This is a genomic window from Nocardia gamkensis NBRC 108242 (assembly GCF_001612985.1).
GTDB lineage: Bacteria > Actinomycetota > Actinomycetes > Mycobacteriales > Mycobacteriaceae > Nocardia > Nocardia gamkensis.
In genome coordinates, this window is record NZ_BDBM01000045.1 from 1 (window position 1) to 57,161 (window position 57,161).

Here is a 57,161-nt window from a genome sequence, read left to right on the forward strand (position 1 = left end):
ATCCGGGAATTACTTTTCTTACCGGTCGGCGGTAAGCGCGGTCGTCAATGCGGCTGCCGTGCTCCGCGTCGCGTCCATGAATTCCTCGCGTTCCGCTCGGGTCGTCGCGGCGCGCAGCGGTCCCAGCTGCACTTCGTATGCGGCGGCGCCGCTCGCATCGAAAACCGGCGCCGCGAGATAACTCAGCGGCAAGACTTCCTCCGAATCCAGTTCGGCTCTGGTGAAGGGCCGCGAGGTGAGCGCGGCGAGCTGGCGAAGCGCGCGAGTGCGCAGATGAGGTTGCAGCAGTTCGGATCCCACCGCGCCGAGCAGATCCACGAGCAGATCGACCATCCCCGCGTCGTCGGCGCGGGGCCGGAAGACGGCCACCCCACGCTCGCGGACCAGCGCCAGCAGCGCACCGGCCATCCGTTGATCCGTTTCTGCGGCCGTGCGCAGCCAAATGTTCTGCTCGTTCGCCGGCCGCCACGGCATCACGCTGGCGCCGGCCGGGAACTGCAGCGGAATGCGATGTCCCACCGGGATTCCGGGAACGACGCGGTCGACGCCGTGCCGCACGTCGAGCACCGTCAGCCGGTCGGGTTCGATGCGGCTGAACGTGGCGCCGTACCCGGTCCGGGCGGCGAGACCGGCGAGCAGGCCGCCGACGCCGTGCGGGAGGGCGGCGCCGTGCAGACCGGCCAGCGCAGGCCCGATGCCGTAGCCGCGGGCAGGGTCGCGAACCACCCAGCCGGCCGCGTCCAGTTCGCTGAGGATCGCGGTCGCGGTGGCACGGGCGATGCCGAGACGTTCGGCGATGCCCGCGACGCTGATCGGCTCCCCGGAGGCCGCCAGCAACGACACGATTTCGACGACGCGACGCGTCGGTGGCGACGCCGATCGATCCGGCATGTCCGCAACCCCTTGTCCCGCTCGGGTGAGCGACCTACGATGACGAATATTAGATTACATGCTGTCGAATATTCGTCACCAGCGTAGGGAGCGCGAATGATTCTGGATCGGTTCCGAATCGACGATCGGGTCGCCATAGTCACCGGTGCGGGCCGCGGTCTCGGCGCGGCCATTGCGGTGGCGTTCGCGGAGGCGGGGGCGGATGTCGTCATCGCCGCACGGACCGAGAGCCAGCTCGAGGAGGTGGCCGCGCGCGTGGCCGCCGCGGGGCGACAGGCTCACGTGGTGCCCGCGGACCTGAGCGACGCCGATGCCACGGCGGCTCTCGCCGCGGCGGCGGTCGAACGCTTCGGACGACTGGACATCGTGGTCAACAATGTGGGCGGGGCGCTGCCGTGCCCGCTGCTGGACACGACGCCGCAGGCGCTGACGGACGCGTTCGAGTTCAACGTCACCAACGCGCACGCCCTGGTCCGGGCCGCGGTACCGCGCATGCTCGAAACCGCCGGTGGCGGTTCGATCCTGAACATCACGTCGACCATGGGGCGGCTGCCGGGGCGTGCGTTCGCGGCGTACGGCACCGCCAAGGCCGCCCTCGCCCACTACACCAGGCTCGCCGCACTCGACCTGAACCCGCGTATCCGGGTGAACGCCATCGCGCCGGGGTCGATCCTGACCTCCGCACTGGAGATCGTCGCGGGAAACGACGCCATGCGCACCGAATTGGAATCGAAGACACCGTTGCACCGCATCGGCGAACCCGAGGACATCGCCGCGGCCGCGCTCTATCTGGTGTCGCCCGCGGGCAAGTACCTCACCGGCAAGATCCTCGAGCCCGACGGCGGCTTGATCATGCCGAACCTCGACCTCCCGATCCCGGATCTGTGACATGACATATCGCGTAGTGCAATGGGGCACCGGCAATGTGGGCAGGCATGCTCTGGCCGGCGTGATCGCCCATCCCGAACTGGAACTGACCGGCGTGTGGGTGTCCGGTCCTGCCAAGAGCGGCGTCGATGCGGGGACGCTCGCCGGTCTCGAGCACCCCGTCGGGGTCACCGCCACGACCGACGCGGACGCGTTGCTCGCGTCGCGGCCGGACTGCGTCGTCTACTGCTCCATGACCGACAACCGGCTGTTCGAAGCCGTGCAGGACCTCCAGCGCATCCTCGCCGCCGGAATCAATGTCGTCGCCTGCGCCCCGGTGTTCTTCCAATACCCCTACGGAGTGCTGCCCGACGAGCTGCTGAAACCGGTGCAGGAGGCGGCCGCGCAGGGCAATTCGTCGCTGTGGGTGAACGGTATCGACCCGGGTTTCGCCAACGACCTGCTGCCGCTCGCGCTCGCGGGGACCTGCCTGCGCGTCGACCAGGTGCGCTGCCTGGAGATCGTGGACTACGCCAGCTACGACAACCGGGCGGTCATGTTCGACATCATGGGCTTCGGCAAGCCCGTCGACGAGATCCCCATGCTGTTGCAGCCCGGGGTGCTGTCGCTCGCCTGGGGCGGCACGGTCCGTCAGCTCGCCGCCGGGATCGGCGTCACCCTCGACGCCGTCACCCAGTCCTACGAGCGCATCCCGGCGCCGGAGTCGTTCGACATCGCGACCGGGCACATCGCCGAGGGAACCGCGGCGGCATTGCGTTTCGAAGTCCGGGGCATGGTCGGGGACGTGCCGGTCACGGTGCTCGAGCACGTGACCCGGCTGCGCCCCGACCTGTGCCCGGACTGGCCACAGCCGGCGCACCCCGAGGGCTCCTACCGGGTCGAGATCACGGGCGAGCCCGATTACGCGCTGGACCTGGTGACCTCGAGCCGCAACGGGGATCACAACTACGCGACCGTCCTGGCGACTGGCTTGCGCATAGTCAACGCCGTTCCCGCCGTTGTCGCCGCCCCCGCCGGAATCCTCACCGCACTGGATCTACCGCTGATCACCGCTCCCGCGCACCGCCCTGGCCGGTGACCGACGTCGCGGCCCCGAGGCGCGCGCGTGTCCGGCCTGCCCTGATCACCGACCGGTGACGAGGTCCCCGCGCTGAGCAATCGGCAGCGGCCCTTCGAGTTTCGGCTCCGGCCCGGCTCATTGTCCGGCCGTGCGGCCACGCGGCTGCGGCCCAGGATCCGGTCCTGGTCGCAGACCGGTGACGTGCGGGGCTATTTCTCGTGGGGCGCGGCGCGCGGTGCGGACAGCGCCTGCTCGAGGTATTCGGCGGGCTCGACGCTCCGGCCGTGGTCGAAGACCGGCGGGGCGGTAGCACGGCTACGCGGCATATCGCACTGAATTACGCCCGCTTGATCTCCGACCCGGCGGTGCGGTGCACTGCCGCCGCACTCCGGCCCCAGTCTCGGACCAGTGGCTCGGTCGCGTCCCGCTACGGCTTGCCGCGCTGGAGGCTCGCCTCGATCTCTGACCGGCCGGGCGGTACACGGCTGCCGCGGGGCTATCGGGCGCGCAGTGCGGACAGTGCCCGCTCGACGTCATCGGCGCTGTTGTAGAGGTGGAAGGCGAACCGCAACCCGCCGCCACGCGCGGAGGCGATCACTTCGGCCTCGGCGAGCCGGGCCGCCAGGTCCGCAGCGCCGGGCACGGAGACGATCGGCGAGCGCGCGTCGACGGGCTCCAAGCCCAGGTCGCGCAGGCCGTCGCGGAAGCGGTCGGCGAGTTCGAGGTCGTGCGCGCCGATCTTCTCGACGGTGAGTTCCTCGATCAGCGACAGTCCGGCCAGCGCCGCCACGACGCCGAGCCAGTCCGGTGTCGTGTCGAACCGCCGTGCCGTCGCGGGCAGTGCGACCGGGCGGTAGAGCTCGGCCCAGCGGTCCTCGGCGGCGTACCAGCTCGAGCCCACCGGACGCAGCTGCGGGACGAGGTCGGGCGGGGTGGCGAGGAATGCGACGCTGCGTGCGCCGATCAACCATTTGAAGGTGGCGCACACCCAGTAGTCCGCGTCGGTGAAGCGCAGTGGCAGCCATCCCGCGGCCTGGGTGGCGTCCACCAGCAGGCGAGCGCCGTTGGTCCGGGTCACCGCGCGCAGTTCGGCCAGATCGGTGACGCGGCCGTCCGCGGACTGGACCACACTCATGGCCACCAGCGCGGTCTCCGGCCGCACCTGCGCGGCCAGCTCCCGCAAGGGCACGAAGCGCACGACGAGGTCGTCCTGGTACACGAAAGGCATGGACACGGAGGAGAATTCGCCTTCCGGCAGCAGGACCTCCGCGCCGGGTGGCAGTGCGGTGGCCACGGGGGCGATGAGTCCCGCGACACCACTGCCGAGCGCGATGTCGTCGGCGGTCGCGCCGTCGAGCAGCCGGGCGAACCCGGCGCGCAGGCCGGGTGCCAGTCGATCCACCTCGGTTGTCGGCGCACCGCGGCCGGACGCCCAGCTCGCACTCGCGTCGCGCACCGCGGCCAGTGCCCTGGCGGACGGCAGACCGAAGGACGCGGTGTTCAGGTAGGTGGTTTCGGGAGTGAACTCGTCAGGCGCAAGGGAGGGCATGCTCGCAGCATCCGCCGGACCGCGCCGGGCCGTCCAGCGCCACCGGGCCGATAGTGGACCGATTTCGGCGCCCCGGAGGTCACTTCTCCGGTGCCCACATGTTGGACAGCAGTTGGAAGCTGGGCGTGTCGGCCAGCGACTGCATGGATTCGTAGATGCGGCGGTAGCCGGTGGAGGCGATGCGCCATTTGCCGTCGGCGTCGCGGCGGTAGGTGTCGGTGTAATAACCGGCACCGCGGATCAGGACCCCGTACTCGGTGGCGATGACGGTGTCCTCGAAGGCCCAGGATCCTGTGGCAGTCGCGCCGTCGACGCTGATCTCCGGGTGGTTGGCGATGTGCACGGAGACGATCGAGGGGCCGAGGTTCTCCCGCATGAACGCCGTGATGGCGTCGCGGCCGTCCAGGTGCAGCGGCTCGCCCATGGCGTGCGTACCGTAGCGGCCTTCCGCGTCGACGGCGAGGGTGTCGGCGAAATCGTCCCAGTCTTTGAGGTCGAGGCTCCGGAAGTAGCGGTACTTCAGCTGGCGGACGGCTTCGATGGCGTCGAGATCCATCTGTCGAGCCTGGCACGCGCGGTCGCCACAGACAAGAACGTGTTCTATTTTGCTGGCGATCGGCGTCGAACAGCGGATGATCGCGTCCTCCGGAAGGCGAGTTCGGACGCAGGTGCGCGGCCGACGGTCACGGGCGGGGTGTCGAACCAGTTCGACCGGGTACCCGTAGGACAGGAGTTGTCGTAGGGCTACGACAGCGCCTCAGGTACCGATCTCGTCACGACCAGGGGAATCTTGCGATGACCGACCGCCCTGCCACTCCCGGCACGAACCAGCAGACCCCGCTCGACCAGGAACTCGCCTTGAAAGCGGCCGCGCAGCGCTTGGAGGACGAATTCGACGGCGTCGCCAGCGAAGCCGCGATCGAGGATCATCTGCACTCGTCCTACGATCATGTCGCCGACCACGCCACCGTCGTGAACTACCTGCCGCTGCTGGCCGAGCGGTACACCCGCGAGTGGCTGTTCACCCTCGCGGATTCCGCGCACGGGTCGCCCTAGTGGCCTCTAAGCTCTACGCGAGTACGCGTGGAGGTTGGCAATGACGGTCGAGGTGATGACCGATCCCGAGCCGGGGGAGTTATGGACCGGATCTGGACAGGCAGCACGGCCGGGTCGGCCCCCGGTATCGATGATCGAGCGGATGACGCTGATACTGGAGGCTTTCGACGGCGTCACGCCGACGCTCACCCTCGTCGAACTGGCCGAGCGCACCGGGTTGCCGCGTTCCACCGTGCACCGCATTCTCGACCAGTTGATCCGGCTGCGCTGGCTGGCGCACGCGCCCGGCGGCTACCGGCTCGGTCTGCGCACGCTGGAGCTGGGCGGACTTGCCGCCGAGCACAACGAGATCCGTGACGCGGTGAGTCCGCTGCTGCACGATCTGTGTCAGCAGACCGGAATGGTCGGGCACCTCGGTGTGCTGGACGGGCGCGACGTGTTGTATCTGGACAAGGTCGGCGGCCGGTTCGCCGCGAGCGTGCCCACCCGGCTCGGCGGCCGGATGCCCGCGCACAGTACGGCTTTGGGCAAGGCGCTGCTGGCCACGTTGGACCCGAGCATCGTGGAAGCATCCTTCCGGGACCACCTGCCGCAACTGACCTCACGCACTCTCACAAACCGGACCGAACTGCATCGGGAACTCGGGCGCATCCGCAATCGCCAGGGAGTCGCCGTCGACAACGAGGAGTGCGTACCCGGTCTCGCCTGCGTGGCCGTGCCGATTCGCGGGCGCGGCGCCGCGGTGGCCGCGGTGTCGCTGTCGGGCCGCACCGGTTCCGAGACAGTGATGCCGGACACCGCTCGGCTGGCCCGCGCGCTGGCCGAAGTGGCCCAGGAGGCGGGACGAAACCTCTTCCCCCGGCACGCGCGCAGGCGCTGACCGCACCGTGGGCGCGGTCGTCTCGCCCGAGCCGCGCCGGATCATTTCCGACCAGCCGGTGCCGTCGCCGGGTGGCGAGGCCGAAATTAGCGGCGTGCTTGCTGAATTGCGCGTCTTTCACAGTGAAGAATTTTCGTTCGCGCTGCGCCCGGGCGGTGGGGCTGCTTTCCTGGTGAGGTCAGGATGGACAGTCCGCGAGCAGGCGAGCCGGAGTCGGGGAAGCGATGCACCGGGTACCGATCCAAGAGCGGCCATTCCGTTCCGAGTGGCTGTGGTTCGCCGCAGGCGTGCTGGCCACCGTCGCGGTGGGCGTCTGGCTGGTGCGGCCGTCGGCGCCCACCTGCGTCGCGGCGAGTCCTCTGCACGAGGCGTCCTCGCCGTCCCGATATCCGGTGACCGCCATGACATTCGCGCCGATCGGACCGGAGACATCCGCCGAAGCGCGCTACTTCGTGCTCGGCAAGCAGGTGTCGTGCTCCTTTCCCGAGCTGCCGCCGGACGGGTTCTATGCCGGGCTGTCCACCCCCGACTTCGGGCGCGCCGACCTGTGTGGGGCGTATCTGGACATCGCGGGTCCGCGCGGGTCGGTCCGGGCACTGGTGGTCGACCACTGCCCGGCATGCGGTCCGGGGCAGCTCGATCTGAGCGCTGCGGCGTTCGAACGGATCGCCGATGCCGACGAAGGGGTGGCGCGGGTCGGCTATCGCCTGGTCCGCGACCCGCAACCGGCGGAGGAGCTGACCTACGAGGTGAAGCAGGATTCCTCCGCGTCCTGGTTCGGCCTCCTGTTCGGCGGCACCGGAAATCCATTGCGTGAGGTTGCTGTTCGACCCGCCGCGGGCGGTCCGTGGCGACCGCTCACCCGGCGGGCGGACAACTATTGGACCCTCTCCGGCGCCGGGCCGGGCCCGTTCACCGCGCGCGTGACCGATGTCTACGGCAACGAGGCCGAGATCACCGATGTCACGGTGGAGCCGGGGCGGTACGCGGCACGGACTCGGCTCTACTCAGGCGCTCCGTCGTTCACCTCCGCGCCGGTCCTCGCCACCTCGGCCGGGACCGGCGCGGTCGCCTCCCGGTGCGAGCGGTAGCGGTCAGGCGAGTTCCGCCGCCAGCGCACGCCCGGCGGCCCGGCCCGAGAAGATGCATCCGCCGAGGAAGGTGCCTTCCAGCGCGTTGTATCCGTGCACGCCGCCCCCGCCGAACCCGGCGACTTCACCCGCGGCGTACAGACCAGGGAACGCGGTGCCGTCCGGCCGGATCACCTGGGAATTCAGGTCGGTCTGCAAGCCGCCCAGGGTTTTGCGGGTGAGGATGTTGAGCCGTACGGCGATCAGCGGGCCCGCGGCCGGATCGAGAATCCGGTGCGGTTTGGCGACCCGGCCCGCCTTGTCGCCCAGGTACCGGCGCGCGTTGGCGATCGCCATCAGCTGGCTGTCCTTGCTGTACTTGTTCGTCAGTTCGCGGTCCCGCGCGACGATCTGGCGTTCCAGATCGTCATAGTCCAGCCGGGGGCCGCGAGCGATCTTGTTCATGCCCTCGACCAGTTCACGCAGCGTATCCGCCACGACGAAATCGACACCGTGCTGTTTGAACGCCTCGACCGGCCCCGGTGCGCCCTTGGCGACGCGGCTTTTCAGCGTGAGCTTGAGGTCCTTGCCGGTGATGTCCGGGTTCTGCTCGGAGCCCGACAGCGCGAACTCTTTCTCGATGATCGACTGGGTGAGCACGAACCACGAATAGTCGTAACCGGTCTTCAGGATCTCCTTCATCGTCGAGTTGGTGTCGAATCCGGGGAAACACGGTGCGGGCAGGCGTTTTCCGTTCGCGTCGAGCCACATCGAGGACGGTCCGGGGATGATCCGGATCGCGTGATCGGGCCAGATCGGGTCCCAGTTGACGATGCCTTCGGTGTAGTGCCACATGCGGTCCCGGTTGACGATGGCGCCGCCCGCGGTCTCGGTGATGGCGAGCATTCGGCCGTCGACATGCGCGGGCACGCCGGAGATCATGGTCTCCGGGCACGGTCCTAGTCGCTGGGTGGGCCAGTTGCGCCGGATCAGCTCGTGGTTGTGGCCGATTCCGCCGGAGGCCACGATAACGGCCTTGGCGCGCAACTCGAATTCGCCCACCTCGGTCCGCGACGAGGCACGTCCCCGGTCCAGATCGGTGTCCTCGAGCACCGCGCCGCGCACGCCGACCACCGCGTCGTTCTCCACGATCAATTCGTCCACCCGATGGCGGAAGCCGAATCGGACCAGTCCGCGCCGCTCGCCATCGAGGACCGGCTCGGCGAAGACCCGGACCACCTCGGGGCCGGTGCCCCAGGTGAGATGGAAGCGCGGCACCGAGTTGCCGTGTCCGTCGGCGCGGTCGCCGCCGCGCTCGGCCCAGCCGACCAGCGGCGTCACCCGCAGGCCGAGTTCGCGCAGGTACTCCCGCTTCTCGGTGGCCGCGAACCGCACATAGGCCCGCGCCCACTGCCTGGCCCACTTGTCCTCGTCGTCGCGGTCGAACCCGGCCGAGCCGAGCCAGTCCTGCAAGGCCAGATCGTAGGAGTCCTTGATGCCGAGGCGCCGCTGCTCCGGGCTGTCGACGAAGAAGAGCCCGCCCAGCGACCAGAACGCCTGACCGCCGAGATTGTTGCGATTCTCCTGGTCGAGCACGTGCACCGTGCGACCGGCCTTGACCAGTTCGTGCGTGGCGACCAGGCCGGCCAGCCCGGCGCCGACGACGAGGACGTCCGCCTCCGGCGTCACCTCGGAACTGCTGTGGGACATGTTCATCCTTCGGTTGCGGTGCTGTAGGCCAGCACGACGTGGTGGAACAGTTCGGTGCGGCGCTCGCGCGCGGCACGGCTGTCCGGCTCCATCAGGACCTGCACGCTGGTCCCGTCGTGGACGGCGATGAGCGCTTGGCCGAACGCCTCCGGGTCCGGCACGGTGCGGCCGCCGCGGGCGAGCGCCGCGACGATGGTGGGCATGAGGGCCGCGACGATGGCTTCCTCGCGGGCGGCCATCACCCGGCGCAGCGCCGGGGTGCGCAGGGCGTGCGCGGTGAATTCGGCGGTGATCCGGTACCAGCCCTCGTCGACCGGCACCGCCCGTTCCAGTCGCCGGACCGCGGCGCGCACGTCATCGGCGCCGTCGGCGGCGATCTCGTCGAGGATGGCGCTCGCCTCGGTGAGCATCGCCGTCGAGCGCTGTTCCCACATGGCCAGGAACAGCTCGTCCAGCGAGCTGAAGTTCGAGTAGAACGCCCCGCGGGTGAATCCGGCGCGCTCGCACACCCGCTCCACGGTGGCGCGCCCGAAGCCTTCCTCGGCGAACGCGTCGTAGGCCGCGGTCAGCAGCCGGTTCCTGGTTTCGGCGCGGCGGCGGGTGACCCGGGCGGGTGCGGCCTGCGCGGCATCGGACGCCATCGGGCACCTCCTCGGTTCGGCCTCGACCAGGCATCGGATACAGAAATGTACTCGATACAGAAACGTATCAGAAGTCGGTGGGCGGCGTGGCCGAATCCGCCGAGTAGGGTGATTCCGGCGCACCCGGCCCCGCCGGGATGCCCGGTCCGTGTCGATCCGATCGGAGCGAGGTGATCCGACGATGAGCCAGATCCGCGGCGGTAGCGCTTCGATGCGATGCTGGCGGGTGCGCAGGCCGGGCCCGATCGATGGCGGCCCGTTGCACGCGGAGCGAACCTCCGTCCCGGAACCCGGTCCCGGCGAGTTGGTGGTGCGTGTACTGGCCTGCGGCGTGTGCCGGACCGACCTGCACGTGACCGAAGGCGATCTTCCGGTGCACCGGGCCGGAGTGGTGCCGGGGCACGAGGTCGTCGGCGAGGTCGTCACGGTCGGGCATGGTGCGGAGGGGGAGGGTTTCGCGGTGGGGGACCGGGTGGGCATCGCCTGGCTGCGGCACACGTGCGGGGAGTGCAAGTTCTGCCTGCGCGGCGCGGAGAACCTCTGCCCGCATTCGGCCTACACCGGCTGGGACGCCGACGGTGGTTACGCCGAATTCGCTTGTGTTCCTGCGGCATACGCATTGCGCTTGCCCGCGGGATACTCGGATGCCGACACCGCCCCCTTGCTGTGCGCGGGCATCATCGGGTACCGGGCGCTGCTGCGGGCCGCCGTTCCACCGGGCGGTCGGCTGGGAATCTACGGCTTCGGCGGCAGTGCCCACATCGCCGCCCAGGTGGCCGCCGCGCAAGGAGCGCAGGTGCACGTGATGACCCGGGATCCGGCGGCGCGGGAACTCGCGACCGCGCTCGGCGCCGCGTCGGTGCAGGGCGCCGCGGATCCGCCTCCGGTGCTGCTGGATTCGGCGATCCTGTTCGCGCCGGTCGGTGAGCTGGTGCCGCCCGCGCTCGCGGCGCTCGATCGCGGCGGGATCCTCGCCGTCGCGGGTATTCATCTCAGCGACATTCCCGCGCTGAACTATCAGCGGCATCTGTTCCAGGAAAGGGAGATTCGATCGGTCACCGCGAACACCCGTGCCGACGCACGCGAATTCCTGGCTTTCGCCGGCGAGCACCGGATACATCTGACCACGCACGGGTACTCCCTGGACATGGCCGATCGGGCGCTGATCGACCTCGCGCACGGACGATTCACGGGCGCAGCGGTTCTCGTACCGTAAAGCTCCGGAGAACACGATTCGGCGCTGACTCGGTATCGGTCGGGTGGAGTTCCTTGACGGCCTCCGGGGCCGTTCTTACCTTCGCGGATATAGCCGAGTAATTGTCACCGACAAGTGTCGCTCGGCTGTCTCACAACGGCGTGAGTAGGTGAGTACGATGGCCAACCGGAAGGTAATTCACTTCGAAAAGTGGCGTGTAGTAGAGGCATTCGCTGTGCTACTGCTCGTCGCGGGGTTCGGGGCTGTGACGGGATTGCACGCATGGGCGACGTCCTGCGCGGCGGTCGACGTGGTCGTCGCCCGGGGCACCCACGAACCCGGATATCTGGGTGCGGTGGTGGGCGACCCGCTCTACGACGCACTGTGGCGAGCACTTCCGGTCGATTCGCAGGCATATCGGGTGGACTACCCCGCAGACCTGCTCGACACGTCCTCGATCGGCCGCGGCACCCAGGACATGACCGCCCATGTGCTGTGGCAAGCGGCGCGGTGCCCGGATCAGCGGTTCGTCCTGGTCGGCTTCTCGCAGGGGGCCGTTGTGACGCACGGGGTGCTCGGCACCGGCATCGTGACCGCGCTCGGTGGCATCCGCACCCTGCCCGCGGATCTGGAATCCCGCGTGGCGGCGGTGCTGTTGTTCGGTGATCCGATCCGGCTGGTCGGCTGGTCGGTGCCGGAGCAATACGCCTGGCGGACCGGAAACTACTGCGCGAGTGGTGATCCGGTGTGCGAGGGGGGCATCCGTCCGGCCGCGCACACCGACTACCGCTGGGCCATGTGGCCCGCCGTGGAGTTCGCGGTGTACCGGATGTGACCGCGCGGGACCGGGAACCGCGGGAGTGGGGCCGACCGAGGTCGGCCCCACTCAGCTGTGCGGAGCTACCAGTGCAAGCCCGGGACCATACGAGCGACGCGCGCCGCGGGGGTCGGCAGCGCCATGAGCGGCATGATCACCGGGGCCAGCGCGGACAGCGCGCCGCCGCCGGTCGCGGGCGCGGTGGCGGGCGACGGATCGGCCGCACGGCGCTCCGCGTCGCCCCGCGCGGCGCGGGACTCGCCGAACATGCGGTAGCCCTGGTGCATGATCTGACGCTTCACCGACGGCATCAGCAATTCCACCGCCTGGGCGAAGGTGCCGACCGGCGTGTCGATGCGATGCGGCCGGTCCTCGAGCGCACGCACCACGATCGCGGCGGCCTGCTCCGGATCGGGCACCGGAAGCGAACGGTACAGGTCGGTCGGCGCGATCATCGGGGTCCGCACCAGCGGCATCCGCACCGAGGTGAACGTGATCCCGGCATCCCGGTTCTCCACCGCCGCGATCTCGCTGAAGTTGTCCAGCGCCGACTTGCTCGCCACGTAGGCGGCGAATCGGGGCACCTTGGTCTGCACCGCGATCGAGGAGATGTTCACCACGTGCCCGAAGCGGCGCGCCCGCATCGACGGCAGCAGTCCGAGGATCAGCCGCACGGCGCCGAAGTAGTTCACCGCCATGGTGCGCTCGAAATCGTGCATCCGGTCGGTGGAGTTGAGCACCGAGCGGCGGATCGAGCGGCCCGCGTTGTTCACCAGGTAGTCGACGTGGCCGTGGTCGTCGAGCACGCACTGCACGAGCTTCTCGACCGCTTCGGCGTCGGTGATGTCGCACGGATAGGTATGCGCGACACCGCCTTCGGCGCGCACCGCGTCGGCGGCGGCCGCCAGGTCGTCGTGCCCGCGGGCGACCATCAGGACCGTGGCGCCGCGCCGGGCGACGGCGTGCGCGGTGGCCAGCCCGATACCGGAGGACGCGCCGGTGATCAGCACGACCCGTCCGGCGAGCGGGTCACCGGTGATGGACACGCGTCCGCGCTGCGGGTCGAGGTGGTCGCGCCAGTACTGCCACAGCCGCTCGGCGTAGCTGTCGAACGACGGCACCGTCAGGCCGCAACCGCGCAGCTGGGCGCGGGTGGAGTCGCTGATGAACTCCGCGGAGAACGAGGTGTGTGGAGCGACTTCGACCGGGATGCCCACCTGCTCGAGCAGGAAATCGCGCACAGCGGTGAGGCCGGGGATCTGCGCGAGCCCGCTGAGCGCCAATGCGCTGCCCGGCACCGTGCCGACACCGGTCGGGGCGCCCGCCGCGGCGGCAAGCGCGCGATACACCTCGCCGAAGGGCTGCGGCTCCGGGTTGACCAGGTGGAAGGTGCGTCCGTCCAGGCCGGGGCGGCGGATCAGCTCCGCCATGGCGGCCGAGACATAGTCCACCGGAACGATATTCGTGGCGCCGAGGTCGGGGAGCGGCAACGGCAGCTCGGACGGCAGCGCGGCCAGCCGCGCGATCGCGCCGAAGAAGTAGTAGGGGCCGTCGATCTTGTCCATCTCGCCGGTGCGGGAATCGCCCACGATGATCGCGGGGCGATAGACCCGCCAGCGCACGCCGCGCGACTCGCGGACGAGCTTCTCGGCGGCGAACTTGGTGCGGTGATACGGCGAGGTCAGCCGCTGCCCGAGGTCGAAGTCCTCCTCGAAGAACTTGCCCTTGTGGTCGCCTGCCACGGCCACCGAGGAGACGTGGTGCAGCACCGCGCCCAGCTCGCGGGCCAGGGCCAGCACCGAGCGCGTGCCGGTGACGTTCGCCGCGTGCGCGGTGTCCTCGTCGGCGGTCATGTCGTAGACGGCGCCCAGGTGGACCACGTGGTCGGCCCGCGGCGCCTCGCACGCCAATCCCAGGCCCTCGGCGGTGAGATCGCCGATGAGCGCGAAGACCCGCTCGGCGCCGCGCCAGCCCGCCGCGATGTCGGTGAATTTCGCCAGCGACGTCTCACGCACCAGCACGTGGACGATCGCGTCGGCGTCGCGATCCAGCAGGTCCTGCACGACCCGCCTGCCCAAGAATCCGGTTCCGCCCGTCACGATGTAAGTGGCCATCGCACTCTCCTGCTGCTTACTCGAACCATGTTGTCGCACAAGTCATCCGGCATGCGGCAATGGATGCGGACAGCGTTGATTCGGCCCCCAGCGACAGACGTCGGGCCGAAAGTAGGAACACCTTCGTCCTGACTTATTACTGAAGAGTAATGGAGCGCGCGCTTCCCCGGCAAGCGATCATGGGCCGTGTGGCCTGTGGGGCTGATCACCGTCCGTGCAGGTCAAACGGTATGTGTTACAGAGATTTCCAGTTACTCGCGTTCTGGTCGAGTGTCCAGCAACTTTATGGCGTCCCGCTGCGGCTACTTCTTCTCGACCCGTGCGGACGGGGCTTGCAGCGGGGGCTTGTCACGCAGGAACGTCTCGAAGGCGTCCAGGTCGGTCGGGCCCACCGCGGTGTCGGCGCCCTCGGTGAAGACGGTGAATCCGTCGCCGCCCGAAGCGAGGAAGTTGTTGGTCGTCACGCGATAGGCGGCGACCGGGTCGAGCGGTTGCCCGCCGATACGGACGCTGCCCGCGATCACCTTCGCGCCTGCGGGAGCGGTATCGGAATAGGCGTAACCGATGCCCGCGAGGGACAGGATCGTCGGTTTTTCGGGGTGGGTCCATTGCTGTTCCAGCAGGTGAAGGATCTGGCTGCCGGTGAGCGTGAGCGTGACGACTTGGTTGCCGAACGGCTGGACGGTGAAGAGATCGCCGTAGGTGATCGGTCCCTGTTTCAGATCGGCGCGCACGCCGCCGGGGTTCATGAAGGCGGCCACGGCGGCGGCCGAGCCCGCGGTGACCGACAGCATGGAATCGGCGATCACGTCGCCCAGCGGTGAGGTGCCCCCCGGGTTCGGGTCGTGCGGCAGGGTGGCCGCGGTCGCGCCGACTACGCGGCCCGCGCGAGGCCGGGACTGCTCGGTGTAGAAATCGATCAGCGCGGTCGTCGGGGCGTCGGGTGTCACCTCGCGGGTCACCACTCGGTTGACCGCCGACGCTTGCACGCCGTCGGGGCCGAAACGCAGCGTGACGTCGGTGATGAGCCGTCCGTAGGACGATGCCTGGGTGATGACCCTGCCCCCGGCGGTGCACACGTAGGGCTGGTGGCTGTGCGCGGTGAACAGCGCCCGGACCGCGGGGTCGATCCGCTCGGCCAGCCCGGTCACGTTCGGGGTGACGTTCGCGCAGCCGTTGTAGTCCAGTGGTGCGTCCTGTTCGGGCCGCTGGGAGCCGCCGTCGTGCGTCAGCGCCACGATCGCCTCCGCGCCCGCCGCTCTCATCTCCGGCACGTAGCGGTTGATCGCGGCGGCTTGGTCGCCGAACAGATAGCCCCGGATGCCCTCGGGCAGAACGATATTCGCGGTGTCGGGTGTGACGGTGCCGACGACGCCGATCCGGTGCCCGCCCACCTCCAGCAGGGTCCACGGGCGCAGTGCGGGTGGCAGGTTGCCCTGCGCGTCGGTGACGTTCGCGGCCAGGTAGGGGAATTTCGCGCCGGTGAACGGAGCGCCGGGAGAACAGCCGTCCCACGCGCACCCGCCCTGCTGCAAACGCGTCAATTCTCGTACACCGTCGTCGAATTCGTGATTGCCGACCGCGGAGGCGGCCACTCCCACGTTGCCGAGGAAGTCGATCGTCGGCTCGTCGTGGAACAGGCTGGAGACCAGCGGGCTCGCCCCGATGTTGTCCCCGGCCGCCAGTACGGCGCTGGACGGATAGGCGGCCTTCAGTCGTGCCAGATGGGTTGCGAGATAGGCGGCTCCGCCCGCGTCGTATCTGCCGATCTTCCCGTTGGACCCGCTCGGCGGCTGGAGGTTTCCGTGCAGATCGTTGAAGCCGAACAGGTGCACCTCGTCCGGCTGCGCGGGGCGCAGATCGTTCGTCGAGATCAGGGGCACGATCTGTGCCGCCGTCGACGAACCGGGCCCGGCGCCGGGGTCGGATGTCGTGGCACAACCCTCCACCAGACCGACGCCGACAAGACCGGCTAGAACCACGGCGATGCGACGGCGCGCTCTCATACCATGACTGTCCCACGTCCCCGGCATTCGCGCAGCACTGCCGAAATACCGCGCGCCGCAGCGCGATGCGTCAGGTGGACCCGGCTACTGAGCGGCCGGGAATTCCTCGGCGAGTTCCTCGAAGACCGCGGTGTTCATCGCGAAGGCGCGCTTGCCCTCGTCGAGTACGCGGCGGCGCTCCAGATCATCGAGCGGCAGGCGATCGAGCAGGCCGCGGTATTCCCGCTTGAACGCCGCCGGATTGTGTACGCCGTCGAAGACGTAGAAACGCACGCCGTCGCCGCGATGCGGAAAGTTCCACAACTTTTCGGCGGTGCCGCGGATGACTTGTCCGCCGGACAGGTCACCGAGGTAGCGGGTGTAGTGGTGGGCGATGTACCCGGCGGGCCAGTCGCGTGCGCACGCGTCGATGCGTTCGGCGTAGGCCGCGGTGGCGGGCAACGGTTCCAGGCCGGTACGCCAGCCGGAGCCGAGCAGATGCGCGAGATCGCGTTCGAGTTCCGCGGTGCGGGCCAGCTCCGGCCGGATGAACGGTCCGGCGACCGGGTCGCCGGCCAGCGTCTCCCACCGCTGTTCGAGCGCGCGGTAGATGAACCAGAGCTGACCGGTGTAGCGGTGATACGAGTCGACGCCGAGGGATCCGCCCAGCATGTCGCTCATGAAGCGGGAGTTCTCCGCCTCCGCGTGCTGCTGCGCGGTGGCGGTACGGATCTGCTTCGAGAACGGATCTGTTTCCGGCATGTCCGAACCACCTCACCTCACACCGGGGCCGCCATCGCATCGCGCCGCCCTGACCAGTTCGATAAGAGGTTACCGGGCGGGCGTTCGGCGCGCATGCGCCTCGCGGTTCAGTGCGCGGACGCCGAGCGGCGCCGTCGCCGCACGATCGGGCGGCGCAGCGAGCCGAACCGGCGCAGTATCCGGGGCCTGCGCACGGTGCGGTCGCACCACTCGCCGAGGGTGACACCGGCAGCGAGCGCGCAGCCGATGCCGAAGGCCGACAGCAGTTGGTTGCCTCCGATCACCAGTTCGTCGTTGAGCAGGGCGTAGAGCCCGCGGTAGACCTTGAGGCCGGGGAGCAACGGGGTGATGCCCGCGACCGCGACGACCAGCGGGGGAGTCAGCGCCCGGCGGGCCATCAGGCCACCGGCCAGCCCGACCAGCGTGGCGGCCGCGCCGGAGGAGATCACGGGACCGAACCCGGCCTGCTGGACGAGCAGGAAGCAGATGATGCCCGCGGCGCCGCTGCCCGCCGCGGCGGCGAGGGCCCGGCGCTCGGCGTAGCAGGCGAGCGCGAACGCCAGGGCCGCCACCGCACCGGCCAGGATCTTCACCGGCAGGTCGGTGATGTCGCGGGCGGAGGTCAGATAGACCGGTGGCACCGTGGCGTCGAGGAGGTCGGCGATGCGCAGGGTGAACGCGATGCCCGCGATGATGCCGCCGGTCATCATCATCACCTCGAGCATGCGGGCCGTGGCGGTGATGGGTGCGCCGGTGATCGCGTCCTGCACCGAGCCGACCAGTTGCAATCCACTGAGCAGCACGGTGATCCCGGCGGCGATGATCAGGGTCGGGTCGGCGTCGATCCGCAAGCGGGCGGCCAGGCTCGCCAGCACGATGGCCGGGATCGCGGCGATGGCGCCGCCCACCATGTGCTGGAAGAAGAAGGGCAGTCCGTAGCGATTGAGGACGCGATTGGTGCGGTCGATCGCCGCGGTGGTCGCGAAACTGATCGCGGCCACGAGTGCGCCGGCGCCGAGTAGCGCGGCGATCGCCGCCGCCATCAGCGACCACGCGGCGGTGGCGGTCCACCGGTGGTACGGGTGCGGCGCCGAGGTGATCGCGTCGAGCGCGGCGCGGGCCTGGTCGGGGGGGACCAGTTCGTTGCGGATCCGGCGGGTCAGCCGGTCCACCGCGGCGAGCCGGGTGAAGTCCAGGGCGCGATAGTGCACGATCCGCATCGTGCTGGCCGGCGGCAGCGCGGGCCCGCGGTCGGCCCAGATGCGGATGGCGTCGTAGGTGACATCGATGCTGCAGCGGGACAGGCCGTAGGTGGCGGCGATGAACCGCACCGTCGTGGTGGTGTCCACCACGCCGGTGCCGGAGGCGAGCACCACCTCGCCGACCCGGACCGCGAGGTCGAGGACTTCGGCCACTCCGGCGTCGTCGGTGAGATCGATCGGCTGCAACGGCGTCGGCGCGGTGACGATGGTGTCCGCGGTCGCCTGCCGGTCGGCCACCAGCAGGCCGACGGCCTGGGTGACGACGGGTATGGGCCGGGCGCGCCGCAGGCGAAGCCCGCGACGCCAGCCGAGGTGATCCACCCGTTGGGTGGTGACATCGCCTGCGGAAGATGCGTCGAGACTCATGGAGGCGAACCTAGTCATCCGACGTCTCGTTGGCATCCGTGCGGGTCGCGGCAGGCGCGCCGGCACCGCTCACCCCTTGGTGGGACCCGGCGAATCGTGGTAGAACTTGTTCTAATTTCGGCGATGGGAGCGCGTACGGTGCGGTACGGAATCGTGTTGTTCACCAGCGATCGGGGCATCACCCCCGCGGATGCGGCGGTGGCCGCCGAGCGTGCCGGTTTCGACACGTTCTACGTCCCCGAGCACACACACATCCCGGTGGTTCGCGCGGCGGCGCACCCGCGCACCGGCGATGCGAGCCTGCCCGACGACCGCTATCTGCGCACCCTGGATCCGTGGGTCGCGCTGGGCACCGCCGCGTCCGTGACCGAACGCATCGGGTTGTCCACCGCGGTGGCGCTGCCCGCCGAGCATCACCCGATCACGCTGGCCAAGACCATCGCCTCGCTCGACCATCTGTCCGGCGGCCGGGTCAGTCTCGGCGTCGGATTCGGCTGGAACACCGACGAGCTGGCCCACCACGGTGTGCCCGCGGGCAAGCGCAGGACGGTGCTGCGTGAGCATCTCGAGGCCATGCGTGTGCTCTGGACCGAAGAGGAGGCGGGCTTCGACGGCGAGTTCGTCACCTTCGGCGCCAGCTGGTCCTGGCCGAAGCCGGTGCAGAAACGCATTCCGGTCCTGCTCGGCGCGGCGGGCACCGAGAAGAATTTCACCTGGCTGGCGAACTACGCCGACGGATGGATCACCACGCCTACCGAGGACGGGTTGGATCAGAAAATCGCTCTGCTGCATCGGGTGTGGCGCGAGCACGGGCGCGCCGACCGGCCCGAGGTCGTCGCGCTCGCCGGGCGGCACGACGCCGAGCAGCTGGCGCGCTGGGCCGAAGCGGGTGTGACGGAAGCGGTTTTCGGGCTGCCCGATCGCGCGGCGGAGGACGTGCGCGCCTACCTCACGCGACTGGCCGGGAAGCTGGGTATCCAGCCCAACGGGTGACGCGCTCGGCGCGCCACCGCGGTCACCCGTGGCCGCGGTCGCAAGCCCGCGAGCACCGGCCCGACGCGAGGCGAACCGCCCCGGACGAGAAGTGGCCCGCGCGAAGCGGCTTCGCGCGGGCCACGGGGTCGGTCGTCAGCGCAGGTCGCGCCTGCGGAACGCGGTGACGCCGACGGCGAGCAGGACCGCCGCGACCGCGAGCAGCCACAGCACCGGCAGCGCCTGGAATTCGGCGCCGGGCACCTTCGGTGGGTGGACGAACGGCACCAGATCCACCATCCATTGCGGCAGCCCGTCCAGCGAGCCCACGAAGAAGATCACCACCATGGCGCTGAGCACACCCCAGGCGACCGGGGCGAAGCGCGGTGCGACACCGTAGAGCGCGACCGCGATGCCCGTGACGACCCAGACCGCGGGCACCTGCACGGCGGCGGCGCCGATCGATTGCCCGAGTTTCGTACCGAGATCACCTCCGGTGGCGCCGTACACGATGCCGATCGCCACGCCGGAGACCAGCAGTGCCGCGGCGGGCCCGAGCAGCGCGAAGCCGATGTGGCTCAGCGCGTAGCGGACGCGGCCGACCGCACCGGACAGCGTCGCCTCGACCCGGGCGCTGGTCTCCTCGTCGTGCAGGCGCAGGGCGGCGGAGATCGAGTAGGCGGAGGCCGCCGCGGCCAGCATCGTGATCGCGTAGGTGATGAACGACTGCTGTAGCTGCTGGGAGCCGCCCATCCGGGTGACCATGTCGCGGATGGACGCGCTGCCGTCGAGCATGTCGCCGACGCTGTTGACCGCGCCGCCGATCAGCAGGCCGTAGAGGGCGAAGCCGACCGTCCACGCCAGCAGGGTGCCGCGCTGCAACCGCCAGGCCAATCCGAACGGGCCGGACAGCACAGGCGCCGCGGCCGGCGGCCCGGGACGCTCGGCGATGAGCCCCGAACCGACGTCGCGATTGCCGAGCAACGCGTACGCCAGCACGGTGCCCGCCACGGCGAGGACGGCGAAGGGCAGCAGCACCCACCATCGTTCGTCGGCGTACGGGCGGATCTGCAACGACCATCCGATCGGCGAGAACCAGGACAGCACACCGTTTCCGGCGTCGCCGACCGCCCGCAAGGCGAAGGCCGCGCCGAGGGCGCCGAAGGCTACGCCGCGCGCCACTCGCGCACCGGCGCTCACCTGAGCGGCGACCGCGGCGATCGCCGCCCAGACGATGCCGGACGCCGCCAGCGCGGCGCCGAAGGCCACCGATCCCGCTCCGGGCAGGTCGGCGGCATACAGCGCCGGCGCGCACACGATCCCGGCGAGCGCCGCCCCGGCGTAGGTCATGATCAGGGTGGCGGTGAGACCGGCGAAACGCCCGATACTGGTGGCGCCCACCAGTTCCGCGCGCCCGGTTTCCTCCTCGACGCGGGTGTGCCGGATCACCGTGAGCACCGTGGCGATGGCGATCATGGTGTACATGGCGCCGGCTTTCCAGGTGCCGATCGAGCCGAGCGCCGAGCTGAACACCGGACCGTACATGGCGATCAGCGCGGGGCTGTCGGCCGTGGTGCGCGCGAAGCTGTCCAAGGACGCCTGGTTGTCGTACAAGCCCTTGATGCTGACCACCTGGAACGCGGGCATCACGCCGATGAGCAGCGTCCACAGCGGTAGCACGATCCGGTCGCGGCGCAGGTACAGCCGAAGCAACCGCCCGGTGCCCGCGAAGTCGCGGTAGACGCCGAGCTGCGCCGTCGCGGCGCGCCCGGCGATGGCGGTGGTCATGCTCGCACCTTCTCCCCGGTGACAGCGGCGGACTCGGCGTCGTGGCCGTCGACGTGGTAGTGCCGCAGGAACAGCTCCTCGAGCGTCGGCGGCGTGCTGGTCAGGCTGCGCACGCCCGCGTCGCCGAGCACCCGGATCAGCTCGCCCAAGTGCTCGTTGTCGACCTGGCAGCGCAGCGTGTGGTCGTCGAGTTCGATGTCCTCCACGCCGGGGATGCGGCTCAGATCTCCTGCGTCGCCGATCAATTCGGCAGTGATCGACGTGCGCGACAGATGGCGCAGGTCCGACAGCGAGCCGCTCTCCACCGTGCGCCCGGCCCGGATGATGGTCACCCGGTCGCACAGCGCCTCCACCTCGGACAAGATGTGGCTCGACAGCAGGACCGTCGCGCCGCGCTCGCGCGCCTCGTGCACACACTCCCGGAAGACCTGCTCCATCAGCGGGTCCAGACCCGAGGTCGGCTCGTCGAGCAGCAGCAGCCGCGCGCCGGAGGCCAGCGCCGCGACCAGCGCGACCTTCTGGCGGTTGCCCTTGGAGTAGGTGCGCGCCTTCTTGCGGGGGTCGAGGTCGAAGCGCTCGATCAGCTCGTCCCTGCGTGTCTCGTCGAGACCGCCGCGCATCCGGGAGAGCAGATCGATGGTCTCCCCGCCCGACAGCGACGGCCACAGCGTCACATCGCCCGGCACATAAGCCAATTCGCGGTGCAGGGCGACCGCATCGGCCCACGGGTCGCGCCCGAACAGCCTGGCTTGCCCGCCCGTGGCGCGCAGGATCCCGAGTAGTACCCGGATGGTGGTGGACTTGCCCGCGCCGTTGGGGCCGAGGAAGCCGTGGATCTCGCCCTCGGTGACCGTGAGGTCGAGGCCGTCCAGCGCGGTGACGTGACCGAAAGTCTTGCGGAGACCGCGGACTTCGATAATGTCGGACATCATTTCTCCTTGGTGAATGTGTCCAAGATCGTGGGATCGGTGATCAGCCCTTGGGTGTAGAACTCCAGGGCCGGTGGGGTGAGTTCTTCGGTGAGTTCGCGAATCGCCTTGCGATAGTCGATCTTCTCGTCGCGGTGCTGGCGCATCTGCATGTACAGCATGGTCGCGCCGACGTTCAGCATCATCAGGTAGCGGGCGCGCGCCGCGGGATCGCGGCTCGGCTTGATCCTGCCGGCCTCGACCGCCTTCTCGAGATAGCCCTCGGCATCGGCGGTCATGTGCTCGAACAACGATTCCGCCATCGGTCCGCCCGCCTGCAGGCTGCGCACCATATAGGCGACCAGCGGCGCGTACGACTCGACCTCGGCCAGGGCGTCGAGCATGCCCGCCTTCATGGACGACGCGGTGATCGCCTTGACCTTCTCGTCGCGGATCAGCTGCAGGACTCGGTCGTCGCAGGCGGCGCGCAGGCCGTCCTTGGAACCGAAGTGATGGTTGACCAACCCGGGCGAGACGCCGGCGGCGGCGGCGATCTTGCGGACGCCCACTTGGAATCCGTGCTCGCCGAACACCTCGATCGCGGTATCGCGAATGCGGGCCGCGGTGGTCAGATCCTCGGCGGATCCTTGCGGAACGGGCTGTTGGTTAAACACATGTTCAGTATATTAAACGCGTGTTCAACGGTCTAGCAAGACCCTGTCCCGGAGTTGTCGCGCATCACGGTTTGCCGCCGGTCTACCGGGCTATCGTCGAGACATGACTAGCGGCACGGCAACGACGGCGGACCACCTACGCGCGGCACTCGACGGACCCTGGGCGGCTGTCCGGGACGAAGCCCGGACCCTGCTGGCCGGGGAGGAGTTCACCGGCGACCCCTACCTGGACTACAAGGCCGCGCGAGCGCGGGTGCTCGAGCAGATGAAGGCGATCTCCACCATGGGGTTCGCCGAGCGCGGGTTCCGCCGGGAGAACGGCGGCACCAGTGAGCCGGGCGCCGCGGTGGTCGGGCTGGAGATGCTGGCGTACGCGGATCTGTCGCTGTGGGTGAAGTCGGGCGTGCAGTGGGGACTGTTCGGTGGCGCGGTGGAGAACCTCGGCACCGAACGGCACCGGGAGTACATCGAGCGCTTGATCTCGCTGGACCTGCTCGGTTGCTTCGCCATGACCGAGTCCGGGCACGGCAGCGACGTGGCGAACCTGGAGACCACGGCCACCTACGACCCGCAGACCCAGGAGTTCGTGGTGCACTCGCCGACGCCGTCGGCCCGTAAGGACTACATCGGCGGCGCGGCCGAACACGCGCGGATGGCCGCGGTGTTCGCGCAGCTGATCACGCTCGGCGAGAACAAGGGCGTGCACTGCCTGCTGGTGCCGATCCGCGACGAGAACGGCGCCGACCTGCCCGGCGTGACCACCTACGACGACGGCCTCAAAGGCGGCCTGCCCGGCGTGGACAACGGGCGCATCGTCTTCGACCACGTGCGGGTGCCCCGGGAGAATCTGCTCAACCGCTATGCCGATGTCGCGCCGGACGGCACCTACAGCTCCGAGATCGAGAACCCGAGCCGCCGGTTCTTCACCACGCTCGGCACCCTGGTTCGCGGGCGGGTCAGCGTCGGCGGCGCGGCGGCGGCCGGCGCGCGGGTCGCGCTGAGCATCGCCATGCGCTACGCCCTGCAGCGCAGGCAGTTCTCCGACCCCGACACCGGTGTGGAGACCGTGCTGCTGGACTATCGCAGCCATCAGCGCAGGCTGCTGCCGCTGGTCGCCAAGTCCTACGCCCTCGCGTTCGCGCAGAACGACCTGGTGCGCCGGATGCATCTGGTGCAGACCGGCCAGAACCTCGAGGAGGGCGCGCAGCGCGCGCTGGAGAAGCGCGCGGCGGGCCTGAAGGTCGCGCAGACCAACCACGCCACCCGCGCCATCCAGGAGTGCCGCGAAGCGTGCGGCGGCGCGGGCTACCTCACGGAGAACCGGCTGGTCACGTTGAAGGCCGACACCGACGTCTTCACCACCTTCGAGGGCGACAACGTCGTGCTCACCCAGCTGGTGGCCAAGGAACTGCTCACCTCCTACGCCGACGAGGTGCGCGACCTGGACGCGCTGGGCTGGGTGCGCTTCGCCGCCACCATGGCCGGCGACGTGGTGCGCAAGCGGTCCGGCGTGCGCCAGCTCATCCAGACCCTGCGTGACCGGGGAGACGACTCCATCGACGAGGGCGACCTGTCCCGCCGGGTGGTGCAGTTGCAGCTGTTCGCCGACCGCGAGGACTACCTGGTCCGGACCGCGGCGCACCGGCTGCGCGCCAGGGCCGAGGAGACCGGTCCGTTCGAGGCGTTCAACAACGCCCAGGACCACATCCTGGCCGCGGGCGCGGCGCACATCGACCGCCTGGTGCTCGAGGCGTTCATCGAGGGCATCTCCGACATCGAGGACCCCGAGGCGCGCGAACTCGCCGACTGGATGTGCGACCTGTTCGTCTACTGCACGATCGAGGAGAACCAGGCCTGGTACATCATGCACCGGTTCATGTCGGTGGACCGGGCCAAGGCCGTGCGCCGTGGCGTGAACGAGCTGGTCGACCGGCTGCGTCCGCACGCGCTGACCCTGGTCGAGGCCATGGGCGTGCCGGAGTCGATGCTGCGCGCGGCCATGCTCGACGACGCGAGCGTCTTCGAGCGGAACCAGCCGATCTCGGCGTCTTCGTAGCGGCTGCCACGATCGGCCGCCGCCCGCCCGCGGCCGATCAGCCCGGCCCGTACGTCGTCAACGCGGTGACCAGGAACCACACCACCCAGACGAAGCCGACCACCATGCCGATGGCCAGGAGGGTGCGCATCACCGCGCGGCCGAGGTCGAGGTCACCGCTCTCCCGTGGATACAACTTCCACGGGCTGTACCAGGGAGCCCGGATGGCGTACCGGGACGCCTGCGCCTCTCGTTCGGCCTGCGCGAGTTCCTCCGCGTAGGCCTCGGCCTGCGCCTGATTGGGGCCGCCGTGCCACAGCGTGATGTCGATCGGGCCGAGGAAGCCCTCGTTGATCAGTTCCTGCGGTGCGGGGAGATAAGGCAGGATGCCGAGCCCGCGGAACGCGACGGCGACGTCGTTGGCCGTCCAGAGGTGTTTCTCCTCGGCGGCGAGCGCGTCGAAGTAGTGCCGGAGCCGGCCGGGATCGTCGCCGATGATCACGTCGAAACTCGGATCGGCCCAGCGCTGTTCGAGCTGGAGCTGGGCGCCGGGCAACGTGACGAGCAGCGCGACGCCGTGCACGACGCGCTGACCGAGACCGCGGGCGGCCAGCCATTCCTGCAGCGCGAAGGTGTGCTCGCGGGACTTGTCCAGCGGTGTGCGGCGGTCGCGGCTCTCCGTCGCGATCGGTTCGCCGCCGATGCTCCACGGCCCGTTCAGCGGGACCTCGAGCACACCGTCCTGGCGGGCGGCGAGCGCGTCGGCCTCGATCACCACGCAGCTGGTCGGTGTCCAGATCACGGCATCGAACTGGTGCAGCCGATCCTTGTGGAACAGGCTGCAGGTGATCGTCGCGACACCGTGCGGACTCGCGGAGTCCTTCCAGGTGCGCAGCCAATCGATCAGCGCGCGCTCGGCATTGGTGCCTGCGGCGTTCTGGACTCGCACGAGCATTGGCGGCCACCCTTCACGTCGACACTCGACAGTGGACAGGATACGAGGTGCCGCAACGGGTTCGCCGCGCCCACGCCGCGCGAACGGCGTGTCGGGTGCACACCCGGGTGGCGGCGCTACTCCGGTTCCGCTGCGTCGACCCGGCCGGTCCGCACGGCCTCGACCAGTTCGGCATGGTCGGCCTCGGTGCGGTCGGCGTAGCGCACCGCGAACGCGGCCACCGCCTCGTCGAAGCGCTCGTCACCGTCCAGATAGCCCGACAGCAAGCGCGGATCCAGCGACCGGGAATGGGCCCTGGCCAGCAGTGCGCCCGCCAGCCGCCCGTAGTCGTCCAAATCGGTCGCGGGCAGCTCGGCAAGATCGATGCTGCCCTTCAGGTTGCGGAATTGCCGGACGATGAAAGGCAATTCGGCGCCGTCAGCGGCCGGGGCGAGCGAGGTCCAGCCGAGCAGGATGTCGGATTCGGATTGAACGAGCCGCGCCCCCTGCACGATTCGCTCTCCCTCGTGGCGTACGGCTTGGGACTGCAGGAACGGGGCGAGTGCCGCCGACGCGGCCTGCTTCACCTGTAGGACCAGCGCTTCGCCGTCGTTGCCGTGCAGCAGCGCGAGGTAGCTGTGCAAGCCGACGCTTCCGGTCCCGACGATCCGGAACGCGATGTCCGACACCGCGAATCGGGTCAGCAGGGTGCGCCGCGACTCGGGCAGGGTGTCGGCGTAGCGCTCCAGGCCGCCGATCACCGCCGCCGCGACGTGCTCGTCCACGGCGGTGAGGATCGGGGGATCGCTGAGGAAGCGGTGCTTGCGGATGCCGGTCTGGTGATCCTCCAGGTGCTCGGTCCACTTCGCCACCACCTTGGCGCTGGTGTTCTTGCGTGCCTTCTTGGCCGCCTTCTTGAAGTCGTCGAGCAAGGCGTCGGCCTTGGCGCGGGTGATCACCGACTCGTCCGGAAGCGCGCACCAGGACGTCATGAACGGCATCGCGGCCAGCTCCTCCGCGGCCAGGCGGTAGGAACGGGCGGCGTCGCGCGCCGCGGTTCGGCACTCGTCCTCGTCGGCGCCCGCCTCGCGTCCGGCCAGCACCAAACTGGCCGCCAGCCGCTCCAGATCCCACTCCCACGGGCCGGGCACGGTCTCGTCGAAATCGTTGATGTCCATGATGATCTCACCGCGCGCGGTGCCGTAGAGGCCGAAGTTCGCCGCGTGCGCGTCACCGCACAACTGGGCGCTGAGCCCACTGTCCGGGCCACCCGCCAGATCGGCCGCCATCAGACCAGCCGCGCCCCGGTAGAAGGTGAACGGCGAAGCGATCATCCGCCCGATCCGCAGCGGTATCAGGTGCGCCAGCCGGCCCGCGTTGCTCGCCTCGACGAAGTCGAGCACACCCGGCCGCCGCACGCTGGTCGCCTCCCGGTCCCGTGCGATGACCGGAACCCGCTGACGCAGGGCGCGTCCGCGGGCGCGGACCTCCTCCGCGGGCACGTAGGAGCGCAGATCGATACCACTGTCCGACACAACGGCTCACGCTAGCCGGAACCGACCGTTCACGCTGCGTGGCCTCGCCCTCATCGCGCCGTGACGCCGGGCGGCGCAGGCTCGATCGGCAGCCGCAGCGCGCCCGGCGCCGCCGCGGGCACCGTGGGATGCGCCGGGGCCACCGCGGCGATGCGCCGGTAGGGCGAACCCAGTTCCGGCCTGGGGTCGGGATCGTCGCGATTGGGCCAGTACGCCATGGCGCGCTCCGCCTGCGCGGTGATCGTCAGCGACGGGTTCACGCCGAGATTGGCGGTCACCGCCGAACCGTCCGCCACATGCAGGCCGGGATGGCCGTAGACCCGCTGATACGGGTCCACCACGCCGGTCCCCGGGCTGTCGCCGATCACGCATCCGCCGATGTAGTGGGCCGTGGCGGGGATGTCGAGCACATCCATGATCAGCCCGTGGGTGTCGCCGTCGACCTTGGCGCCGAAGCGCCTGCCGATGTCGTGGGCCAGCGGGATCCAGGTCGGGTTCGGCTCGCCGGTGCCCTGCCTGGTCCGCAGCCGCCCGCGCTTGCGGAACGAGGTCAGCGAGTTGTCCAGCGACTGCATGATCAGCAGGATCACCGACTTCTCCGAGGCGTGCCGCGCGTCGAGACTGCGCAGGAACACCAGCGGATGCAGCACGATCGCCAGCAGGAACCGCAGGAAGCGGAACGCTCCACCGTCCACGCGGAACGCTCCACCGTCCACGATGGGCACCGACATCGGGAACAGCGCGTTCTGGCCTTTGCCGTAGTGACACACCTCGACGTGGGTATCGGGCTCCGGGTGGATCGAGGAGGTGATCGCGATGCCCTCGGCGAAATCGCGGCGGGCGCGGCTGACCACGTTGAGGATGGCCTCGGAGTTGCTGCGGGTCAGTTCGCCCAGCCGGGGCGACAGGTGCGCCAGCACGCCGTCGTCGCGCATCTTGTGCAGCAGTTTCTGCGTGCCGAGCGCGGCGCCGGCGAACACGACCTGCTCGGCGGTGAAGGTTCTGCGCGGCTTGCGGATCCAGCGGTCGGAGCGCTGGGTCTCGCTCACCGGCCACACGATGAGAAATATTTCGAATCATTCTGTCACCGGCGCGCTGTGGCGGAAACCATCCTCGCACGAGCCTGCCGCGGCAATATCCGGAAATTCGGCGCAGGGAGATGGCGAGGACCGGGGCCGGTGGGGTATGCACGGGTCGTGACAACCGAATCGGGCACCGCCCAACCGGAGGAACGCGCCGAAGGCGGCGGCGTGCGGGGCGTCTTCGCCGATCGCGTCCTGACCGTGCCGAACGTGCTGAGCGTGCTGCGCCTGCTCGGCGTTCCGCTGTTCCTGTGGTTGCTGCTGATCGAGCGGGCCGATGGCTGGGCGTTCGCGCTCCTGATCGCCAGCGGCGTCACCGACTTCCTGGACGGCAAGCTCGCCCGGCTGCTCGATCAGTCCTCACGACTGGGGGCGCTGCTGGATCCGTTCGTCGACCGGCTCTATCTGGTCACCACGCTGGCGGCCTTCGTGATCCGCGGCCTGATGCCGTGGTGGGTGGCCGCGATCCTGGTCGGGCGCGACCTCGTGCTCACCGCGACGCTCTCGGTGTACAAACGCCGCGAACTGCCCCCGCCGGAGGTGATCTACCTCGGTAAGGCGGCCACCTTCGCGCTGATGTCCGCGTTGCCCTGGCTGCTGGCGGGGGAGATGGACTGGGCCGCCGACGGTTTCGCGCGGGCCTTCGGCGCCGCCTTGCTGATCTGGGGCACCGCGGTCTACGTCTGGACCGGCGTGCTCTATACCGGTAGAGCCATCGCGGTCGCAAGAGCGATACCGGCTGTGGGGCACCGCGCGGCGTAGCCGATAGAGTTTGCGTGCAACGTTCAAACGAAAGGACGGCCTGTGACCCAGACCCCCGACGATCTGCGCTACACCGAGGAGCACGAGTGGGTACGCCGGATCGCACCGACCCGGGTGCGGGTGGGCATCACCGACTACGCCCAGTCTCAACTCGGTGACGTTGTGTTCGTGCAGCTGCCCGAGGCGGACGCGGACGTGGCCGCCGCGGACAGCATCGCGGAGGTCGAGTCGACCAAGAGCGTGTCCGACATCTACGCGCCGCTGAGCGCGAAAGTGGTTGCGGTCAACGACTTGCTGAACTCGGAGCCGGAGACGTTGAACACCGATCCCTACGGTGACGGATGGCTGTTCGAGTTGGAGGTGGGTGATGCGGCGAGTCTCGACGCGACACTCGGTGAACTGCTGGATGCCGCAGGTTATCAAGGAGTTATCGGGGGCTGAAGCAGCCTTCCCAGTTCTACCTGCACGGGTGCGGCCCGGCAGGGTACGGTCAATGCCAACAGATGCACCCGGCGGTTGTGCCGGGAATCTAGGGACTCGACGGCAGGTCGTGATGCCAGAGGTATCACCTGCTTGCATGGATAATCAGGTTCGAGGAGGAGAGAAACGGTGAGCGAGAACAAAGACCCGGGTTACGGGGAGACCGCGGCCGAGACGACGTCGGTCTTCCGCGCGGATTTCCTGAACGAGGTCGACGCGTCGCGCTCCGGAGAGCCGACCGGCGAGCAGCCGGTCCAAGGGGTCGAGGGTCTGCCCGTTGGCGCGGCCCTCCTGGTCGTCAAGCGCGGCCCGAACGCGGGCTCGCGGTTCCTGCTGGATCAGCCGACCACGTCGGCGGGGCGCCACCCCGACAGTGACATCTTTCTCGACGACGTCACCGTCAGCCGTCGGCACGCCGAGTTCCGTCAGGACGACGATTCGTTCCAGGTCGTCGATGTGGGCAGCCTCAACGGTACGTACGTGAACCGGGAGCCGGTGGACTCCTCGGAACTGCAGAACGGTGACGAGGTGCAGATCGGCAAGTTCCGGCTGGTGTTCCTCACCGGACCGCGCGCCCAGGTGTCGGACTCGTCGGCGGGCGCGGGGAGTCTATGACGGCGTCGGCGCCGGGTCGCGCACTCATGAAAGGCTCGGAGTCATGAAGGACCCGGCGCTGTGACCGGTGCGGCGCAGTGGGCACGCGGAGGAATGTCGATCGGCTCCGTGCTCGACCTGCTGCGTCCCGACTTTCCCGATGTCACCATTTCCAAGATCCGCTTCCTGGAAGCGGAGGGCCTGATCCGGCCGGAGCGGACGCCCTCGGGCTACCGCAGGTTCTCCGTGGCGGATGTGGAACGGCTCCGGTTCGTGCTGACCGCGCAACGCGATCAGTACCTGCCGTTGAAGGTGATCAAGGAACAGCTCGAGGCAATCGACAGCGGTGCGGCGACGCTCGGTGTGCGGGAAGCCCGCGCCCGAGCGCACTCCGTCCGCACCGGGACGCCGGAGCCCGCACACGCCGCGGCGGACGCCGATCAGGCCGCGCCGGGCTCCGAACGTGAGGTGCGCCCGGTGGCCGCGCCTCGGCGGCTGGGTGTGGTGCCGAGCGAGGTCTCCCCGGATGATCTGCGGTTCGATCACGAAATCCGGGTCACCCGGGCGGATCTGCTCGACCAGGCCGGAATCGAGGAGCGGTTTCTCAACGACCTCATCCGGGCCAACCTGATCACGCCCGGCCCGGCGGGGTACTTCGACGCGGACGCGGTCACGCTGGCCAAGACGGCCCGGGCGATGGCCGAATTCGGTTTGGAGGCACGGCATCTTCGTGCGTTCAAGCTCGCCGCCGACCGGGAGGCCGCGCTCGTGGCACAGATCGTCGCCCCTATCGCGAAGAGCCGGGACGCCGGGGCACGCGCCCGTGCGGAAGAGACGGTGCGGGAACTGGCCGCGCTGTCGCTGACCCTGCACACGTGTCTGGTGAAGTCCTCGGTCCGGGGCTCGCTCGGGGGCTGACCCCCGGGCGTGCCCCGGGTCCGTAGGTTTCGGCGATCCAACACGGTGATTTCGGCTGTGCAGACGGATCGCTGGACCGGTGCGGGTTCGCCTAGACTCGTGGTACGGCGAGCTCTGCAGCGGTCATGCCGGGCCGGCGGCGAGTATGGGAGGCAGTGCGATGAGCGAAATGCGCGTGATCGGCATCCGTGTCGAGCAGCCACAGAACCAGCCCGTGCTGTTGCTCCGCGAAGTGGCGGGCGATCGGTATCTGCCGATCTGGATCGGGCAAGCCGAGGCGACGGCGATCGTGCTCGAGCAGGAGGGGGTGACTCCGATCCGTCCGCTGACGCACGACCTGATCAAGATCCTGATCACCGAGCTGGGGCACACCCTCAAGGAGGTGCGCATCGTGGATCTGCAGGAGGGCACGTTCTACGCCGACCTGGTCTTCGAGAACGATCTGCGGATTTCGGCGCGGCCGTCGGATTCGGTTGCGATCGCCTTGCGGGTGGGTTGCCCGATCCATGCCGAGGAGTCGGTTCTCGAGGAAGCCGGCCTGGTGATGCCGGACGAGCGCGAGGACGAGGTGGAGAAGTTCAAGGAGTTTCTGGAGTCGGTGTCCCCCGACGACTTCAAGGCGACCGATAGCTGAAGTAGAGGTCGAGACTTTTTCCGCGCGTCGCGTTTGGCTCGATGACGCCGCTCCCTGGACAATCGTGGGGAGTAATCTCGACAGTTGGGCCACGACCGTTTCGGCCGAATCCGCACCGATTCGGTCGGTGACGGAGCCGGGTCATTGATGAGGCTGGGAATGCGTCGGCGAAGCAAGGGAGTGGTCAGTGGCAGAGCAATCGCAGGATGTGGTACAGCCAGGCCTGTTCCCCGACGATTCGGTACCTGACGATCTGGTCGGTTATCGCGTTCCCAGTGCGTGCCAGGTGGCCGGAATCACCTATCGGCAGCTCGACTACTGGGCGCGCACCGGTCTGGTGGTGCCGTCCATCCGGAGTGCGGCGGGCTCGGGGAGCCAGCGGTTGTACTCGTTCAAGGACATCCTCGTCCTGAAGATCGTCAAGCGGCTGCTCGACGCGGGCATCTCGCTGCAGAACATCCGGATAGCCGTCGACCATCTGCGCAGCCGCGGCGTGCAGGACCTGGCGGGGATCACCCTCTTCTCCGACGGCACCTCGGTCTACGAGTGCACCTCGGCCGAGGAGGTGGTGGATTTACTGCAGGGTGGGCAGGGGGTCTTCGGGATCGCCGTCAGCGGCGCCATGCGGGAGCTCACCGGCGCCATCGCCAATTTCCCGGCGGAGCGCGCGGCGGCGATCACCGAGCGTCCGGAGGACGAGCTGTCATTCCGTCGGAAGGCGCGGACGAACCGCAAGACGGGCTAGAATTCGCCAGGTCAGCGCGGAAACGCAGGAACAACGCTTTCACGGCCGGGTAAGGCGTGCAGCCTCCCGGCCGTGTTGGTGACACGCCGTCGGCGGCGGGAGAAGGGGCCGGGGCGGCAGCGAGAGGGGGGCGCCGTGCGTGCACGGGACATCACCGGGCTCGTCGGGCCGATCGGCCGGATCGAGGCGTTTCCGACCGTCGATGAACTCGACGAGTTCGCCGACACGCTCGCCGCGGATCACCCGGATCGGATCTCGATCACCGAACTGGGACGCTCCCGCGGCGGTGATCCGATACGCGAGGTGACGGTCGGATCGGGCGATCGGCACATCCTGGTGTTCGGCAACCCGCACCCGAACGAGCCCATCGGCATGGCCACGATTCGCCACCTGCTCGGCCGGATGGCCGCGGACGAGGCGGTGACCGTCGGCGCCACCTGGCACTTCCTGCTGTGCGTCGACCCGGACGGGACGCGGTTGAACGAAGGGTGGTTCGCCGGGCCGCACACCAGGACCGGCGTCGCGCGCGGCTTCTACCGGCCGCCCGCGGCCGAGCAACCCGAATGGTGCTTCCCGGCCGAGTGGCGCGGCAGACGCGTCGGGGTGCCGCTCCCGGAGACGAAGGCGATGATGTCGCTGATCGACCGCACCCGGCCCGCGCTGATCGCCTCTTTGCACAACGCGGAATTCGGCGGCGGGTTCTTCTATACCTCCGGTGGTGACCCCGAGTACTGGTCGGCGCTGACCGCTCTGCTGGCCGCCGCCGAAGTGCCGATCTACCAGGGCGAACCCGACGCGCCGGGAGCGCGCACGCTGGCGCCCGGCGTCTTCGAACTGCCGCCGTTCGGGGCGATGGCCGATCTGCTCGCGGCACAGGGCCTGGACTCGGTCGCCGCGCTGGGCGGGGGAGGCTGCCGGGACTACGCGGCGCGCTACGGCACGGCGATCCTGGTCTGCGAATTGCCGCTCTGGGTCGACCCGCGCATCGGCGACGGCTCGGCGGGCGACCGCGTGCTGGGTGACCTGCTCGATGCCACCGCCGCCGACTATCGGGCCATGGCCGAGGCCGCCGCCGAGGTGCTGGCCCGCCTCGACGGCCGGTTGAGCGGCCGCAGCCCGTTCGAGCGGTCGGTGCGCGCGCTGGTCGCCGGATTGCCCGGGCTGGCGGTGAGCAGACAGGCTGTGCCGGAACGGAACCGGATCGCGACCAGGGGCGAGATCTTCGTCGAGCGGTACGACTGGACCGCGATGCTGCGCCTGCGGCTGGGCGGTATGTTGCTGCGCCTGCTGGAGGAGGAATACGCCCGCGATGCCGCGCCGGTGCTGGCCGTCGAGCGCGACCGGTTCGCCGCGGTGTTCCAGCAGTGGTGCGCCGACGTGGAGCAGAACGCGCCGGGCGCCGCGGTGCCGCTGAATCGCCTGGTGGGCATCCAGGCAGAGTCGATCCTGCTTGCCGCGATGAGGGTGCGCGTGGGTCTTGCCGTCTGACGGTCGCTCCCGTTCGAGTGACCAGAACGACACGGTTCGCGCGGGGTCCCGGGGCGCGCTCCGGCGTGGCGTCGGCATAAACTGACCGTGCGTCGCCGCCGTGCGGGAGAGTCTCGGTCTCGAAAAGAGTCCGAGCGCCGAAGGAGCAGCACCTCCCCGTCAATCTCTCAGGCAAAAAGGACCGTGCGGGCTTCGGCGCCTCTGGAAAGCGGTGGCTTCGAGCCGCCCGCCCATGGGGAAAGGGTCTCGGCCACCGGTCGCGGCACCCGAATCTCTCAGGCGCCACGACAGAGGGGGAGGGCCGGTACCCGTCGACCGCGTGGTCGACCCCGCCCGACCTTGGGAGCTGTTGTGACTCGCTCATTCGCCGACCGCCATATCGGACCCGACCGGGCCGAACTGGCCACGATCCTGGACGTCGTCGGCGTGCCGTCGCTGGACGAACTGGCTGCCGCGGCGCTGCCCGCGAGCATCCTGGACGGCGACGGACTGGCCGGGCTGCCCCCCGCGGCCTCCGAGCACGAGGTACTCGCCGAACTCGCCGGACTCGCGGCATCGAACACCGTGGCCACCTCGATGATCGGGCTCGGCTACTACGACACGCTGACCCCGCCGGTGCTGGTGCGCAACCTTTTGGAGAATCCGGCCTGGTACACCGCGTACACGCCCTATCAGCCGGAGATCAGCCAGGGCAGGCTGGAGGCGCTGCTGAACTTCCAGACCATGGTGTCGGAGCTGACCGGCATGGACGTCGCCAACGCGTCCATGCTGGACGAGGCGACCGCCGCCGCCGAGGCGATGACGTTGCTGCGCCGGGCGAGCAAGGTGAAGTCCGGCAGGCTGCTGATCGACACCGACCTGTTCCCGCAGACCAGGACGGTGCTCTACACCAGGGCCGAGCCGCTCGGCCTGGAGATCGTGGAGGCCGACCTGTCCAGCGGCGAGCTGCCCGAAGGCGAGTTCTTCGGTGTGCTGGCGCAGTCGCCCGGAGCCTCCGGTCGCGTCGTGGACCGCACCGGACTGATCGCGGCGGCGCACGAACGCGGCGCGCTCGTGGCGATCGGCGCCGACCTGCTGGCCATGACCCTGATCACGCCGCCCGGTGAGCAGGGCGCCGACGTGTGCTTCGGCACCACCCAGCGCTTCGGCGTCCCGCTCGGCTTCGGTGGTCCGCACGCCGGATACCTCGCGGTGCGGCAGGCGCAGGCCCGTCAGCTGCCCGGCCGCCTGGTCGGCGTCTCGGTGGACGCGGACGGCGCGGTCGCCTACCGGCTCGCCTTGCAGACCCGCGAGCAGCACATCCGCCGGGAGAAGGCGACCTCCAACATCTGCACCGCGCAGGTGCTACTGGCCATCGTGGCCGCGATGTACGCCTCCTACCACGGCGCCGACGGGCTACGGGCGATCGCGCGCCGGGTGCACGGGCACGCCGCGGCGATCGCGGCCGGGCTGGACGGCGCGGTCGTGCACGACAGTTTCTTCGACACGGTGCTCGCGCACGTGCCCGGCGGTGCGGAAGCCGTCGTGGCGAAAGCGAAGTCGCGCGGCATCAATCTGCGCTTGGTCGACGTCGACCACGTCGGCATCGCCTGCGACGAGGCGACCACCGACGCGCATGTCGCGGCCGTGCTCGAGTCCTTCGGTACGGCGGTGTCGCCCGAGCCGGGGACGGCCGCGCCGGTCACGGCGATCGAGAACCGCGCCTCGGAGTTCCTCACCCACCCCGCGTTCACGAAGTACCACACCGAGACGGCGATGCTGCGGTATCTGCGCACGCTGTCCGACAAGGACATCGCGTTGGACCGCAGCATGATCCCGCTCGGCTCGTGCACGATGAAGCTGAACGCCACCGCGGAGATGGAGGCCATCACCTGGCCGGGTTTCGCGCGCGTGCATCCCTACGCGCCGGTCGAGGACGCGCCCGGTCTGCTACAGGTGATCGCGGATCTGGAACGCTGGTTGTCGGACATCACCGGCTACGACTCGGTGAGCCTGCAGCCCAACGCGGGCAGCCAGGGCGAGTACGCCGGGCTGCTGGCGATCCGCCGCTACCATCTCGACCGCGGTGACATCCACCGCGACACCTGCCTCATCCCGTCCAGCGCGCACGGCACCAACGCGGCCTCGGCGGCGATGGCCGGACTGCGGGTGGAGGTGGTGAAGTGCCGCGCAAACGGCGACGTCGACCTGGACGACCTGCGCGCCAAGATCGCCGACCACGCCGATCGCCTGGCCTGCATCATGATCACCTATCCGTCCACGCACGGCGTCTACGAGCACGAGATCGCCGAGTTGTGCGCGCTGGTGCACGACGCGGGCGGTCAGGTCTATGTGGACGGCGCCAACCTGAACGCCCTGGTCGGTCTCGCCCGGCCGGGCCGGTTCGGCGGCGACGTGAGCCACTTGAATCTGCACAAGACGTTCTGCATCCCGCACGGCGGCGGCGGCCCCGGCGTCGGCCCGGTCGCGGTGCGCGCGCACCTGGCGCGGTATCTCCCCGGCGATCCGCTGGAGACGGGATCCCACGCGGTGTCGGCGGCGAAGTACGGCTCGGCCTCCATCCTGCCGATCACCTGGGCCTACATTCGCATGATGGGCGCCGACGGGCTGCGCCGCGCCTCGCTGACGGCGATCGCCTCGGCGAACTACATCGCGCGCCGGCTCGACGAGTATTTCCCGGTGCTCTACACCGGTGAGCACGGCATGGTGGCCCACGAGTGCATCCTGGACCTGCGTGAGATCACCAAACAGACCGGCGTCACCGTCGACGATGTGGCGAAACGCCTGGCGGACTACGGTTTTCACGCGCCGACCATGAGCTTCCCGGTGGCCGGTACGTTGATGGTGGAACCCACCGAGAGCGAAAACCTCGCCGAGCTGGACGATTTCATCGAGGCGATGATTTCCATCCGCGCAGAGATCGACCAGGTCGCCGCGGGTGTGTGGCCGGTGACCGACAACCCGCTGCGCGGGGCGCCGCACACCGCGGCGTCGCTGGTGGGGGAATGGGAGCACCCCTACAGCCGGGAAGTCGCCGTGTATCCGCGGGGTCTCGGGCATGCTCGCGCGAAGGTGTGGCCGCCGGTGCGCCGGATCGACGGCGCCTACGGCGACCGCAACCTCGTGTGTGCCTGCCCGCCGCTGGAGGCGTACGCGGGCTGAACTGCGGCCCGGCCACGCCTCGCCGTCATGCCGCGGCGGCCGCTTTCGCGTAACTGTTCGCCAGGTCCGGCCAACCGCCCGCACCGCCGACAGCGTCGTGCATGGATTCCCAGCCCGGTCCGTGCTTCTCGAAACCGGAGTGCACCAGCGTGACGGCGGTGCGATCCGGAGCGATGGCCGAAAAGGTGACGTCGACGCGGCTGGCGCGTTCCGGATCGGTCTCCTGCTTCCAGTCCAGGCCGAGCTCCCAGGAGAACGCGAAGGGGCAGGGCGGCTGCCAGGCCAGTACCGTTCCCCACGGGCATTCGGTGCCGTCCTCCTCGCGGCCGAGGCAGCGGCCGCCCACGCGCGGCTCGATCACCTCCTCGGCGAGCCGGCGAGCCGGCCGGTGCCGATGTGGTGCTCACGCGGCCACCAGCGGTCGATTCCGGTGGTGAACACCTCGTACGCGGTCTCGATGGGTGCGTCGACGACGAGTTCGACTCGCACGTCCTTGCCGTTGACCTGTTGTGTCATGACTGCTCCTCCTTGCAGCCTCGTTGTTCGGCGGCCCGCCGGTTCGCCTCGTCCTGAAAGGCCGACATCGCGGTCGTCCAGAAGTGAGTGAAGTACGCACGCAGCGCGTCGATACCGGTGGGATTCAAGCGGTAGACCCGGCGTGTGCCGACCGCCTCGTGGGTCACCAAACCGGCCTTCCAGCACCTTGAGGTGCTGAGACACGGCGGGCCTGCTCACCGGCAGGCCCTCGGCCAGCTGCCCCACCGCGCACGGTCCTTTGCCGAGGCGTTCGAAGATCGCCCGCCTCGTCGGATCGCCCAGTGCGTCGAGGGCTGCGTCTCGGTAAGTACCCACGAACCGTAAGTCGTGACTTACTGATACGCGCTGTCGAGAGTTTCGAGTGAGATGACCTGCGGGTACTCAGGCGGGAGATGCGAGGTGCGCGCGGCTACGGCGTGGTGAGCGCTTTGACGACGGCGTTGCCGAAGCCGATGTCGTCGGAGGTGGACGGGCGGGTGTAGCTGCCGCCGGTTTGCTGCGCCAGGGCTTGGAGTGTCTGAGTGCCGCTGCCGCCGAGCACGATCACGTCGATGCGCACGGGGCGGGCGCGGTCGATGGCCGCGGTGATGTCGGCGGCCAGTTGGGTGCCGGTGACCGTGGAATCGTCGTCGGGTCCGTCGGTGATCAACAGCACCGAGTTGGTGCGGCCGGGCGTGTACCCGGCGACCGCGCTCTTGTACGCCGCGATCAGGGACGGATAGGCCTGGTCGGACCGGTTCTCATCCGGGCGCACCGACCCGAGCGCGGTGGTGATCTTCGTACGCTGCTCGGCGGTCAGCGGCGCGGTGGCGGCCGCCACCCGGTACGGGGTGTTGCCGTCGAGGTTCTTGCCGAAGGTCCACACACCGAGGCCGAAGTCGGGCGGCATGACCGTCATGGTGGAGTTCAGGGCGGCGAGGACGTTCGCCAATCGCGTGGTCGAGCCCTCGGCGGTCCCCATCGACGCGGAGACGTCGACCAGGACCGTCGAGCGTACGCCGAGGACGGGATTCGCCAGCGTGGCGCGCACCTTGTCGAGCGCGCCGCGCGGCGGGACGGCGGCCGCGGCGGGCGGCGCACTGCCGAAGCCCGCCGCGACGAAGGCCTGCGCCTGCTCGGGCTTGCGCATGTAGTCGGTGAACCGTCCGGCGATGAGATTCTGCGTCTTGTCCACCCAGGCGCCGGACATCAGCGCGGCCGGGTAATCGGCCACCGGCGCCGACCCGGCGGGATGGAACGCGACAACACCAGCCATGCCCTTGAGTTGCTGTTCGGTAGCCGCTATGGCGTGCAGTGGCGCTTCCTGGCCGGTGAGTTGCGCGGGCACCGCGGCGGCGTCAGGTGCTTCGGGCGCGTCGGCGGCGAGCCCGGAGATCGCGGCGACCACCTGGCCGGACTGCGCCGCCTGTTCGCTGAGCGGCTCGGCTCCCGAGACCGCGCTCCCGACCGCCGTGGCCGCGGCCAGCGTGGCGTCCCCCGAGGGCAGCGCCATGCGCAGCCCGCCCCATCCGTCCAGACCGATCTCGCCGAGCGATCCCTGCTGCAACCGCGGCAGATCCGCCCAGGACGCGTCGGCCTGCTCCAGTGCGCGACGCAGCTCCTCCGGTACGGCGAGCACGATCGGGCTGGCGGCGATGGGCACCGGTGCGCCCTCGATCAGGCCGGGGACCCGCATGGATTCGATGGAGCGGGTCGAATCGGCGATCCACAGCGCCGGTTGCGGGCCGAGCGCCGGGTCCCACGGCTTGCCGCTGGTGAACGCGGCGACGATCGCGGCGGATGGCTGCGCGGTCACGCTGACCCGCGCGCAGTGGTCGCGCACTTTCGGCTGGGTGGCGTTGTAGCTGTCGGCGGCGGCGCGCACCTGCGCCGCGATGCTGGGGTCGGCTGTCACCCAGAGTGTCGCGGGGCCCTCCACGCATTCGGCCGCCGCCGCGCTGTCCTGATCCGCCGCGCGATCGCGCAACTGGAACCAGCCGACGACCATCGCGGCCAGTAACGCAACGGCGACCACCGCGATAACCGGACCTTTGCTGATGCCTCGGGACCTGGTTCCGCTGCGATGAGTGCCCACGGCGCCCAGTGTATGGTCACCGGCGCCGGACGAAGTCGGCGAGGCTTCTCCCGACCGGCACGAGGGGCACGGCAGTCCGCCGTCGCACCGGAAAGGCGCGACGGCGCGACCTCAGTGGCGGATCACGCGTCCGCGGTCGAACTCGTGCCCGCCCCAGACGCCGGACTGTCCGGTGCGCGCGGCGAATTCGCCACACGCGTCCCGGATCGGGCAGCGGGCGCAGACTTCGCGCGCGTAGTCGAAGTCTTGCGACGGGTACGGGAACCAGGCTTCGTGGTTCGGGTCGCCGCGGCAGGCCGCCCGGTGCCACCCTCGGGAGTCCGAGAGCGGGAGCAGGTCGGTCAGGGTCAACTCCGCGACGGCGGTGGTCTCGGTGCGCGTCATCGCGTTCTTCTCCTTTCTCGGGTCGCGGTCAGCTCGCGGCGAGTTGTCTCCAGATCCGGCGCTGTTGCCTGACCTGATGGGTGGGGGCCTTCGGCTCCCAGAGCAGGCGCATGCCCGCCTCCCGCGGGGTGCGGTCGGCCTTGGCCGTGTTGCACGGTGCGCAGCAGGCCACGAGGTTGCTCCAAGTGTTGGGCCCGCCCCGCGACCGCGGCCGGATGTGGTCGACGGTGTGCGCCCACCCGGCGCAGTAGCCGCACCGGTTCCGGTCGCGGCGCAGCACGCCGGCCGGCGTGGCCCTGCTTTCGTCGTGCGCCGGCACGGTGCGTTCCAGGTAGACGTAGCGCAGCAGCCGAATCGTCTGCGGCAGAGCGATTTCCACGTGCCGTGACCGGATCGGGAAGTGCGGCTCGCGCTCGGCCACCGATTCCGCGGCTCCGGCGACCAGCAGCACCACGGCCCGGTCGGCCTTGATCTCGTCGAGCGCCTCGTAGGAGGCGTTCAGGACGAGGACCCCGGTGTGTATCCAGTTGTCGGCGGTTATCGCCGCATGATCGGCGGCACGGCGGAACGTCATGGGAATCACCATGTTTCGTGCGGAATGAAGCGGGGAGAGGAATGCGGCGGTCAGCCGACGATCTGGAGGCGGCTGACGTCCGGTTCGCCGTGCGATGCGCGCAACGGCCTGCCGAACGCATCACCCGCGGCCGCCGATCGCGCCGCCCTGGTCCGCATTCTCTTCGTCGTTTCCGGATTCACTGCCGCCCCTCCTCTCCACTGCTCGGCGACCACCTCGAGGCGGTGGTCGGTGTCGAAACACATGGTGGCACAGCGCACCCGCCGTTGTCGGGTCATTTTTCGCCCGCGCGGCCCACGGGCCGGGCTCAGGCCGGTCGCAGTTCGGCCGCGCCGAAGGAGACGTTGAACCGGTCGCACCAGATCGCGACGCTGGTCAGCTGGGCCAGGTCGGCATCGGCGGGGACGAGGTAGTTCTGGTTGCCCTGATTGCCCTTGAGCTTGCCCAGGTCGGTGTGGACGCCGTCGTCGAAGACGAACCATCCGTCGCGGCCCTCGCGCACCGGCGCGTCGGTGAGCCAGACGTGCAGGTCGGGGCCGTCGGAGGTGTCGAGGTTCTCCACTCGCAGCACCCTGCTGCCGTCGGGCAGCCGCAAGATAACGACGGCGCCCGAGGTGGCGTGCTCGTGCGAGACGAACGTGCCCCGGGCGATGGCCTGCGGCTGCGCTTGCGTGCCGCCCGGACCGGGCGCCGCGGTGACCGACGGCGCCGCCTCCTGCACGGTGGTATCGGTGAACAGCCGCCACGGCTGGAACACGGCCAGTCCTACGCCCAGGCCCACCACCAGCAGCACGGCGACGGCCCAGGTGATCGGCGATCGTGCGATTCCGCGCGCGGACACCATGGCTTCTCCTCGGAGCGTCGTCGTATGGCCGGAAAGGCCGGTTCACTGCGCGAGGGTTCTCGCCCCCATCGATTATGGAGGCGAGTGGCGTCGACGTCGACGGAATCGGCCGCCCAGCGCGCGTCCTGAACGCGGACACCGCCCCCCGCGCCTTGCTCAGAGGTTCCCGACGATGTGCTCGAGACGCTGGGCGACCAGTTCGCGCGCCTTCTCCCGCAGCGCGGGCCGGTATCCGCTCGGGTACACCGGGTCCGCCGGGGCGTAGTCCTTCAGGACCTCCTTCGCGAGGGTGATCTTGTGTACTTCGGTGGGTCCGTCGGCGATGGCCATCACCTCGGCGTAGCCGAGCATGTCGATGAACGGCAGGTCCTGGCTGACGCCGAGCGCGCCGTGCAGGTGCAGCGCGCGCTGGGCGATGTCGTGCATCACCTTGGGCATGGCGACCTTGATCGCGGCGATGTCCTTGCGCACCTTCCTGTAGTCCTGCTCCTTGTCGATGCGCCACGCCGTGCGCAGCACCAGCAGCCGGAACTGCTCCATCTCGATCCAGCTGTCGGCGATGCGTTCCTGGGTCATCTGCAATCCGGCCAGCGGGCCGCCGCGCATCGGACGCGACACCGCTCGCTCGGCCATCATGTCGAACGCCTTGCGGACCATGGCGACCGTGCGCATCGCGTGATGCACGCGCCCGCCGCCCAGTCGCGTCTGCGCGACGACGAAGCCCTGCCCCTCCGCCCCGAGCAGGTGGTCGGCGGGCACGCGGACGTCGGTGAACCGCAGATGGCCTTCGTGCTCGCTGAATCCGGCGACGTGATAGTTCTTCACGATCTCCAATCCCGGGGCGTCGGCGGGCACGATGAACATCGACATGCCCCGGTACGGGCTCACTTCCGGATCGGTCACCACCATGACGATGTGGAAGGCGGCGAACTGCGCGTTGGAGTTGAACCACTTCTCGCCGTTGATCACCCAGTGGTCGCCGTCGCGCACCGCGCGGGTGCGGAACAGCGTCGGGTCCGAGCCGCCGGTCGGCTCGGTCATCACGTAGCACGAGCCGATCTCCCCGGCCAGCAGCGGCTCGAGATAGGTCTTCTTCTGCTCCGGCGTGCCGTAGTGGGCGAGGATCTCCGCGTTGCCGGAATCCGGTGCCTGGCAGCCGAATACCGACGGCGCCCACACCGACGTGCCGAGCACCTCGTTGAGCAGGGCGAGCTTCATCTGCCCGAAACCGGGGCCGCCCAGTTCCGGCCCGAGGTGGCAGGCCCACAGGCCTTGCTCCTTGACCTGCTCCTTCAGTGGCCGCATCAGCGCCATTGCCTCACGGTCGGTGCGGTCGTACGGGTTGGGGTAGAGCAGGTCCAGCGGCTCCACCTCGGTGCGGACGAACTCCGCCGCCCAGTCCAGCTTCCGCTGGTACTCCGGGTCGGTCTCGAAATCCCAAGCCATGGTCAGCCTTTCGTGTCTGGCGCGGTGCCGGTCACCACGCCGTCGAGCAAAGTGGTCGCGAGAAGGTCGGCGATCTCGCCGGGGGAGCGGTCGCCGTGCGGGCGGTACCAGAACGAGACCATGTTCAGCATGCCGAGCACGCTGTTGGTGACCACATGGTCGCCGGTGCGCAACAGCCCTTCCGCGTGACCGGCGTCGATGACGCGTTGCCAGCAGTGCTGCACCCGGTCGCGCAGCTCTTGTAGCTGCGCGGCGCGCTCGCCCGTGAGCGCGCCGACGTCGCGCAGCTGGATGGCCACCTCGCGCTGATGGCGAACGATCAGCCGCACGTGACTGTGAATCATCTTGCGCAGCTTGGTGACCGGATCGTCGGGCCCATCGGAGATCTGCTCTGCCTCGACCAGCATCAGCTGGATGTAGTCGCGCAGAATCTGCCAGAGCAGTTCCTCCTTGGAACCGATGTGGTAGTACAGCGCGCCGCGCTGCACGTCGGCCCGCTCACCGATCTCGGCCACGCCGGTGCCGTGGAAGCCCTGCTCGGCGAACAGGTCGATCGCCGCACGCACGATCCGCGCCCTGGTGTCGCTCGCCGTCGATTCGGCGGCGGGCGGGCGGCCGCGCCTGCGCGAAGGGGCGGTCATCTCGACGGGTCCAGAACGATCTTGCCCACCCCGTCGGCCCGCTCGGCGAACATCCGATAGGCGTCGGGCCCCTCGGACATGGGCAGGTGGTGGGTGACCACGGCCTCGGGCCGCAGCCTGCCGCCCGCGGTGAGTCTCAGCAGCGCGGGCAGTTCGTACTGGATCGCGCACAGCCCGATGTGGAATTCGAGGTCCTTCACCTGGGCCGCCATCAAGTGGAACGGGAAGGCGCGGTTGTGGCTCACGCCGATCACGCTGACCCGGCCGCCGTGCCCGACGGCGCTGATCGCCAGCTTGACGGTTTCGTCGGCGCCGACCGCCTCGATCGCGACATCCGCTCCGCCGCGCAGTGTTTCGCGGATCGCCTGCTTCGGATCGTCCGATTCGACCGGCTCGGCGCCCAGCGCGGCGGCGCGCTCGCGGCGTTCGGCGAGCAGGTCGACGCCGAGCACCCGGGCCGCACCCATCGCGAAGGCGGACTGCACCGCCATGAGACCGACCGGACCGAGCCCGATCACCACCACGGTGTCGCCCGGGGTGATCCGGGCGCGCCGGGCTCCGTACCACGCGGTGGGGGCGTTGTCGGTGAGCACCACGGCGGCGGTGTCGCTCACCTCGTCGGGCAGCTTCGCCAGATTGCCCCCGGCGTGCGGAACGGCGAGCAACTGGGCCTGACATCCCGCCAGCGAGCCGCCGAGCCCATAGCAGGCGTCGACCGGGAGCGGGTGGCGCTCGCACGCGGTGACGATCCCGGCGCGGCATTGCGCGCAGCCGTCGCAGCCCGCCGAGGCGGCGACCAGCACGCGGTCGCCGACGGCGAACCCCCGGGCGTGCGGCCCCAGTTCCACGATCTCGCCGACCGCTTCGTGCCCGACGCCGTAACCGGAGCCGGCGACGAATCCGTGTCCGGCGTAGATGTGCAGATCACTGCCGCAGATGCCCGCCGCGGTGACCCGGACGATCGCGCCGTCCGGTCCCGGCAGGACCGGGTCGGGCCGATCCTTATACGAGATCTGCTGCGGGCCTTCGTAAGTCAATGCCTTCATCGCCAGCCTCCGTCGATCGCGAGGGTGGCGCCGGTGCAGAACGCCGAGGCTTCGGTGGCGAAGAACAGCGCCGCCCCGACGATCTCCTCCGGCTTGCCGACTCTGCGCAGCGCGTTGTGTCCGGTGAGTTCCGCGCGCAGCTCATCGGGCCACGCCGTGGCGATGTCGGTGTCGAAGGGGCCACACTGGATGGTGTTGACCCGCACGGTCGGCGCGAACGTCTGGGCCAGCCCGCCGGTCAGGGCGTTGAGTCCCGCCTTGGCCGCCGAGTACGGGACCGCGAAGGGCTCCGGCCTGGTCGCCTCGATCGAGGAGACGTTGATGATCGAGCCGCCGCCATCGGCCGCCATGCGGCTGCCGATCAGGGCCGACAGCCGGAACGGACCTTTGAGGTTCACCCCGATGACCTTGTCGAACAACTCCTCGGTGACCTGGTCCAGGCTCGGGTACAGCGGCGAGAGTCCCGCGTTGTTGACCAGCACGTCCACCCGGCCGAACGCGTCGTAGACGGTCTCCACCAGGGCGTCGCACTGCGACCAGTCGCTGACGTTGCAGGCCACCGGCAGGGCGCGGCGCCCGAACCGCCGCGTCACCTCCTGCCCGAGCGCGGCGCACCCGTCCAGCTTGCGGCTCGCGATCACCACGTCGGCGCCGGCCTCCGCGAACGCAAGCACCATCTGCTTACCCAGGCCTCGACTGCCCCCGGTGACGACGGCGACCTTGTCGGTGAGTGGCACTCGAACTCCTGCCTGCCATGAAATGTTCCGATCAGTACATTAAATCGGCCCCGGGTTACGATCAAGGGGCTGTCCGGCCGACCGTCGACGGCTCGACGACCCGCCGGGTGGAAGACCAGCTCATTCGGCGTGGCGGATGCATTCGGGCACAGTGCCCACAGCGACCCGGCGCGCGGCGACACCACTACCCACGGGTAACATGGCACTGTTTTCCCACTCGGCTTTCTCGGAAGTGAGGCAGTAGATGACAGAGCGGATTCAGGTCGGCGGGCTCCAGGTGGCACGCGTTCTCCACGAGTTCGTCGAGAACGAGGCGCTCCCCGGTTCCGGCGTGGATTCCGCCGCGTTCTGGGCCGGCGCCGAGCAGGTCATCAACGATCTCGCTCCGCGCAACCGCGCTCTGCTGGCCGAACGCGACGAGATCCAGGGCAAGGTCGACGCGTGGCACGCCGAGCACCCCGGCGTGAACTACGACAAGGCCGCCTACAAGAACTTCCTGACCGAGATCGGCTACCTGCGCCCCGAGCCGGCCGATTTCCGGCTCACCACGCAGAACGTGGACGACGAGATCGCCGTCACCGCGGGCCCGCAGCTCGTGGTGCCGGTGATGAACGCTCGCTTCGCGATCAACGCCGCCAACGCCCGCTGGGGCTCGCTGTACGACGCGCTCTACGGCACCGACGCCATCTCCGAAGCCAACGGCGCGGAGAAGGGCGCCGGCTACAACAAGGTGCGCGGCGACAAGGTCATCGAGTGGGCGCGCAACTTCCTCGACGACTCGGTCACCCTCATCACCGGCTCGCACATCGGCTCGACGTCCTACAAGATCGTGGACGGCGAACTGGAGGTCGGCCTGGAGGACGGCACCAGCATCGGCCTGGCCGACGCCTCGCAGCTGGTCGGTTACCTGGGTGACCCGCAGTCGCCGAGTTCGGTGCTGCTGAAGCACAACGGTTTGCACATCGAGATCCAGATCGACCCGCAGTCGCCGATCGGCAGCACCGACACCGCGGGCGTCAAGGATGTCGTGCTGGAGTCCGCGGTCACCACGATCATGGACTTCGAGGACTCGGTCGCCGCGGTGGACGCCGAGGACAAGGTGCTGTGCTACCACAACTGGCTCGGCCTGATGAAGGGTGACCTCGCGGAGAAGGTCAGCAAGGGCGAGAAGACCTTCACCCGCACCATGAACCCCGACCGCGTGTACACCGCGCTGGACGGCGGCGAACTGGCGCTGCACGGCCGTTCACTGCTGTTCGTGCGCAACGTCGGTCACCTGATGACCTCCGACGCGATCCTGGACGCCGAAGGCAACGAGGTGCCCGAGGGCATCATGGACGGGCTGATCACCTCGCTGATCGCCAAGCACAGCCTGGCCGACGACGTGCAGCTGAAGAACAGCCGCACCGGATCGGTCTACATCGTGAAGCCGAAGATGCACGGCCCGGACGAGGTCGCGTTCACCAACGAGCTGTTCGGCCGGATCGAGGACGTGCTCGGGCTGGCGCGCAACACGCTCAAGGTCGGCATCATGGACGAGGAGCGCCGGACCACGGTGAACCTGAAGGCCTGCATCCAGGCCGCCGCCGAGCGGGTGGTGTTCATCAACACCGGCTTCCTGGACCGCACCGGCGACGAGATCCACACCTCCATGGAGGCCGGGCCGATGGTTCGCAAGGCCGACATGAAGTCCCAGCAGTGGATCCTGTCCTACGAGGACTGGAACGTCGACACCGGTCTCGCGGCGGGCCTGCCCGGCAAGGCGCAGATCGGCAAGGGTATGTGGGCCATGCCGGACCTGATGGCCGACATGCTCACCCAGAAGATCGGCCACCCGCGCGCGGGGGCCAACACCGCGTGGGTTCCCTCGCCCACCGCCGCCACCCTGCACGCGACGCACTACCACCTGGTCGACGTGTTCAAGCGGCAGCAGGAGATCGCGAAGGGCGGTCGCCGTGCCACCGTCGACGAGATCCTGGAGATCCCGCTGGCCGCCGCGCCGAACTGGACCGACGAGGAGAAGCGCCAGGAGTTGGACAACAACTCCCAGTCCATCCTCGGTTACGTGGTGCGCTGGATCGACCAGGGCGTCGGCTGCTCCAAGGTGCCCGACATCAAGGACGTCGCGCTCATGGAAGATCGTGCGACCCTGCGCATCTCCAGCCAGCTGATGGCCAACTGGCTGCGCCACGGCATCGTCACCGCCGACGAGGTGGTGGCCAGCCTGGAGCGGATGGCCCCGGTCGTGGACCGGCAGAACGCCGGCGACCCGAACTATCTGGCGATGGCGCCGGACTTCGCGGGCAGCATCGCGTTCCAGGCGGCCAAGGAGCTGATCCTGGAGGGCACCAAGCAGCCCAACGGCTACACCGAACCGATCCTGCATCGGCGTAGGCGTGAGGCCAAGTCCGCGTGCAAGTGAGTGATGTTCGGTGATCGAAAAGTAGCTTCCGACAGCTCTTTTCGACTCGAGGCCCCGCACCTGGGACGCCAGGTGCGGGGCCTCTGTCATCACTGGAAATCAGCCCGAATACCGGCCCGTCACGCTCAAAACGGTCACAAAAAGGGCATCGATTTCCGACATTCGGCGATGGCGCCGAGGATCTGGAAGAGCATGCGGCCTACCGCGGTGGAGGTGTCGACGCCCTGGTCCAGCACGACCAGGTCCACGCCACGGTCCTGCAGCGTCTTGGACAGTTCGATCAGACGCTCGAGGGAGCGGCCGAGCCGGTCGAGCTCGGTCACCACCAGCTGGTCGTTGGGCCCGTTGGCCACCAGCAGCGCTTTGCTCAACTCCGGTCGGGAGGCGAGCTTCCCGGAAGCCTTGTCGATGAAGAGTTGCTCGCAGCCGGCCGCAGTGAGCGCGTCGTGCTGCGCTTCGGGATGCTGATCGCGGGTGGAGACCCGCCCGTAGCCGCATGCGCGGGTAATGACCTGCGGGAACGGATTGACCCGCAAAGTGTCTCGCGAACCGTACTGCGTGTCGAACATCGCGCGCCGAGATCCCGTGGACTCGAACCAGCCGCTACCATCAGGCGAAGATCGACCTCGGAGGGAAAATTTCATGCTGGTGATCGTGGGCATCGTGGTGGCGGCCTTGATCATGATCGCGGTCTTGTCGCACAACGACAAGAAGCCGCGTATCGCTCAGGCAAATCCGAAGGACAGCGCGACCGCGGCAATCGCACTGATCGGGGTCGGCGGGTCGGTTGTCGCCACGTCCCGCGCGAAGTCGCGGAAGTCATGCGCTTCGTCCGCGTCTGGCAGTAACGCATTCAGGTTCCCCTCCTCGGCAAGTGGAATTCGGTCGAGTCTCATAAGTCGTTGGGGGGCAGCGATTTTTCCGGCCGAAACTCCCACATCGGCGCCTTCGCCGCTCATCGTCCGCAGGATCAAAGCTATTCGCTTCACCACCCCGGCCGTCATATTGATGATGACGCCAGTCCTGCTGACCGGATGTGGCTATTTCGAACAAGGACGCGACCAGGCCGAGCGTGACAGCTGGTCACGCAAGATCGAGACTGCCATCCGGGCCCTTCCGGGGGTGACCGACGCGTCACACCGGTTCGAGCACTACAAGGGCAGACACTTCAACGCCAAACTCGACGTGCGGCTCAGGGACGACGCCACACCGGCCGAGGCCGCCTCTGTGGTGAGTGCCATGGGTGCTCAACAGCTTCCGCGCCGTTTCCAGGGCGACCCGACAGAGGTCACCATCGACCGGATGGCGGACTCCTATTCCGCATACTGGCTTTTCGGCCGTGACGTGAGCACTGAAGCGAACGCCGCAGACAACTGGGCGCGACTATGGGCCGCCGGCACCGAAGTGCACTGGTCCTCGAGAGGCGGCGACGCGAGCCGCATAACCAACGCCATCGACGTCCGAGCGGGCTCCGAGAGCGAACCTCACCGCGCCACCGCGGCGATGCGCCGAATCATCCGGGACTTCCCCGAACTGGCATCCAACCAGTGGACCGTATCCACCGTTCACGAGTGGGACCGCGGGTTGACCAATCACTCGGAACGAAGTCCCGGGTCGTATCCATGGCCCCACGATCGCCTCATCCCCCACCAAGAGCCCACCCCCCGCTTCCCGTCCAATGACGAACTCGAGCTGTGGCAGTGGTTCCTGACCGATCAACCCATCCCGTTCTTCGTTCGAGTGTCGGTCTACGACCCGCCCTCCGAAGGTCGCACACTGGGCGTCACCGTATTCCCTCCCGTGGGTACGGAATTCAGCGCCGCGCAGACCACACAACTCGCCGATCGGCATCTTCCCTACCTGGCTGGCTCCGGGGCGGTGGTCGACTACACGATCCACACACCTAACGGCTCCGCCTACTCCACGGGCCCCTTTTTCGAGGTCGTGGTCGGCGGCTGCCAGACACCCGGGTACAACGTCTTACCGGAGTCGCAGCCCTACGTGCGTCAGTACGAACGTTGCTGATCCGCGTCCCACAACCGCCGTGTTGAGAGGGTGGGTGACGGCGGCGTGGTGCGGTGCAGGTAGCTCGAATTCCTGTCATCGGCATGAGCGGACGTTCTGCGCCGCACCAGATTCCGGGCGTAGCCGCCCTTTGAAGGTGCGACAACACCGCCATCTACCGCTACGAGTCACGGCGTCGGTCCAGGGGGCGAGTGTCGGGTCTCCACCGCCGAGCAGCGCGCCGACCACCAACGCGACGCCCTCATCCGCGCCGGCGTGCACGAGCGCGACGTCCACATAGACATCGCCTCCGGCGCGAAAGCCTCCCGGCCACATCACCGCAGCTAGAATTACGACGGTTGCCTGGTTGGGAAGGTGGCATTGGGCATAAACGGCACTGTGCGGAACTGGGATCCCGAGCAGGGGTGGGGAGTGATCGATTCCGAGGAGACTCCTGGCGGTTGCTGGACATCGTGGACAGTGATTCCCGGCGAAGGCTGGCGGTACTTGACTGCTGGGCAATCAGTGAATTTCGAGTGGCAGCGGGCCGACCAGGATGGGTTCGGTTTCCGCGCCACCCGAGTGTGGGATGTCGAAATCGGGACCGCGTCCAGGACAGCGGCGACTCGTCCGGGCTCGGCAACGTCCCAGGCTTGGGATATCGGTGCAGACGGAACTGTCACCGAGGTCGGAGAGGGCCGGTAAGACATAGCACCGGTCAGCGGCGCGCGACTGCTGACGCAACCCCTGTTCCGCCGGGAAGACCCAAATATTGCGGGCCTCTCGCGGCGGAACAGGGGCCGGATCGCTGCACTGCTACGGAGTCGGAGTCGGCGGGCGCTTGATTTCGTACCAGAACTGGTTCTGGACCAGGGTGATGCCTTGGCTGTTGTTAGGGAACTTGCATACCAGCGGCTTTTTGTGGCGCCGCGCTCTTCGAGGCACTTCACGAAGCGGATCTTCGTCGGGTCGACGTCCTTCGCGGCCGATGAGTGGCGCGAACCGGCGCCCATGGTTACGTAGTTGTCCGACGCACGCAGGGGGCACGCTCAGCGTTTCGGGTCGGTGCCGCGTGCTTCGGTGCCTGCCTGGTCGCCTTGGCCGAACTTCTCTGCCCCATGACTGGCACAAGCTATGACGTGGTGCTGGGTTTGTCAGGCGCTGCGCAGCCGAATTCTTCGGGTCGCGTCGAGATGTCGGTCGACGGTGAACTGTGCGGTGGTGCCGACGACGGGGGGCGTGCCGGACCAGGACAGGACGGACCAGAGGCCATCGAATGTGACGAAGTATTCGCGGTTGCTGGGGAAGACGTCGGTGATCTCGCCGGTGACTGCGGAGCCGACGGGGTGGCGGTTCTTGGCGGCACACCATTCGGACTCGCTCATGACGGGAAACGTAGTCGAGCTCGATCGGAAGGCGGGATCGAGAGGCCAGAGGCGAACCTGGCCGCGTGTGTGCTGGAGGACCTCGAACTCGGTGACTGTGCTGACAGCCGGCCATTGGTCGGCGGAAAACGGCAGATTCAGGATGTCGACGAATCCGGTGGGTGGATGGCCCAAGTCGACGAACAGTCCGACGACGCCGGGTCGCGGGACCAGCGTGACCACTCCGGTCACATAGTCGCCGATCGGATAAAGGCTGTGAGCGGCGTTGAGTTCCTCTTCGAGTTGGGGGTCGGGTTCGATCATCGTTGGACTATTTCAACGATCACCTCTGCCGGTTGTCAATGGTCAGGACTGGGTGGGAGATCAGTCCCGACCATTTCCCACGGTGCATTCGTGGGGCAGGTGCGATTCCCACCCAGGGTGGGGCAACACACCGTTGCCACGGTGTTCATCGCTGAGCGCGTAGAAGCCGTAGGTTCCTGGATCGGGGTGCAGCCGCATCGGTTGCCGGGAATCCTGGAGCACTACGATTCCGTCCGCGGCCGAAGGGCCTTTGCGGGCCACTTCTCACACCGGTTCTGAGTTGTTGCTTGTCGGTCCTTTGACCCGCGCTCGACGCCGGAGACGCGGCGGCCGAAGCGATCATGCCGCTACTGTTCACCTCCCGGCCGTTCGATCTGAGCGCTCCGTCGAATCTGAACCTGCTCGCGGGACTGCTCCGCGACAAGATCATTCCCTGGATGCGGTACGGGCCCACGGCGAACGTCGAATCGCTGTCCGTCACCGGCGTATCGGCGGCGCAACCGACGACCGATGAGCAGGTCGATCAAGTCCTCCACATATTGCGCACGATCGGAGCGGTGCGATGAGTCGTGGCATGTGGGCATCGCTGCTCAGCATCGCGGCGGTGGTGATCGCCGGGAAGGGCTACCTGATGGCCGAGGTCGCGCAAGTGGATCTGTTCGGCAAGCACACCACGGTGACCATGGTGATCCACCGCTCGGCCGGACTGGCTGTGGGCTCCCCGGTGCTGCTGCGCGGGGTGGAAGTCGGCAGGGTCGCCGGCATCGACTACGCGAAGCGCGGCGTCGAGGTAGGTCTGGAATTCCGCGGTGAACCAGAGATACCGGTGGATAGCGCGGTGCGCGTCGAAAGTTTGTTAGAACAGCGAGGGGGCGCAGACGACCCTGACCTACACGGTGACGAACGATGAGAATGCCGGGTGGTAGATCGTCGACGTCGGAGGATTGGACGGCGCGATGCCGACGGCCAAGTAGACCTGGTGCGTGCTCGGCATACGTCTCCGGCGGCTGCTGCTCAGTGGTGGCGTGCGGCCGCCGATAACGCGAAGACCACTGCCACCGCGGATTCCGCCAGTTTTTCGCGGCCGACCGCGAGTCGGCCGTCGGCCCAATCGAGATAGAGCGAGACCAGCGCTCCGCTCAGGGCGGTCGCGGCTACGGCCAGGTCTTCCTCATTCGCCGGCATCAGCTCGTCGGCGTCGGTGCCGAGCACCGGGATGACCATTCGCAGAAATGCGGTCACCCGGTCGGCGCTGTGGCGGCGAAGGGTGTCGTCGCCCAGTGGTTCGCGCAGCAGGATCCGGGCGCGGCGGGGATCTTCCTCGAAATAGGCGGCGCAGGCCTCGAATACGGCACGTATCGCCGCGGGCAGGCCCGCCGCGATGTCCACCTGTTGTATCCGCTCGATCAGCCCGGCTTCGACTCGGTCGTACACCGCGAGGATCAGATCCTCCCGGGAGTCGAATGTCTCGTAGAAGTAGCGCGGGCTCAAGTTCGCCTCGCGTACGACTGCCCGCATCGTCACCGCGGCGACCCCGCCGTTGCCGAGCAGTTCCTCGCCCACCGTCAGCATCTGCTCCCGCCGGTCGATGGATCGATCCTGCAGAGTCTGACCGCGCCACAATTTCGGAGAGCTCATACCGGTGATATTCCCACCACGTCTCCATCACGCGAGTGAGGCATCAGGACAAGGAGCGCGTATTCCAGCAAAGTCGTCACCCTTTCTCGGCGCCCGGAAGGCGGCCGAACCGCTCCGGTGAACAATTGACATCATATGATTCTAGATGAATCATTTGATTCAGCTTGGGGTGTTGCCCAACCGAGGGGCCCCGATCGATCGAGTACCGAGGGAGTCGGCATGTTCGACGAAGAAGAGTTCCAGAAGGCGCTGGCCCGGCCGCGGTTGTCGCGCCCGGTGCCCGAGTTCCTGGAGTCCAACCGCGCGGTGCCGATCCGGGCGATCCCGGAGGCGGAACTGCAGGCGAGTACGAAGCAGTGGTTCGAGTCGTTCGCCGAGAAACTGGACTACCTGAGCAAGCAGCACGACACCGACCTGTCGTGGGTGATGACGTGGGCGAAGAAATACTGGTGGAGCTTCCTCGTCCGCGACATGAGCATCAACGACGAGCTGTACACCCAGGACGTCCGCTACACCGATGTGACGACCTTCGGCCGCACCATCGTCGGGATCGATGAATTCGTGAAGTACAACTTCGCGTTCTTCGACGCCATCCCGGACTGGCGCTACGACCCGCTGCCCGATCAGGTCTACATCGACGTGAAGCCCGACGGCACGGTCCGCACGGTGATCCGATACATCGGCAGCGGCCACTGGTCCGGCCCGCTTCGCCTGTTCCCCTACGACGAGACCGCGCCGACAATCTACGGCACCGGACGTTTCATCCAAGCCCCCGCCGTGGACCGATACCATTTCAACAAAGACGGTCTGATGGAAGAGGGGGAGACCCTCTACGACTTCCTCGACGGCGTGCAGCGCGCGGGCATCCTCCCGCGCGATGACAGCTGGCCGTTCCGCGCTCTCATGGCGGCCTCGAAGATTCCGGCGATCACCAACAAGGTCACAGCGAGGATCCGCAAGCAGCCCTGACATCCGAACCGACCGGCGCCCCGGACGATGCAGGTCCACCGTCCGGGGCGCCCAACCGCCAGTGACGTCAGCACAGCCGTCGGCGGGACGAACTCAGGGCTGAATCGGCGGAGGCCGCGAGCGGCTCATCGATCTCGGCCGATAGTCTCGGCGCACGGGAACGCGGACACCGGATCGAGCCTGAAAACCAGTTGATACCAGGGTCTTCGGGATGGAAGCGTGAGGACCATGAACCGGGTCCTGGACAGTGCGGCGGTCGAGCGTTTCGTGACCGATGGTTTCGTAAAGATCGAGGGGGCTTTCGATCGGGAGACCGGGAAGCGGTGTGCGGGGGAACTGTGGGAGCAGATCGGGCTGCGCGCTGATGATCCGTCATCGTGGACGGAGTCGTTGATCTGGGTGTCGGGAATGAGTTCGCCGCCGTTCACCGCGGTTGCCGGGACGGATGTGCTGGTGTCGGCCTACGACGCGTTGGTGGGGCCGGGACGCTGGCGGCCGCGGCTGGGTATGGGTACGTTTCCGCTACGGTTTCCCAGCAGCGAACCGCCGCAGGCGGCGGGGTGGCATGTCGAGGCGTCGTTCGCCGGGGACGACGGTGGGCTGCGGCTCAGCTTGCGCTCACGCGGGCGCGCGCTGCTGATGTTGTTCCTGTTCTCCGATGTCGGGGTGGACGATGCACCCACGCTGATCCGGGTCGGATCGCATCTGGCGGTGCCGCCCTTCCTCGCCGACGCTGGACCGGAGGGGCGTGCGTGGGTGGACGTCTGCGCCGATGTCGTGTTCGCCACCGAGGACCATTCTGTGGTCGCGGCAACGGGACGGATCGGCGATGTCTTCCTGTGCCATCCGTTTCTCGTGCACACCGCGCAGGCACACCGCGGCCGGGTGCCGAGGTTCATGGCGCAGCCGCCGCTGGAGCCGACCGGTGAGCTCGAACTGGATGGGGACCGGTTGACGCCGGTGGCCGAAGCGGTGCGGCGGGGGCTGGCCTCGGTCTTGAAACCTTGAATCCGGTCGGATGCTCGATCGGCAGGTGACCTCAACAGCGGGATACCGAGGGGCGGTCCGCAACAGGCAGGGGCGCAAGCGGGCCAGGACGCCGTCGAGGAAGCATGCGTGCCCCCGGGGAGTCGGTCCGGATCACACCGGTGGGATCTTCGGCAGCAGCGGCGCGGGGCAGCAGGCCAGGCACGCTCCGGCCCCGGCCCCGGCGAAGGGTGCAGAACGCACCGGGTACGTCGCTGGGCACGGCGAGCGGAGCACGCCGATCGCCCACGATGACCGGCCGTCCATAGCGATCCGCCGGGTCTTCTCGGCGTTGTAGCCGACTGCGTGCACGTACGGCGCGAGCCAGATGGGTGGCCCACCAGCTGTCGAGGGGTACTCCTTTCGCCTTGGCCGAACTTCTCTGCACTTTGCAAGTTGAACCGAGAAGTTCACTCCAACTACTGGTGTTTCCGGGGTGGGGAGGCGCATCGACATCCACACGCGGGTATCCGTCCTGCCTCACAGGGAGGGCCGCGTGCAGTTCATCCTGCGCTATGCGGAATTATGGGATGTCGGCACCGAGTGCGGGTGGGGTTAGGTCGTGGGTGTTTCGGTGCGACTGATTGCGCGGGGGATTCCGAGGGCGGACAGTTTGTCGGGGTTGCGGATTCCGTAACCGTTGATGATCCTGTCGTCGGCGATATCGAATACGAGAAGGGCTTCCAGTTTGTCGCCGATATAGCATGCGAGTGCCGGTTGGCTGTTGCAGTTCACTGTCTCGATTCGAACCTGCGGTCGCCGCTGCGCGTACCGGAAGACCGCCATGAGAATCGCGCCCACCCGCTCGGCGCCGAGGATCACCAGTTCCGGCAGCGCGGTCACCTTGCCGCCGCTGTCGGTGGTCCAGGTGATATCCGGCGCGAGCATCGACAGCAAGCCTTCCATGTCTCCGGTGGTCGCAGCGGTGATGAAGCGTTCGGTGACCGCGGCGGTTCGGGCGGTGTCGACGGGGCCGTACCGCTTGCGCCGGGCTTGCACGTGGTTGCGGGCTCGGCGGGCCGTCTGACAAACGGTGTCGATGGATTTGCCTGTCGCGGAGGCAATCTCGTCGTAATCGAAGCCGAAGACCTCGCGCAGCACGAAGACCGCCCGCTCGATGGGGGTGAGCGTTTCCAACACCACCAGCATCCCCATCGAGACCGATTCGGTGAGCACCACGTCGCTCGAGGCATCGCCGTCGGCGAGCAGCAGCGGCTCGGGCAACCACGGACCGACGTACTCCTCGCGGCGGCTGGCACCGGCCCGCAACGTATTCAAGGCCTGCCGGGTAACTAGTTGGGCCAGATACACCTCGACAGCGCGGGTGCGACCTGGGTGTGAAATGCCCGGTCGCGGGGAAAGGACGGTTATCGCCGCTCGAGCGGGCTCAGCTGTGGACGCCACAGGTGGATTTCGCACATGCGGTGAAGGCCCCATCCCGCCAGGAGCATGCCGCTGATTTCCTCGGCAATTCGTTCGTCGGTCCATCCGCGCAGCCGGCGGGTCTCCAGGAAACGAGAGGATGAGACAGCCACCGTCCGCAAGAGGTATGCCTCGAATGCGGTCGGTTCGTCGACCGCCTGAGGATTTTGATGTGATAGCACTCCATCTCCCCATATCGACAATATGGCCTCGCGTGGGGACCGAGAAGCGAACCCACCGGCCGGTGTCAGCTGCCGGTGAGTTCGGTGGCTCGTTCGGCGATGGCGGTGCCGAATTCTGTGGTGGTGCTGGTGCCGCCTAGGTCTGGGGTGCGGATGGTGGCCTCGGCCAAGACCTCGCAGACCGCGCGGTCGATCGCGGTGGCCGCGTCGTGCTCGCCCAGTTGCTCCAGCATCATCGCAGCGGCCAGGATTTGGGCTACGGGGTTGGCGATGCCCTGGCCCGCGATGTCTGGGGCGCTGCCGTGGACGGCCTCGAACATCGAGGGCGCGCCGCCCGTCGGGTTGATGTTCCCGGACGGAGCGAGGCCGAGTCCTCCGGTGACGGCGGCGGCGAGGTCGGAGAGGATGTCGCCGAACAGGTTCGAGCCGACGATCACGTCGAGGCGGTCGGGGTGCAGCACGACCTCGGCGGCCAGGGCGTCGACGTGCATCTGCCGGGCTTGCACGTCGGGGTACTCGGTGGCGATGCGGTCGAAGATGCTGTCCCAGTACGGCATCGAGTGGATGAGC

52 protein-coding genes, 3 pseudogenes and 1 riboswitch (1 of these 56 running past the window's edge) are annotated in these 57,161 nt (G+C 68.7%); of the genes and pseudogenes, 24 read left to right on the plus strand and 31 right to left on the minus strand.

The features are described 5' to 3' along the window. Positions 1-18 precede the first annotated feature (18 nt). Positions 19-891: a helix-turn-helix domain-containing protein gene (locus NG1_RS27470; RefSeq protein WP_062975557.1), complete on the minus strand. Its 873-nt coding sequence runs from the start codon at positions 889-891 to the stop codon at positions 19-21. Between the two features lie 96 nt (positions 892-987). On the opposite strand from NG1_RS27470, the gene NG1_RS27475 reads away from it, so the two are divergent. Both NG1_RS27475 and NG1_RS27480 read left to right on the plus strand, forming a co-directional pair. Further along, the gene (locus NG1_RS27475) at positions 988-1,779 is read left to right on the plus strand and encodes an SDR family oxidoreductase (RefSeq protein ID WP_062975560.1); all 792 of its coding nucleotides are present in this window, start codon (positions 988-990) and stop codon (positions 1,777-1,779) included. A gap of 1 nt (position 1,780) precedes the next feature. Further along, positions 1,781-2,857, plus strand: a complete 1,077-nt coding sequence (locus NG1_RS27480; protein ID WP_062975562.1) for an NAD(P)H-dependent amine dehydrogenase family protein — start codon at positions 1,781-1,783, stop codon at positions 2,855-2,857. A 478-nt stretch (positions 2,858-3,335) separates the two neighbouring features. Here the strand turns inward: NG1_RS27480 and NG1_RS27485 are convergent, their stop codons facing one another. Both NG1_RS27485 and NG1_RS27490 read right to left on the minus strand, forming a co-directional pair. Further along, positions 3,336-4,388, minus strand: a complete 1,053-nt coding sequence (locus tag NG1_RS27485; RefSeq protein ID WP_062975564.1) for an aminotransferase class V-fold PLP-dependent enzyme — start codon at positions 4,386-4,388, stop codon at positions 3,336-3,338. A 79-nt stretch (positions 4,389-4,467) separates the two neighbouring features. After that, positions 4,468-4,944 carry a nuclear transport factor 2 family protein gene (locus tag NG1_RS27490; RefSeq protein WP_062975566.1) on the minus strand — a complete coding sequence of 159 codons (477 nt, stop codon included), beginning with the start codon at positions 4,942-4,944 and terminating at the stop codon, positions 4,468-4,470. 239 nt (positions 4,945-5,183) lie between these two features. Between NG1_RS27490 and NG1_RS27495 the strand changes: the two genes are divergently transcribed. The 3 genes from NG1_RS27495 (at position 5,184) to NG1_RS27505 (ending at position 7,415) form a co-directional block, all read left to right on the plus strand. After that, positions 5,184-5,444, plus strand: a complete 261-nt coding sequence (locus NG1_RS27495; RefSeq protein ID WP_062975568.1) for a three-helix bundle dimerization domain-containing protein — start codon at positions 5,184-5,186, stop codon at positions 5,442-5,444. 142 nt (positions 5,445-5,586) lie between these two features. Next, positions 5,587-6,324, plus strand: coding sequence for an IclR family transcriptional regulator (locus tag NG1_RS27500; protein WP_309247339.1), 738 nt, complete (start codon positions 5,587-5,589; stop codon positions 6,322-6,324). 224 nt (positions 6,325-6,548) lie between these two features. After that, entirely contained in the window at positions 6,549-7,415 is an 867-nt protein-coding gene (locus tag NG1_RS27505; protein WP_062975571.1) for an expansin EXLX1 family cellulose-binding protein, read from the plus strand. Between the two features lie 3 nt (positions 7,416-7,418). Here NG1_RS27505 and NG1_RS27510 read toward each other — a convergent pair whose 3' ends face one another. After that, positions 7,419-9,104: an FAD-binding dehydrogenase gene (locus NG1_RS27510; RefSeq protein ID WP_373686201.1), complete on the minus strand. Its 1,686-nt coding sequence runs from the start codon at positions 9,102-9,104 to the stop codon at positions 7,419-7,421. A gap of 2 nt (positions 9,105-9,106) precedes the next feature. Continuing rightward, a complete protein-coding gene (locus NG1_RS27515) occupies positions 9,107-9,745 on the minus strand; it encodes a TetR/AcrR family transcriptional regulator (protein WP_062975573.1) in 639 nt (212 codons plus the stop codon). Positions 9,746-9,956: 211 nt separating this feature from the next. On the opposite strand from NG1_RS27515, the gene NG1_RS27520 reads away from it, so the two are divergent. Together NG1_RS27520 and NG1_RS27525 are read left to right on the plus strand one after the other, a co-directional pair. After that, positions 9,957-10,961, plus strand: a complete 1,005-nt coding sequence (locus tag NG1_RS27520) for a zinc-binding alcohol dehydrogenase family protein (protein ID WP_062975643.1) — start codon at positions 9,957-9,959, stop codon at positions 10,959-10,961. Positions 10,962-11,205: 244 nt separating this feature from the next. Then, positions 11,206-11,775: a cutinase family protein gene (locus tag NG1_RS27525; RefSeq protein ID WP_245660084.1), complete on the plus strand. Its 570-nt coding sequence runs from the start codon at positions 11,206-11,208 to the stop codon at positions 11,773-11,775. A 65-nt stretch (positions 11,776-11,840) separates the two neighbouring features. Here NG1_RS27525 and NG1_RS27530 read toward each other — a convergent pair whose 3' ends face one another. The 4 genes from NG1_RS27530 to NG1_RS27545 form a co-directional block, all read right to left on the minus strand. Continuing rightward, positions 11,841-13,871: an SDR family oxidoreductase gene (locus NG1_RS27530; protein ID WP_062975577.1), complete on the minus strand. Its 2,031-nt coding sequence runs from the start codon at positions 13,869-13,871 to the stop codon at positions 11,841-11,843. A gap of 302 nt (positions 13,872-14,173) precedes the next feature. Then, positions 14,174-15,877 carry a bifunctional metallophosphatase/5'-nucleotidase gene (locus NG1_RS27535; protein WP_084499230.1) on the minus strand — a complete coding sequence of 568 codons (1,704 nt, stop codon included), beginning with the start codon at positions 15,875-15,877 and terminating at the stop codon, positions 14,174-14,176. 84 nt (positions 15,878-15,961) lie between these two features. Continuing rightward, positions 15,962-16,618, minus strand: a complete 657-nt coding sequence (locus NG1_RS27540; RefSeq protein WP_062975579.1) for a biliverdin-producing heme oxygenase — start codon at positions 16,616-16,618, stop codon at positions 15,962-15,964. Between the two features lie 107 nt (positions 16,619-16,725). Continuing rightward, positions 16,726-18,150, minus strand: coding sequence for a threonine/serine exporter family protein (locus NG1_RS27545; protein WP_245660085.1), 1,425 nt, complete (start codon positions 18,148-18,150; stop codon positions 16,726-16,728). A 234-nt stretch (positions 18,151-18,384) separates the two neighbouring features. On the opposite strand from NG1_RS27545, the gene NG1_RS27550 reads away from it, so the two are divergent. Beyond that, positions 18,385-19,239 carry an LLM class F420-dependent oxidoreductase gene (locus NG1_RS27550; protein ID WP_040866511.1) on the plus strand — a complete coding sequence of 285 codons (855 nt, stop codon included), beginning with the start codon at positions 18,385-18,387 and terminating at the stop codon, positions 19,237-19,239. Positions 19,240-19,374: 135 nt separating this feature from the next. Here the strand turns inward: NG1_RS27550 and NG1_RS27555 are convergent, their stop codons facing one another. From NG1_RS27555 to NG1_RS27565, 3 genes are read right to left on the minus strand one after another with little or no spacing between them, the layout of a single operon-like run. Next, on the minus strand, positions 19,375-21,006 hold the full coding sequence (locus NG1_RS27555) for an ABC transporter permease (protein ID WP_062975581.1): 1,632 nt from the start codon (positions 21,004-21,006) through the stop codon (positions 19,375-19,377). After that, complete coding sequence (locus NG1_RS27560) at positions 21,003-21,935, minus strand: ABC transporter ATP-binding protein (RefSeq protein WP_062975649.1); 933 nt, start codon at positions 21,933-21,935, stop codon at positions 21,003-21,005. The genes NG1_RS27555 and NG1_RS27560 overlap by 4 nt, the downstream gene beginning before the upstream one ends. Further along, positions 21,935-22,588, minus strand: a complete 654-nt coding sequence (locus NG1_RS27565) for a TetR/AcrR family transcriptional regulator (protein ID WP_062975583.1) — start codon at positions 22,586-22,588, stop codon at positions 21,935-21,937. The genes NG1_RS27560 and NG1_RS27565 overlap by 1 nt, the downstream gene beginning before the upstream one ends. Before the next feature lie 103 nt (positions 22,589-22,691). On the opposite strand from NG1_RS27565, the gene NG1_RS27570 reads away from it, so the two are divergent. Continuing rightward, positions 22,692-24,644, plus strand: a complete 1,953-nt coding sequence (locus NG1_RS27570; RefSeq protein ID WP_062975585.1) for an acyl-CoA dehydrogenase family protein — start codon at positions 22,692-22,694, stop codon at positions 24,642-24,644. A 37-nt stretch (positions 24,645-24,681) separates the two neighbouring features. Here the strand turns inward: NG1_RS27570 and NG1_RS27575 are convergent, their stop codons facing one another. From NG1_RS27575 to NG1_RS27585, 3 genes and pseudogenes are all read right to left on the minus strand, one after another. Next, positions 24,682-25,578: a nuclease-related domain-containing protein gene (locus tag NG1_RS27575; RefSeq protein ID WP_062975587.1), complete on the minus strand. Its 897-nt coding sequence runs from the start codon at positions 25,576-25,578 to the stop codon at positions 24,682-24,684. Positions 25,579-25,694: 116 nt separating this feature from the next. Then, a complete protein-coding gene (locus NG1_RS27580) occupies positions 25,695-27,092 on the minus strand; it encodes a DUF2252 domain-containing protein (RefSeq protein ID WP_062975589.1) in 1,398 nt (465 codons plus the stop codon). Between the two features lie 50 nt (positions 27,093-27,142). Next, positions 27,143-28,132: pseudogene (locus NG1_RS27585) on the minus strand (GMC family oxidoreductase); the annotation flags it as partial. A 210-nt stretch (positions 28,133-28,342) separates the two neighbouring features. Here NG1_RS27585 and NG1_RS27590 point away from each other — a divergent pair. The 8 genes from NG1_RS27590 (at position 28,343) to gcvP (ending at position 36,957) form a co-directional block, all read left to right on the plus strand. Beyond that, positions 28,343-28,936, plus strand: coding sequence for a CDP-alcohol phosphatidyltransferase family protein (locus NG1_RS27590; RefSeq protein WP_062975651.1), 594 nt, complete (start codon positions 28,343-28,345; stop codon positions 28,934-28,936). Positions 28,937-28,978: 42 nt separating this feature from the next. Next, on the plus strand, positions 28,979-29,377 hold the full coding sequence (gcvH, locus tag NG1_RS27595) for a glycine cleavage system protein GcvH (protein ID WP_040866479.1): 399 nt from the start codon (positions 28,979-28,981) through the stop codon (positions 29,375-29,377). A 168-nt stretch (positions 29,378-29,545) separates the two neighbouring features. Continuing rightward, on the plus strand, positions 29,546-30,031 hold the full coding sequence (gene odhI, locus NG1_RS27600) for an oxoglutarate dehydrogenase inhibitor Odhl (RefSeq protein WP_040866480.1): 486 nt from the start codon (positions 29,546-29,548) through the stop codon (positions 30,029-30,031). Between the two features lie 93 nt (positions 30,032-30,124). Further along, the gene (gene ftsR / locus NG1_RS27605; RefSeq protein WP_062975592.1) at positions 30,125-30,928 is read left to right on the plus strand and encodes a transcriptional regulator FtsR; all 804 of its coding nucleotides are present in this window, start codon (positions 30,125-30,127) and stop codon (positions 30,926-30,928) included. A 160-nt stretch (positions 30,929-31,088) separates the two neighbouring features. Further along, complete coding sequence (locus NG1_RS27610) at positions 31,089-31,562, plus strand: bifunctional nuclease family protein (RefSeq protein WP_040866482.1); 474 nt, start codon at positions 31,089-31,091, stop codon at positions 31,560-31,562. Positions 31,563-31,749: 187 nt separating this feature from the next. After that, the gene (locus NG1_RS27615; protein WP_062975594.1) at positions 31,750-32,307 is read left to right on the plus strand and encodes a MerR family transcriptional regulator; all 558 of its coding nucleotides are present in this window, start codon (positions 31,750-31,752) and stop codon (positions 32,305-32,307) included. A 135-nt stretch (positions 32,308-32,442) separates the two neighbouring features. Beyond that, complete coding sequence (locus NG1_RS27620; RefSeq protein ID WP_062975596.1) at positions 32,443-33,795, plus strand: M14 family zinc carboxypeptidase; 1,353 nt, start codon at positions 32,443-32,445, stop codon at positions 33,793-33,795. A gap of 93 nt (positions 33,796-33,888) precedes the next feature. Then, positions 33,889-33,989, plus strand: a riboswitch (glycine riboswitch). A 157-nt stretch (positions 33,990-34,146) separates the two neighbouring features. Next, positions 34,147-36,957: an aminomethyl-transferring glycine dehydrogenase gene (gene gcvP / locus NG1_RS27625; RefSeq protein WP_062975598.1), complete on the plus strand. Its 2,811-nt coding sequence runs from the start codon at positions 34,147-34,149 to the stop codon at positions 36,955-36,957. A 25-nt stretch (positions 36,958-36,982) separates the two neighbouring features. On the opposite strand, the gene NG1_RS27630 is transcribed toward gcvP, so the two are convergent. From NG1_RS27630 to NG1_RS27680, 11 genes and pseudogenes are all read right to left on the minus strand, one after another. Continuing rightward, positions 36,983-37,318: an SRPBCC domain-containing protein gene (locus NG1_RS27630; protein WP_062975600.1), complete on the minus strand. Its 336-nt coding sequence runs from the start codon at positions 37,316-37,318 to the stop codon at positions 36,983-36,985. Next, the gene (locus NG1_RS37910) at positions 37,315-37,473 is read right to left on the minus strand and encodes an SRPBCC family protein (protein ID WP_210750977.1); all 159 of its coding nucleotides are present in this window, start codon (positions 37,471-37,473) and stop codon (positions 37,315-37,317) included. Before NG1_RS37910 ends, NG1_RS27630 begins: the two co-directional genes overlap by 4 nt. Beyond that, positions 37,470-37,809, minus strand: a pseudogene (locus tag NG1_RS27635) (ArsR/SmtB family transcription factor). The gene NG1_RS37910 and the pseudogene NG1_RS27635 overlap by 4 nt, the downstream one beginning before the upstream one ends. Positions 37,810-37,903: 94 nt before the next feature. Next, positions 37,904-39,568, minus strand: coding sequence for a VWA domain-containing protein (locus NG1_RS27640; RefSeq protein WP_063910455.1), 1,665 nt, complete (start codon positions 39,566-39,568; stop codon positions 37,904-37,906). 111 nt (positions 39,569-39,679) lie between these two features. Beyond that, positions 39,680-39,952: a WhiB family transcriptional regulator gene (locus NG1_RS27645; RefSeq protein WP_062975604.1), complete on the minus strand. Its 273-nt coding sequence runs from the start codon at positions 39,950-39,952 to the stop codon at positions 39,680-39,682. A gap of 28 nt (positions 39,953-39,980) precedes the next feature. Next, a complete protein-coding gene (locus NG1_RS27650; RefSeq protein WP_062975653.1) occupies positions 39,981-40,526 on the minus strand; it encodes an HNH endonuclease in 546 nt (181 codons plus the stop codon). 307 nt (positions 40,527-40,833) lie between these two features. Then, positions 40,834-41,370 (minus strand): DM13 domain-containing protein, encoded by a 537-nt coding sequence (locus NG1_RS27660; protein WP_062975607.1) that lies wholly within the window; start codon positions 41,368-41,370, stop codon positions 40,834-40,836. Between the two features lie 156 nt (positions 41,371-41,526). Beyond that, positions 41,527-42,816, minus strand: a complete 1,290-nt coding sequence (locus NG1_RS27665) for an acyl-CoA dehydrogenase family protein (RefSeq protein WP_062975609.1) — start codon at positions 42,814-42,816, stop codon at positions 41,527-41,529. Positions 42,817-42,818: 2 nt separating this feature from the next. Continuing rightward, a complete protein-coding gene (locus NG1_RS27670; protein ID WP_062975611.1) occupies positions 42,819-43,457 on the minus strand; it encodes a TetR/AcrR family transcriptional regulator in 639 nt (212 codons plus the stop codon). Beyond that, complete coding sequence (locus NG1_RS27675) at positions 43,454-44,503, minus strand: zinc-binding dehydrogenase (RefSeq protein ID WP_062975613.1); 1,050 nt, start codon at positions 44,501-44,503, stop codon at positions 43,454-43,456. The genes NG1_RS27670 and NG1_RS27675 overlap by 4 nt, the downstream gene beginning before the upstream one ends. Further along, the gene (locus NG1_RS27680; RefSeq protein WP_084499236.1) at positions 44,500-45,240 is read right to left on the minus strand and encodes an SDR family NAD(P)-dependent oxidoreductase; all 741 of its coding nucleotides are present in this window, start codon (positions 45,238-45,240) and stop codon (positions 44,500-44,502) included. Before NG1_RS27680 ends, NG1_RS27675 begins: the two co-directional genes overlap by 4 nt. Before the next feature lie 244 nt (positions 45,241-45,484). Here NG1_RS27680 and NG1_RS27685 point away from each other — a divergent pair, with 244 nt between their 5' ends. Beyond that, positions 45,485-47,662, plus strand: a complete 2,178-nt coding sequence (locus NG1_RS27685) for a malate synthase G (RefSeq protein ID WP_062975615.1) — start codon at positions 45,485-45,487, stop codon at positions 47,660-47,662. A gap of 134 nt (positions 47,663-47,796) precedes the next feature. Here the strand turns inward: NG1_RS27685 and NG1_RS27690 are convergent, their stop codons facing one another. After that, positions 47,797-48,231: a recombinase family protein gene (locus tag NG1_RS27690; protein ID WP_084499240.1), complete on the minus strand. Its 435-nt coding sequence runs from the start codon at positions 48,229-48,231 to the stop codon at positions 47,797-47,799. Between the two features lie 73 nt (positions 48,232-48,304). On the opposite strand from NG1_RS27690, the gene NG1_RS27700 reads away from it, so the two are divergent. After that, positions 48,305-49,687 (plus strand): hypothetical protein, encoded by a 1,383-nt coding sequence (locus NG1_RS27700; RefSeq protein ID WP_157114264.1) that lies wholly within the window; start codon positions 48,305-48,307, stop codon positions 49,685-49,687. A 204-nt stretch (positions 49,688-49,891) separates the two neighbouring features. Next, positions 49,892-50,014: pseudogene (locus NG1_RS39110) on the plus strand (recombinase family protein); the annotation flags it as partial. A gap of 806 nt (positions 50,015-50,820) precedes the next feature. On the opposite strand, the gene NG1_RS27705 reads toward NG1_RS39110, so the two are convergent. Next, positions 50,821-51,354: a hypothetical protein gene (locus NG1_RS27705; RefSeq protein WP_062975621.1), complete on the minus strand. Its 534-nt coding sequence runs from the start codon at positions 51,352-51,354 to the stop codon at positions 50,821-50,823. 341 nt (positions 51,355-51,695) lie between these two features. Between NG1_RS27705 and NG1_RS27710 the strand changes: the two genes are divergently transcribed. Both NG1_RS27710 and NG1_RS27715 read left to right on the plus strand, forming a co-directional pair. Next, positions 51,696-51,920: a hypothetical protein gene (locus tag NG1_RS27710; RefSeq protein ID WP_062975623.1), complete on the plus strand. Its 225-nt coding sequence runs from the start codon at positions 51,696-51,698 to the stop codon at positions 51,918-51,920. After that, positions 51,917-52,264: an MlaD family protein gene (locus NG1_RS27715; protein ID WP_084499237.1), complete on the plus strand. Its 348-nt coding sequence runs from the start codon at positions 51,917-51,919 to the stop codon at positions 52,262-52,264. Before NG1_RS27710 ends, NG1_RS27715 begins: the two co-directional genes overlap by 4 nt. A gap of 104 nt (positions 52,265-52,368) precedes the next feature. Here the strand turns inward: NG1_RS27715 and NG1_RS27720 are convergent, their stop codons facing one another. Beyond that, complete coding sequence (locus NG1_RS27720; protein WP_062975627.1) at positions 52,369-52,992, minus strand: TetR/AcrR family transcriptional regulator; 624 nt, start codon at positions 52,990-52,992, stop codon at positions 52,369-52,371. 219 nt (positions 52,993-53,211) lie between these two features. Between NG1_RS27720 and NG1_RS27725 the strand changes: the two genes are divergently transcribed. After that, positions 53,212-53,961: a nuclear transport factor 2 family protein gene (locus NG1_RS27725; protein WP_062975629.1), complete on the plus strand. Its 750-nt coding sequence runs from the start codon at positions 53,212-53,214 to the stop codon at positions 53,959-53,961. 228 nt (positions 53,962-54,189) lie between these two features. Continuing rightward, complete coding sequence (locus tag NG1_RS27730) at positions 54,190-54,969, plus strand: phytanoyl-CoA dioxygenase family protein (protein WP_062975631.1); 780 nt, start codon at positions 54,190-54,192, stop codon at positions 54,967-54,969. Between the two features lie 573 nt (positions 54,970-55,542). On the opposite strand, the gene NG1_RS27735 is transcribed toward NG1_RS27730, so the two are convergent. Further along, positions 55,543-56,142, minus strand: a complete 600-nt coding sequence (locus NG1_RS27735) for a sigma factor-like helix-turn-helix DNA-binding protein (RefSeq protein WP_373686202.1) — start codon at positions 56,140-56,142, stop codon at positions 55,543-55,545. Positions 56,143-56,656: 514 nt separating this feature from the next. After that, positions 56,657-57,161, minus strand: partial view of a tartrate dehydrogenase gene (locus NG1_RS27740; protein WP_062975635.1) — the end only. 557 nt of this gene lie beyond the right edge of the window; 505 of the gene's 1,062 nt are visible here — the last part of the coding sequence; its start codon lies off the right edge, out of view; the stop codon is at positions 56,657-56,659.

Bases quoted from the DNA above. Each gene is read 5' to 3' on its own strand.
- NG1_RS27470 (WP_062975557.1), bottom strand. From the start codon at position 891: ATGCCGGATCGATCGGCGTCGCCACCGACGCGTCGCGTCGTCGAAATC.
- NG1_RS27475 (WP_062975560.1), top strand. From the start codon at position 988: ATGATTCTGGATCGGTTCCGAATCGACGATCGGGTCGCCATAGTCACC.
- NG1_RS27480 (WP_062975562.1), top strand. From the start codon at position 1,781: ATGACATATCGCGTAGTGCAATGGGGCACCGGCAATGTGGGCAGGCAT.
- NG1_RS27485 (WP_062975564.1), bottom strand. From the start codon at position 4,388: ATGCCCTCCCTTGCGCCTGACGAGTTCACTCCCGAAACCACCTACCTG.
- NG1_RS27490 (WP_062975566.1), bottom strand. From the start codon at position 4,944: ATGGATCTCGACGCCATCGAAGCCGTCCGCCAGCTGAAGTACCGCTAC.
- NG1_RS27495 (WP_062975568.1), top strand. From the start codon at position 5,184: ATGACCGACCGCCCTGCCACTCCCGGCACGAACCAGCAGACCCCGCTC.
- NG1_RS27500 (WP_309247339.1), top strand. From the start codon at position 5,587: ATGACGCTGATACTGGAGGCTTTCGACGGCGTCACGCCGACGCTCACC.
- NG1_RS27505 (WP_062975571.1), top strand. From the start codon at position 6,549: ATGCACCGGGTACCGATCCAAGAGCGGCCATTCCGTTCCGAGTGGCTG.
- NG1_RS27510 (WP_373686201.1), bottom strand. From the start codon at position 9,104: ATGTCCCACAGCAGTTCCGAGGTGACGCCGGAGGCGGACGTCCTCGTC.
- NG1_RS27515 (WP_062975573.1), bottom strand. From the start codon at position 9,745: ATGGCGTCCGATGCCGCGCAGGCCGCACCCGCCCGGGTCACCCGCCGC.
- NG1_RS27520 (WP_062975643.1), top strand. From the start codon at position 9,957: ATGCGATGCTGGCGGGTGCGCAGGCCGGGCCCGATCGATGGCGGCCCG.
- NG1_RS27530 (WP_062975577.1), bottom strand. From the start codon at position 13,871: ATGGCCACTTACATCGTGACGGGCGGAACCGGATTCTTGGGCAGGCGG.
- NG1_RS27535 (WP_084499230.1), bottom strand. From the start codon at position 15,877: ATGAGAGCGCGCCGTCGCATCGCCGTGGTTCTAGCCGGTCTTGTCGGC.
- NG1_RS27540 (WP_062975579.1), bottom strand. From the start codon at position 16,618: ATGCCGGAAACAGATCCGTTCTCGAAGCAGATCCGTACCGCCACCGCG.
- NG1_RS27555 (WP_062975581.1), bottom strand. From the start codon at position 21,006: ATGACCACCGCCATCGCCGGGCGCGCCGCGACGGCGCAGCTCGGCGTC.
- NG1_RS27560 (WP_062975649.1), bottom strand. From the start codon at position 21,935: ATGTCCGACATTATCGAAGTCCGCGGTCTCCGCAAGACTTTCGGTCAC.
- NG1_RS27570 (WP_062975585.1), top strand. From the start codon at position 22,692: ATGACTAGCGGCACGGCAACGACGGCGGACCACCTACGCGCGGCACTC.
- NG1_RS27575 (WP_062975587.1), bottom strand. From the start codon at position 25,578: ATGCTCGTGCGAGTCCAGAACGCCGCAGGCACCAATGCCGAGCGCGCG.
- ftsR (WP_062975592.1), top strand. From the start codon at position 30,125: ATGTCGATCGGCTCCGTGCTCGACCTGCTGCGTCCCGACTTTCCCGAT.
- NG1_RS27610 (WP_040866482.1), top strand. From the start codon at position 31,089: ATGAGCGAAATGCGCGTGATCGGCATCCGTGTCGAGCAGCCACAGAAC.
- NG1_RS37910 (WP_210750977.1), bottom strand. From the start codon at position 37,473: ATGACACAACAGGTCAACGGCAAGGACGTGCGAGTCGAACTCGTCGTC.
- NG1_RS27645 (WP_062975604.1), bottom strand. From the start codon at position 39,952: ATGACGCGCACCGAGACCACCGCCGTCGCGGAGTTGACCCTGACCGAC.
- NG1_RS27650 (WP_062975653.1), bottom strand. From the start codon at position 40,526: ATGACGTTCCGCCGTGCCGCCGATCATGCGGCGATAACCGCCGACAAC.
- NG1_RS27660 (WP_062975607.1), bottom strand. From the start codon at position 41,370: ATGGTGTCCGCGCGCGGAATCGCACGATCGCCGATCACCTGGGCCGTC.
- NG1_RS27665 (WP_062975609.1), bottom strand. From the start codon at position 42,816: ATGGCTTGGGATTTCGAGACCGACCCGGAGTACCAGCGGAAGCTGGAC.
- NG1_RS27670 (WP_062975611.1), bottom strand. From the start codon at position 43,457: ATGACCGCCCCTTCGCGCAGGCGCGGCCGCCCGCCCGCCGCCGAATCG.
- NG1_RS27675 (WP_062975613.1), bottom strand. From the start codon at position 44,503: ATGAAGGCATTGACTTACGAAGGCCCGCAGCAGATCTCGTATAAGGAT.
- NG1_RS27685 (WP_062975615.1), top strand. From the start codon at position 45,485: ATGACAGAGCGGATTCAGGTCGGCGGGCTCCAGGTGGCACGCGTTCTC.
- NG1_RS27690 (WP_084499240.1), bottom strand. From the start codon at position 48,231: ATGTTCGACACGCAGTACGGTTCGCGAGACACTTTGCGGGTCAATCCG.
- NG1_RS27700 (WP_157114264.1), top strand. From the start codon at position 48,305: ATGCTGGTGATCGTGGGCATCGTGGTGGCGGCCTTGATCATGATCGCG.
- NG1_RS27705 (WP_062975621.1), bottom strand. From the start codon at position 51,354: ATGATCGAACCCGACCCCCAACTCGAAGAGGAACTCAACGCCGCTCAC.
- NG1_RS27710 (WP_062975623.1), top strand. From the start codon at position 51,696: ATGCCGCTACTGTTCACCTCCCGGCCGTTCGATCTGAGCGCTCCGTCG.
- NG1_RS27715 (WP_084499237.1), top strand. From the start codon at position 51,917: ATGAGTCGTGGCATGTGGGCATCGCTGCTCAGCATCGCGGCGGTGGTG.
- NG1_RS27720 (WP_062975627.1), bottom strand. From the start codon at position 52,992: ATGAGCTCTCCGAAATTGTGGCGCGGTCAGACTCTGCAGGATCGATCC.
- NG1_RS27725 (WP_062975629.1), top strand. From the start codon at position 53,212: ATGTTCGACGAAGAAGAGTTCCAGAAGGCGCTGGCCCGGCCGCGGTTG.
- NG1_RS27730 (WP_062975631.1), top strand. From the start codon at position 54,190: ATGAACCGGGTCCTGGACAGTGCGGCGGTCGAGCGTTTCGTGACCGAT.
- NG1_RS27735 (WP_373686202.1), bottom strand. From the start codon at position 56,142: ATGGGGATGCTGGTGGTGTTGGAAACGCTCACCCCCATCGAGCGGGCG.